Here is a 57,671-nt window from a genome sequence, read left to right on the forward strand (position 1 = left end):
AGGGCGACGTCCGCCAGGCCCGCCCGGACGTGGGCGATCGCCAGCCACAGGGCGGTGGCGCCGCCGGCGCAGGCGTTCTCCACGTTCACCACGGGCACACCGGCGAACCCGTGCGGGCGCAGCGCGACCTGGCCGGGGATCATGTGCTGGCCGTCGATCGCCTTCTGGCTGACCGTGGCGTGGAAGACGGCGCCGACGTCGGCCGGGGTGAGCCCGGCGTCGCGCAGCGCCTCGTGCGCGGCCTGTCCGGCGAGGTCGCCGGCGGTGCGGTCGAGGTGGCGGCCGAAGGGGGTGGCGCCGACGCCGAGGATCAGTGCTTCGCGGTTCATGCCACCACCCGGTTGCGCAGGATGCCGAGGCCGGACACTTCGAGTTCCACGGTGTCGCCGGGTTCCAGGAAGCGGCCGTGCTCCAGTCCGCAGCCGGTGGGCACCGTGCCCGAGCCGAAGACCTCTCCGGCGTACAGCCGGGTCGACCGGGAGGCGAAGGCGATCATGTCGGCGAAGGTGTGGTGCATGTCGGCGGTGGTGCCGCGGCTGACCTCCTCGCCGTTGATGCGGGCCGTCATGGTGAGCCGGTAGGGGTCGCCGACCTCGTCGGCGGTGGTGATCCACGGACCGAGGACGTTGGCGTCGGTGAAGTCCTTGCTCTTGCTCAGGCCCAGGCCGGTGGCGATCTCCTCCAGCTGGGTGTCGCGGGCGCTGAGGTCGTTGAAGAGCGTGTAGCCGAAGATGTGCGCGGGGGCGTCCGCGGCCGGGATGTCCGTGCCGCCGCGGCCCAGGACGCAGGCGAACTCCAGCTCGTAGTCCCGCACCGAGGAGTAGGCGGGCCAGGTGATGTCGCTGTCGTGGCCGGTCACCGAGAGCCGGTTGGTGAAGTAGTACAGCGGCCGTTCGAGCATGACGGCGGGCAGCTCGACCTGCTCGGCGGGGATGCCCTGGATCCGGGCCCGGGCGTTGCGGAAGTGGTCCATGAAGCCGCCGAAGTCCCGGAGCTGCACGGGCCTGGGCAGCGGGGCGAGCCAGCGCACCTCGGAGGCGGCGACGACGGCTTCGGCCGGTTCCCGGTCGGCGAGCAGGTCGAGGATCCGCCGCACGGGGGCGCCGCCCTCGACGATCGTCTGCATGGCGGCCAGCGCGGGGGCGTGCTCGCCGGCCGTCAGGCGGTGGGCGCGGTCGAGCAGCAGCAGGCGTTCGCCCTGGTCGAGGACGAGCGCGGTCCGTTCGGCGCCCTCGTGTTCCACGGTTGCGAGTTTCATGGTGGGGGTTCCTCTCCTCAGCGGGTCCGGGGGTCAGACGAAGGCGACGACGCGGGCCGGGGCGGCGCTCGCGCGGGCGAGCTTGATCGGGAAGAACGCCACCCGGAACCCCGACGGCGGCAGCGCGGCGAGGTTGGTCAGCTGCTGGACGATGAAGACCTCCCGCTCGCGGCCGGCCCGGTGGCCGTCCCACAGCACGGAGTTGTCACCGCTCTCGCGGAACCTGCGGGCCATCACGGAGAAGCTCAGGTCCCAGCCCCCGGCGTCGGTGCCGAGCACCTTGGCCCCGAGGTCGGCCAGGAACAGCGTGGACTCCCGGCTCATCCCCGGGTAGCGGAAGAACTCGGGGTCGGACAGCCCGTACCGCTCCTGGCCGGTGCGCAGCAGGACCGCTCCCCCGGACGGGACCGCGGCGCCGTTGTCGGCGAGGGCGGCCTCCAGCGCCTCGACGGTGATCGGGGCGTCGAGCTCGCAGCGGCCCCGTAGGTCCAGCACGAGCGCCTCGCACCACAGCTCGTCCAGGGCGATGTCGGTGATGGTGCGGGCCGGCCTGCCCTCGCAGGTGGAGCCGTAGTGCAGCGGGGCGTCGACGTGGGTGCCGAGGTGGGAGTTGAAGTCGGTCAGCAGTTCCGCGCCCCAGCCCTCGCCGTCCGGCAGGTCCTCGACGCCGCAGTGCATGGCGGCGGCGAACTGCTCGCGGCCCTCGCCCGCGGGGTGGGCGTAGGCCACGGAGGGCGCGACCACCGAGGCGAGCGGGCGCAGCTGCTCGGGGAGCAGCTCGCGGTCGGCGGGGTCCAGCGTCCTGGTCAGGTCGATCAGTTCCATGACGGCTCCTTCTTGGTTACTGGACGTTCAGCATAGAACTGGACGCTCGACATAGGCAAGGGATCGCCGCTCCGGACCACCCGGCCGCGGCGTGACAGAATCGGCCGGGTCAGGCGGCCGTGACATGGGGAAAGGACATCGCGTGGGAGCGACCCGCAAGCAGGAGATCTCCGCCGAGACCCGGCGCCGGCTGGTGGCCGCCGCCTGGGAGCTCGCCGCCGAGGGCGGGGCCGCCGCGGCGTCCGTCCAGGCCGTGGCGGAGCGCTCCGGCATCAGCCGGGGCTCCGTGGCCTGGCACTTCGGTTCGAAGGACGGCCTGCTGAAGGCCGTGGTCGAGGAAGCGTTCCGGTGGGGCGCGGAGTTCATGGGCGAGCGCCTTGCCGCCGCCGGTCCGCGGACCGGGGTCGAGGCCCTGATCGAGGCGAACTTCGCGCTGATGTCCCGGCCCGAGTCGCACATCTTCTCGACGCTCCTGATCGAGGCCGTGAGCCGCGAGTCGCCCCTGCGGGCGACCTACGCCGAGGAGTACGCCAAGGTCCGCGGCCTGTACGCCGACCACCTGCGCGCGACCGGCGCGCACGTCGCCGACCCGGAGGCCGTCGCGGCGGCGCTGCTCGGCGGCACCCTGGGCATCAACATCCAGCACCAGCTGGACCCCGGCCTGGACCGCCGGCGGGCCGTGACGGCGATGACGGGCATCTACACCGACGCGCTCCGCGCCGACGGGGCCCACGCCCCGTCGGGCGGCTGACCCCCGACCGCCGCGGGGCCGTCAGGGGGCGGCCCCGACGCCACGGCCTCCGCCGGGGCCCGCCGCCCCGCCGCCTCCGCCGCCGACGGGCCCGCGCTCAGCGGGCGGTCGGCTGGACGGGGAGGGTGTGGGGGGCGAGGAGGTGGCGGGTGACGGTCCTGGCGCGGGCCGGGTTGCGCACCACGAGGTGGATCTCCCAGGGAGCGCCGCGGGAGAGTTCGGCCTCCACGGCGGCCCACACCGCGGCGATGCTCACCTCGGGGGCCAGGCCGCCGCGGCCGGCACCGAGGAGGGGGAAGCAGATGGAGCGCAGCGGCGGGTCGAAGGCGGTGTGCTCCTCGGCGAGGAGGGCGAGCGCTCGGGTGGCGGCCCGGGTGACGTCGGCCGACAGGACGTCGTAGTCGTTGGTGCCGGGGCGGGGCACGGCGACGGCGGCGTGGTAGATCCGGCGCAGGCCCTGCCGTTCGAGCGCGCCCGCGCCGGTCGGGGCGACCGTCGAGGCGAGGACCGGGCGGCCGAAGCTGCGGTACTGGTCGAGCCACTGGCGCAGTTCGGTGGAGATCCGGTCCTCGACGAGGTCGCCGGTGGGGCCGCGGACCGCACCCGCCCGGCGCAGGACGGCCGACACCGAGTTCTTGTAGGCCTCGGCGAGGGCCAGGTAGACGTTGCTGGGCGAGACGACGACGTCCACGTCGCGGAGCAGGTCGACCGAGTGGGTGTGCAGGTGCACCGTGACGGTCCGGCCCCGGAGCGGCAGGTGCAGCAGCTGGTGCTCGGCGGCGGGGTCCGCGCCGTCCGGCTCCCCGGGCTGCTCCGCGAGCCGGCCGATCCCGTCCGCGACGGCGGCCAGGACGAGGAGTTCGTGGTGCCGGCGGAAGCGCTCGACGCTCACGCCGTAGAGGCCGGCGGCGCGCTTGCGGCGGTCGGCGGCCGGCCAGTCGCTGGTGCCGGGGGCCAGACCGAGGCTGAACCGGGCGGCCTCCTGGAGGGTGCCGGCGTCGAGTCCGGTGACCGCGCGGCGCAGCAGGTCCTCCACGGTGCGCGGCTGGCGCGGTGCGGATCCCGCGGCGAGGGCGTCGAGGAGGGGGAGGTCGAGTTCGCGGAGCCGGACGGGACCCGCCCGCCGGACGGCGCGCAGTTCGGCGAGCACGGCGTCGTGGTCGAATGCCGGCCGTTCGTCGTCGGTGCGGTTCGGCATGGCCCCAACGATGGCACGGGCAAGGGGGGTTCACAAGCTCGCCGATTCCGCGGGACGTTCGTCCGAATTCGCGACGGAGGGGGTGCCGAGGGGGCGGACGGCGGCCGCGGCGGCCCGGGCCCGGGCGCGCGCCCGGCGGCCGTCGGCGAGGCACCAGTCGAGCAGCGGTGCGATGCTCGGGTGGACCGACCCGTCCTCGGTGAGCACGGCGGCGGTGAAGAAGAACCGCACCTCGCCGAACTCGTTGCGCATCGCCTGGACCAGGTTCCCCAGTCCGAGTTCCCGTTCGAGCCACTGCGCGGCCCGGTCGCTGTCGCGCCCGCCGTCGGCGAGCAGGCCCGCCTCGTCCAGCAGATCGGTCTTGCTGACGGCGACGGCCAGTCGCGAGCGGTGCAGCGGGACCCCCATCGCGATGACCGCCTGGACCGCCTGGTCGAAGACGGGCTGCGGCTGGACGCTGGAGGCGAGCGTGCGGTCCAGCCTGGCCTGCTGCCCGGGGTCGAGGAGGTCCCAGAACGCCGGGACGGCCAGCGGGTCGAGGACGAACAGGAAGGTGCGGGCGGCCCGTGCGTACCGGAGGGCGTCGGTGTCCTCGCGGTTGACGAAGTGTTCGCCGGCGGTGTCGAAGAGGTGCAGCAGGCGCGGGGGTCGGTCACGGTCGAGGAGGACGGAGTGGGCCCGGTGCGGCGCCCGCGGAGTGCTCCGGGGGTGGCCGCGGATCTCCAGGACCTCGCGCTGCAGCCGGTAGCGCTCCGCCGTCTCCTCGTCGGCGAACCGGGCGTGCGCCCGGCCGTCGGGGTCGGGCCGCTGGAGGACGGCGAGCATCGCGGCCATCAGCTGGGTCTTGCCGGCGGCCCGGCCGCCGATGAGCGGCAGCGCGTGCTCGGCGAGCCGGCCGGTCTCGGTGCTCAGCAGCCGGCCGCAGTGCGCGTGGCAGCAGTATCCGGGCAGCCGGTAGCGGCCTGCGAGCAGGGTGGTGGGCAGCCGCTCGTCGCACCGGCAGCGGCGGCGCAGGACGCCGTACCGGCCGGGCCGCAGGTCGCTGTGGCGTCGGCGGCAGGTGGGGCGGGAGCACTCGTACTCGGGGCGGCGCACCCGCTCGAAGCAGTGCGGGCAGAGCACCCCCTGGCGCAGGTGCCGCACGGTGAGGGCCGCCCGGTCGAGGCCGGCGAGGAGGAGCGCGGCGAGCCGGGCGCCCGCCCCGAGCAGCAGGACCGCCAGGGCGTGCGCGAGCAGCGCGCCGCCCAGCACCGGCAGGGTGAGCAGGACGGCGGCCGCCACACCGGTGTAGCCGGCCAGCGCGAGCACGGCGTTCCGGTCGATCCGCAGTCCCTCGGTGACGGCCCGCAGGGCGTCGGCCGTCAGGCGGCGGTGGGTGCTCCGGCCGTGGGCGGCGACCAGTCGCAGGTCCCGCCGCGCGGGGCCGAAGGCGTACGCGCGGTACGCGGGCTGCCGCTCGTCCTCGGGGCGCGGGAGGGGAAGGGTCTGGTACTGGGGATCGGTCCGGCGCAGCACGTCCGCCAGCACCCGGCCGCAGGAGCGCAGCTGCTGTTCCAGCAGTCGCAGGGCGCGGGTGGCCGCGACCAGCGGGGCGAGCAGCACGGAGACCGCGAGGCGGGCGAGGAAGCGGACGAGGGGGACGAGCAGGTCGACGAGGACCGTCAGGAGTTCCTCCAGCGCGTTCACTCGGCCGCCTCGGCACGGCGCGGTTCGGGGTCGGCGGGCGGAGCCGGGGCGGGTCGGCCGCCGCCGCCCGGCTCCGGCCGCCGGCCGGCCGTGAACGGGGCGGTCAGCCAGCGGGCGACCCGCTGCGGGGCGTTCGTCCGGCGCTGGGCGAGCCGCCGCTCCAGCCGGTCGGCCTCGGCCGGGGCGTACCGGCGCAGGACACGGGCGAGCCGGGCCACCTCGGCCGCCGGCCAGTGGTCCCGGGCGTGCCGCAGGGTGGCGACGACCGTGTCCAGCTGGGCCCCGGAGGGGTGGTGGTGCGCCAGGTAGGCGGCCGCCGCCGCGAGGTGCCCGAGCAGGAGGTCGGAGGGCGGGTTCGACCGGCCGACCCGGGCGGCCTCGGCCCGGATCCGCCGCAGGTGGGTCTGCGCGCTCCGGTCCTCCATCCGGGGCAGGCGGGCGGCCAGCAGATCCGGCCGGGCCACCGGACGGTCGGCCAGCCGGCCGGGGAGCCGGCGGCGCAGCACCGCCCAGGCGGGCTGCCACAGGGTCGGCGGCGGATCGTCGAGCAGTTCGAGGAGCTGCTCCGCGCTCCCGGCCCGGTCCAGTCGGTCGCGCAGCCACAGGGTCCGGGCGACGCAGGCGGCGGTGTCGGGATCCGGCCAGGCGTCCCGGGGCGGGGCGGCGAACAGCTCGAACAGGCGCAGGCAGTCGTCGAGGCCGGCGTCGTCGGCGATCCCCTGGACCAGGGTCCGGCCCAGCCACTGCCGGGCGCCGTCCTCCCAGCACAACCCGGGCGGCAGCTGCGGGACGAGGGCGAGCGCCGCGGTGTGCGTCCAGTGCCGGTGCGGCGACCAGAGGCCTCGCAGCAGCGGGAGGTCGAGCGGGGCCTGCGGGCCGCGCAGCGCGAGGACGCGCAGCAGGGTGGCGGCGGCGAGGTCCGGGCGGCGGTGGGCCCGGGCCACCAGGTGGTGCTCCAGGAGCCGGTCGTGGCCGGCCAGGTCCTCCTCGCCCAGCAGGTCGGGCGGCAGGCCGAGGAGGAGGTCGGGGAACTGGGCGGGGCGCGCGGCCTCCAGCCCGGCGAGGGTCTCCACCAGGCCCTGCCGGAACTCCGGCCACTGCCGGGCGGCGGCCGTCAGCAGCTCCTCCATGCCGCGGAGCGGACTGCCGGTGACGGTGGCGCCGAGCAGGTCCCCGGTGAACTCGGCACTGCGCCGCACGAGTTCACCGCTCGGTGGCCGCAGCGCGGCGGCCGCCGCCCAGCCGAGCAGGCGCAGCGCCCCGGCGGCGTCCGCCTGCCGGAACCGGGCGAGCCAGCGCCCGGTGATCCTCCGGCGCCGGGCCGGGTCGGTGAGCCGGACCGGAGGAAGGGCCCGCTCGTCGCCCTGCTCGTAGCGGAGCATGTCGGCTTCGAGTTGCTCGTCCAGCAGTTCCTCGGCGAGTTCCGGGTCGTCGCCGCGGGCGGCGGCCCGGCCGAGCGAGCGCAGCTGCTCCCGGTCCAGGCGGTGGCGGCGGTGGACGTCGCGGACCGCGGCGGTGACGGCGGTCGGCGGCGGCGCGTCGGGGCCGGTCAGCCAGGCGGTCAGGGCGGTGAGGTCCGCGCCCGTGAGGCGCCTGCCGCCGGCGGCGGCCGCGGCGGCCGCGGGGCCGTGCCAGTCCCCCGCGGTGCGCTCACGGCCGCTCAGGTAGTCGGCGGCCCAGGACCAGAGCGCCCGGGCGGAGCCCGGGCCGACCCGGGCGAGCAGTGCGGACAGCGGGTGCACGGGCAGCTCCGGGGCCAGGCCTCGGACGAAGTCGACCAGGTAGTAGGCGTCCTGGTCGTCGGGGCCCAGGTCGATCCGGTTCTCGGGCAGGCCGCCGATCAGGTGCAGCCGGCCGCGCCCGGGCCGGTGCAGGTAGGTGGCGAAGGAGAGCCGCCGGGCGAGCGGGGGCGGCAGCAGGAAGCAGACCGCGGCGAACCAGTGCGCGATCCGGTCGGTTCCGGTGTCCACCACCAGGACCGACCGGTCCTCGGCCAGGGCCGTCCTGGCGGCCTCCAGCAGGGCGGGCAACAGCGCGACGTGCGGGTGGGAGGCCACGAAGCGGTCGACCGAGCGCGGGGTGAGGGGGCCGGCGGCCGGCGGGGCCGCCAGCGCCGGGAGGCGGGTGCGGTCGGCCGGGCGGGCCGCCCAGACCGGCGACTGCCAGAGCTCGATGCCGAGCAGGCCGCCGCCGTCGCGGGTGAAGTCGGGGCTGGCCAGGGCGTGGGCGAAGTAGTTGCCGAAGCGCTGGGAGGAGTCCCGTCCGGCGTACCGGACCCGGGCCGCCAGTGCCGTCGGGCCGGGGACGAAGACCAGGTTGACCGGGCAGCGGGCGAGTTCCTCCGGGGTGTGCGAGGACAGCAGCGAGGGCGGCGGCTCGTAGGCGGTGAGCGCCTCCACCTCGCGCATGGTCTCGGCGGACACGTCCGCGCTGACGGCGTTGAACTGGTAGCCGGCGAAGCCGCTCAGGCCCTGCTCGCACGAGGTGTAGTAGAGCTGTTGGAACGGCATGTCACCCCCGCCCCCGGCGGGGCACGGCCCCGAACTCGCTGAGCAGCCACAGCAGCGGGTCGGTGACCCGGTACGGCTGGATGCCGGTGGGCGCCACCAGGGCGTCCGGGGTCGGTCCGGCGCCCAGCGCGGAGACCCCGAAGTAGCGGTAGCGCCGGTAGTGGGTCGCGAGGTCCTGGTCGATCCGCACGCCCTCCCACTCCTTCAGCAGCCGGCGGACCTCCTCGTGGACGTCCAGGCTGTCGGCGGTGTCGAAGCGGTCCCCGGCCGGCGGGTGGCCGCGCAGCGGGCTGCCGGGGTCGAGGGTGTCCCAGAAGGCGTCGAGCTTGGCGAAGACCACCGCCAGCGGGGTTCGGATCAGGCCGGAGGAGCCCTTCTGCCGGGCCATCAGCATGTTCGTCACCCGGCTGAGCACGTTGACCGGCTCGTCGACCCCCTCCGACCCCGGCAGTACGGTGCCCGGCCGGGCCAGCGGGCGGGCACCCGGCATCTGCAGCGGGTCGAGGATCAGGATCACGCCGTCGGCGTTGGCCAGGTAGCGGGTGTTCAGCTCGACGTTCTCCCGCGAGTTGAAGTCCTCGCCGGCCGTGTCGAAGAAGGAGAGCACGCTGTGCCGCGGCCGGGAGCGGTTCAGCCGGCCGCGGCTGCGGCTGAAGCGGAACACCAGCGGCTCCACTCGCCCGTCGTTGGCGGCCGCGGTCCTCGTCCCGTGGAACAGCCGGCCGTGCCGGTAGAGCTGCTCCTCGTAGTCGCTGCCGAACCGGCGGATCGTCAGGTCGTCCGAGGCCATCAGGGCGGTGCCGAGCCCGGCGCCGACCCGGTTCATCAGCTCGTGCAGCAGCACGGTCATGTAGACCGTCTTGCCGGAGGCCTTCGCGCCGACCATGGCGATCAGGCGGTGCCCGACCATGCCGAACTGGACCGGCAGGGTGCTGTGGCAGACCGGGCAGATCCGGTACGTCGTCTCGGCCGCGCAGGCCGGGCAGACGGCGGTGGGCTTGCGCCCGTCGGCCCGGAAGGCCGGGCCGACCTCGCCGCGCCGGCCGGTCCGCTCGGCGAGCACCGGGTCGCGCTCGAACGCGCACCGACGGCCGGTCGGGCTGGGCCGGCCGCTGCACCGGAACCCGATGTCGCGGGCGGCGAAGGTCTCGTAGCAGTAGGGGCAGACCAGGTCGGCGGCCATTCAACTCACCTTCAGCCGGTGCAGGGAGGCCGGGCGCAGCTCGGTGGCGGCGTCGTCCGGGCCGAGCGGCAGGCAGATCAGCCAGGAGGGACCCCGGGTGGCGGGGAGGGGCAGGTCGACGGTGAACGGGATCCGGGCCTCCAGCCGGCGGGCGGGCAGTTCGCGCAGCACCGTCCCGTCCGCGGCGCCGGCCGGGCAGATCCGGCCGAGGCCGTGCACCACCTGGAGGGCCGGCAGCTCGCAGGGGGTGTCCGCGACGAAGGTCAATCGGGCCGTCCGGCCGCGCAGGCCCGGCAGGCCGCGCCGGACCACGGCCTCGTAGCGGACCAGGGGCGGCCGGGCGGGCAGGATCAGCGCCGACGGTTCGGCGAGCGGATCGGCGGGGTGCGGGGTGAGCGCCGCCACGGTGACGGTGACGGCGCCGCGGCCGACCCGCAGGTCGAGGCCGCCGTCGTGCTGGTAGGACCGGCGGCCGCAGCGGACGTCCCCGGTCCGGGGCAGGCCGCCGGGGTCGGGGGCGTCCAGCGACCAGCGCACCCGGGCCTCGCGGCTGTCGGGGGGCCAGGCCCAGACGAGCAGGAGGTGGTCGTCCCTGCGAGTGGCGCGCAGCTGCGGGACGGGGACGGGGTGCAGGGCCTGGTCGGCGGCGGGGGGAGCGGGAGCGGTAGGCGGTTCGGGTGTCCGGGGCGGTGCCTGCTCCGGTCCGTGGTGCGGCGGCGCGGCGGCGGTGTCGGCGTTGGTGACGGCTTCGGCTTCGGCGGCGTCGGGCGGCCGCTCGGACGGCCCGGGCCGGTCGGCCCATGGCCGGTCGCGCCACGGCTCCTCCTCCGCCGGTCGCTCCTCCGCCGGCCTCCGCTCCCCCGGTCGCGCCGGTCCGGGGGCGGTGGTCCCCGGACCGGGGCGCCGCCCGGCCCGGGATGCGTTCGGCGCCCGTCGGCCGCCGGACCCGCCGGAGGAGGTGTCCCGCCCGCGCGGGTCGGGGTCGTCGTCCGTCGGCCGGGGCCGGGTCGCGGCGGGGCCGGTGAGCACTCTGAGCAGTCCGAAGTCCCCGGTGAGCGCGAGTCCGCTCGCCACCGCGGCCCCGGGTGTCCGCGAGCGCACGGTGAGTCCGAGCCGCTCCTCCAGCCACTCGGCCGTTCCCGGTGCCTCGCTCAGGCCGCCGGCCAGCAGCAGGGTGCCCGGGACGTCCCAGCCGCGGTCCTGGACGGTCTCCAGCAGGGTGCCGACCGCCCCCGCGCCCAGCTCGCGCAGCGGCTCGACCAGCGCGCGGAGGGTCTCCCGGTCGAGCGAGACCTCGTGCTCCGCACCCTCCCAGGGCACCCGCTGCCACGCCTCCGGGGCCTCGTCGAGCGCGAGCCGCAGCCGCTCGGCGGCCGGGAGCAGCGGCCCGACCGGCCCGTCGGGAGAGCCGAGCCGGCGCAGCAGCTCCCGGGCGACGGCCTCGTCCCAGTGGTCGCCGCCGAGGGGTTGCGAGACCGTCTCCAGGACGCGCACGGTCCGGTCGCCGTCGACGGCGAGCAGGCTCAGGTCGGAGCCGGTGGCGCCCTGGTCGTACACCAGGACGGAGAGGCGGGCGCCGTCGCGGACCGCACCGTAGTGCAGCGCCGCCGCCACCGACTCCGGCAGCACCTGGCCGACCCGCAGGCCGGTCTGCTCGGCCGCCCGGCGCAGGGCCGGTTCGCCGCCCCCGCCGGCGGGCAGCGCGAGCGCCACCTCCTGCGGGGTGCCGCCGCCGCACTCCCGGCTGCGCCGGGCGAGTGCGGCCAGGACGACACCGGTGAGCGCCTCGGGCCCGAGCGCGCCGCCCCGAGGTCCGGCGGGGAGCGGCGCGTCGGCGAACGGATCGTCGGTGGGCCGCCAGGCGCCGGCGGGCCACGCGCCGGCGGGCCGCTCGGCGGTGCCCGTGAAGAGCCCGGCGCGGGCCGACCGGGCACCCGCCGTCCGGGCGGGCCGGGGGCCGTCCGGGCCGGTGACGTCGACGGTCGCCGGGACATCGGTCGCGCCGGTCACCACCGGCGCGCCGTCGGGGCCCGGCCAGGCGATGCGGGCGTAGCTGTCCCCCAGGTCGATGCCGTGCATCAGGGTGTCCCCCCGTCCCCGTGCCGATCCGGCTCCCTGCCGTCGCCCTTGACGGCGACGGGGGTCACGCACACCGCGCCGTCGCCGTCGATCGCCAGCCGGATCGCGCTCCCCCTCGGCGGCGCGTGTCCGATGACGTACCGCACGACGGCGCCCAGGACGGGGTCGAACTCGTTGCGGATCTGCCGCCCGCCGTAGGCCTGCCGCTCGGGGTCGGCCATCCGGCCGGTGATCCAGGGGTGGATGCTCTCCGTGTCGGGGACCAGCCCGATCCCGTGGCGTTCGTCCAGCGACTCGGCGAGCTGGTCGAGCAACCGGTCCGCGATGCCGACCACGTGCTCGGTGCGCAGCATGTCGAAGACCACCACGCCGGGCTTGAGCCGGCCGTAGATCTCGGGGCGGCCGATCGCCCGGAACTTCTCCTCCACGGCTTCGGTGAAGTGACGGCGCAGCACCTCGTACGGCAGGTCCCCGCCGTGCTCGGCCAGCAGTCCGGGCAGCCCGCCGGCGCCGGTGTTGGAGGTGAAGATGATCAGGCTCTGGGAGAAGTACGCCGTCCGGCCCTGCCCGTCGGTGAGCCGGCCGTCCTCCAGGATCTGCAGGAACTTGTCCAGGACCGCCGGGTGGGCCTTCTCGATCTCGTCGAAGAGCAGCACGCTGAACGGCCGCTCCCGCACCCGCCGGGTGAGCTCGCCGCCCTGGTCGTAGCCGATGAAGCCGGGCGGCGCCCCGGCCAGGCGCTCGGCCGCGTGCTCCTGCTGGTACTCGCTCATGTCGAAGCGCGCGTAGGCGCTCGGATCACCGAAGATCAACTGGGCCACGGACTTCGCGAGTTCGGTCTTGCCGACGCCGGTCGGGCCGACGAAGAAGAACGAGCCGCGCGGCCGGGCCGCCCCGGATCCGCCGAAACCCACCCCCACGAAGGCGGTCTGGAGTGCGCCCACCACCGCGTCGACGGCGGTCCGCTGTCCGATCACCCGGGTGCCGAGCTCCCCGGCGGCCTCGGCGATGGTCCGGCGGTCGATCTGGCTCCACGGGTCGACGTTGACGTTGATGCGGTGGCGCTCCAGCAGCCGGCCCGGCTCCCCCACCGGGGTGCGGCGGATGTGCGAGGTCCGCGCCAGCGCGTCCAGCTCCCAGCCGGCCATGCCGTCGGTGGCACCGACCAGCGCCTCGAACCCGGCCGGGCCGGCCTCCGCGCCGCCGTTGAACTCGCCGCCGATCATGGCGAACCAGCGCCGGCGCTCCGCCTGGTCGGGCGGGCCGATGTGCAGCACCACCGTGCGCGGGTCCTCCCGGTACAGCCAGGCGGGCAGTCGGGCGAGGTCGCCGACGACGGCGAGCACCGCGTTCCGGGCGGGCGACCGCGCCGGAACGGCCGCCCCGGCCGGGCCGGTGCCGGGGTGCGGCAACGGGGAGACGGCGTCCGACATGGCCGCGCGCAGGTGCAGGTGGCCCTGGGTGGAGGAGGCCTCGTTCAGCGGCAGGGCGAGGTCGATGTCCTCGAAGACGAAGGCGACGGCCGCCTGCGGGGAGGCCGCCAGCCGGTGGGCCTCCGCCAGCGCGTCGTCCACCGAGGCCAGCCGGCGGGCCGGGCGGGCGGCGAACAGCCCGCCGGAGGCCGCCCGGCGCAGCTCGCCGCGTCTGGTCGCGGGCTCCTGGGCCGGGGTCTGCGCCGGATCCCCGGCGCTCCCCGGCCCCGGTGAGGGGCCCCGGCCCGGGCGCCCGGCGGCGTCCGGGCCGGGGTGCGCGGCCGAGTCCCCTGTGCCCGGCCGTGCCGAGGCGGCGGCCCTCGCGGGCGGCCGCCGGTCCAGTGCGGCGAAACGGTCCTGATCGCCGTCGAGCGGGAAGGTGAGGCCGCCCACCGGGTCCCACCAGGCCACCGTGCCGGCGCCGCACCCGTGCAGCGCGTGGGCCAGCACGGTGCGGAACGGGACCGGGCGGCCCCGCCACCACCAGCGGTCACGGACCTGCCCGGTGAGGATCACCTGACGGCCGCGCCAGAGCTCCCAGCGCAGGGCGGCCACCCAGAGCGGCGCCTCCTCCCGGGCGACGCTCCGGCTGCCGGCGGAGCCCGAGCCGGCCGCGCCGGGTACGCCGGGTGCGCCTGCGGCGCTCATGCGGTGCCCCGCGCCGTGCCCTCGGAGGTGCCCCTGGCGGCGCCGCCCGGCCGGGCGGCGCCGCCGCCGCGCGGCGGTTTGCCGTCCCAGTCCAGCTCGCCGGGGTGGTAGCCGCTCTCCCCCATCGCCTCGTGCACCCGGTCCAGCAGCGCCTCGGTCCGGTCGCAGGTCACCTCGCGGCGCTCGGGCACCACGACGACGTCCGACTCGCCCTCCACCGTGTAGCTCAGGACCGGTGTGCCGTCGTTCGCCGTGCCGACGCTCGTCTCGTAGCGGGCGCCGTTCGGCCGCTCGAAGACCAGCACGAACTCCTGCCCCAGATCGCCCCCGCCGGTGAAAGCCAGCCCCTCACCGGCCATCGCCTCCTTCAGCACCTCGGCCAGCTCGGTGCGCCGCTCGAACGCCAGCAGCAGCTCGTCGAGCCGGGCCTCCACCGCGGGCAGCAGCCGCTCCAGCTCCTCGACTGCGGTCAGCGCCGCCCGGCCCCGGGAGTCCTCGACCGCGCCGGTCGCCCGGTGGACGGCGGTGAGGAGGCGGCCCTGCAGGTCGGTCTCCCCGAAGGCGGCGGCGTCACGGGCGGCGTCGCGCGCGGTCTGCTCGACGACGGCCAGCCGGTCGGCGGCCTCCGCCAGTTCGGCGGCGAGCTCCGCGGCCTGCCGCTCGGCCTCCGCCCGGAGCCGTTCGGCGGCCTGCTCCCGTGCCCGGCGCTGCTGTTCGGCGGCCTGCTCGTGAGCCCTGCGCTGCCGCTCGTCGGCCTGCTCCCGGGCCCTGCGGTGCCGTTCGTCGGCCTGCCGCCGGGCGGCCTCGGCGAGGGCGGCGGTGCGGGCGGTCTGCACGGCGACCGCGTGGCGGGCCAGTTCGTGCTCGACGGTGCCAAGGAGCGCTTCCACCCTGAGCGTCCGGTGCTCTGCCGCCGCCTGTCGCAGATCGCCCAGCAGCTCGGCGCAGCGGCGCCGCCCGGCCGCGTCGACCTCCGCCCCGGTCTCGGCCAGCAGGCGGAACTGCCGCTCCAGCGCGGCGATCCGGTACTCGTGGCCGGCTTCGGCGGGCCGCTCGTGGTCGCGGCCGGCCGACCGCAGCGCGACGGCCCGGCCGCGCAGCTCCTCGACCTCCGCCCCGAGCCCGGCGTCCGGACGGTGCCGGGCGCGGGAGCGCAGCTCGGCCAGCCGGTCGGCCAGCTCGCGCACGGCGGCCGGGTCCGCGGCCGTGCGCGCCGCGTCGATCAGGGCCTCCACCTCCTCCAGGCCGCGGGCCGCCGCCGCGCCCTGGGCGTCCAGCGCCGCCGCGACCCGCCCGGCCCGTTCCGCCTCCTCCCGGTCCCTCCGCTCGGCGGCCCGGCGGTCGGCCTCGGCCAGCACCTTCGCCCGGTGCTCCCGCTCGCGGCGCTCCGCCTCCTTCCGGGCCTTCTCCCGGGCGGCGGCGCGGCGCTCCGCCTCGGCGCGGGCCCGGGCCCTGGCCGCCGCGCGGCGCGCCCGCTCGCGGGCCCGCTCCTGCTCCAGCCGGCGCCGCCGCTCGGCCTGCCGCCGCCGCTGCGCGGCCTCGGCGGCGAGCCGCGAGGCGCCGACCGAGACGCTGCTGTACATCGGTGATCCGCTCACCGTCCCCCTCCTTCGGTGTGCCGGCCCCCGCCGTACGGGGCCTCGGTGCGTGGACCCGGGGTGTGCGGGTCCGGCGTGTGCGGGTCCGGCGCGTGCGGCGCCTCGGTCTGCGGACCCGACGTGTGCGGACCCGGTGCGCGCGGGTCCGACGCGCGCGGCCGCCCGCCGCCGGGCGGGCCGGGCGGCGGCGGGGCGGTGCGCAGGGCGAAGCCCCGGGCCTCCACCCGCCGTTCGATCTCCTCCCGGAAGCCCGGCACCGCCGGCACGCCGGCCCAGGAGAGCGAGCCGTCGAGCCCCACGCAGAACTCGATCCCCGCCCCGGTGTCGGGCTCCGCCGGCAGCTCCGAGTAGCGCCGCGACAGCCGGTGCACCCGTTGGTTGGACGACCCCCGCCAGCGCACGTCGGCGTGCAGCGCGGCCACGTACGGGCCGTCGACGAGCAGGTCGAGCCGGTCCAGCAGTCCCCGCTGTGCCGGAGTGCCGCGCCGCAGGGTCTCCAGGCGGAAGCCGGAGTACGCCATCGCGGACAGCTCGGGCCGCACCTCCCGCAGGCCGTCGAGCAGCGCGACCAGCGCCCCGGCCTGGGCGAACGGCTCGCCGCCGGAGACGGTGACCCCCTCGATCCCGCTCAACCCGGCCAGCCAGTCGATGAGTTCGGCGACCGGGCGGCCCGGCCCGTCGGTGAACGGCAGCGTCTCCGCCGCCACACAGCCCCGGCAGCGCAGCGGGCAGCCCTGCACCCAGAGCACCGCCCGGTGGCCGGGCCCCAGGACGGAGCACCGGTCGAGCGTGCGGGCCACCGAGAGCCGCGGGTCCGTTCCGTTCACGTCGTCCTCCACGCGGTGTCCGCCGCCCGGGGTGCCCGGGGCGGTCGTCGGCCGGGCGCCGCCCCGGCGGGCGCGGCCGGGTACTCCTCGCCGCCCCGCCGCGCCAGGTCGCACCACGGGCACCACGGCCGCTCCGCCGTGTACACGTGGCGGCCGTTCTCGGCGCAGTCGCGCAGCCGGCCGTCCGCCAGCTCCGCGTGCAGGACCGCCGCCCACGCGGCCGCCCGCGGCCGGTCGCCGGGAGCGCTCCGCCCGGCCGGTCCGAAGGCCGCGCGCAGCAGGGCGGCGACCCGGCCCGGCAGCAGGTCGGCCGGCGGCAGCGGGCCGGGCAGCGCGACGGACCGGTGGTCCGTCAGCCGGCAGCGCCCGTGCACCAGGTTGTCGTCCAGCGAGACGTACCGGCCGCCGTCGCCGGGGTGCCCGGCGAACGGGTGCAGGCCCGCCATCAGCAGCCGGTGCACGACGACCGCCAGGACGAAGTCGTCGCCCGCCCGGGACGGGGCCGCCTCCGGGGCCCCCACCGCCTCCGGCGCCGTGTACCCGGCCGTGCGCACCCCGCAGCGGAACACCCGGCCGCCGTCGGCGAACTGCCAGGAGTCCACGTCCGCCATCCCGACCTCCCCGTGCCCGTCCACCCAGAGGTTGTCCGGCTTCAGATCGCCTACCAGGTACTCCTCCGCGTGCAGGGCGGCCAGCAGCGCCGCCAGCCCGGCCGCCGCCCGCAGCGCGGTCTCCCAAGTGGCGCCCGGCAGGCGGCTCCGGCGGCCGTCGGAGGACAGCAGGTCCTCCAGTGGCCGGTACCGGCCGCGCAGATCGCTCATCAGGTAGCCGTGCACGCCGCCGCGCACCGTGGTGACCGGAACCCTCGGCCAGGCCACCCCGCCACCGGCCCCGTCGAGCAGCCGCACGGTGCGGGGCTCGTGCCGGCGGCGCACCAGCCGGGCGATCCGGTCCCGGTACGCGGCCGGATCGGACGGCCGCGGCACCAGCTTGGCCACCAGGGCCGGGACGTCCGCCACGGCGTAGACCACCCCTTCCCCGCCCCGGCCGACCTCCTCGGTCAGCCACCACTGCCGGCCGTCCTCGGCCACCACCCTCAGCGCCACCGGGCACCGCCGGGCGGCCGGGCGCGCAGTGCCGTCGGGTGGTCGCCGGGGGCCACCGCCCATCGGGCGGGGGCGCTCACCGGTGCTCCTCTTCCAGGCCGTCGAGGATGTCGGTGTTCGCCGCGTAGTCCTCGACCTCGGCGGAGACCTCCTCGGCCGTGCGGTGGCCCGCCCGTTCCGAGCTCAGGAACACGACGTCGAGGATCCGGCCGAAGTCCAGCCCCGCCAGCAGGTGGGTCGCCCGCGGCGCGAGGGCCTCCAGGACCTCCAGGTCGGCCCCCTCGACCCCGATCACGAAGAGGAGGCACTCGCCGGCCTGCTCGGCCTGCCGCAGCTGTTCGGCGGTGGCCGCGACCTCCGCCGCGTCCAGCCGGGCGCCCGACGCGTCGCTCGGCGCGCCGTCGGTGATCAGCCAGATCAGCGGCCGCAGCACCGGCACCCGGCGGGCGGCGAGGTCCCGGTAGCGGCGGCGGGCCAGGTCCAGGGCGAACCGCAGGGCCGGCACCAGGCAGGTGAAGCCCTCCGCCGTCAGCGCGGGCGGCCGCAGCTCGTCCAGCGGGCTGAACAGCGCCTCGCCGTCGGCCTCCTCCGGCGCGCGGAAGGCTCCCGCGGAGGCGTCGAAGACGCGCACCCGCGAGTCGAACGCGACCAGGCAGACCCCCACCCTGGTGCGCAGCCGTTCCCTGGCCCGGATCGAGTCGAGGCCGCGGGCGAGCGCCCGGTTGAGGTCGGCGATCGGCGGGGCGTCGGCGGGGCGGTTCATCGAGGCGGAGGTGTCCAGCAGCACGATGACCGGCTGCTGTTCGTCCCAGCCGCTCCCGGGAGCGGCTCCGGGGGCCGTCCGGCCGGTGGCCGTCGTCATGGTGCGCCCACCGCCCCGGACGCCTCGGACGCCCCGGGGTCGCGGAAGGCCCCGTCACGGTCGGCGGCATCGCGGCCCGCCTCGTCGACGGCGCCGACGAAGCGGGCGCCGACGCTGTCGACGGAGTCCTCGCCACGAGGTCCGGGCGGCACGACCGCCGCCCGCAGCGGGGCGAACAGCCGGTTCACCTCCGCCACCCCGTCCGGGGTGTCCAAGGCGTGGACGGTCCCGGGGTCGCTCTTCAGCACCCCCTCGCCGCAGCGGTCGCCGAACAGCACCAGGGCCTCGCGGGGCCGGTGCCGCCGGGACTGCCACACCAGGCCCTGCGCCTCCGGCACCCGGGCCCGCAGCTCGGCGGCCCAGCGCCGGGTCTGCGCGTACCCCGGGCCCTCGGTCTCCAGCAGCCAGGAGTCCTGGCAGACCGCGGCGAGGTCCTCCTCGCTGACCAGCTCGACGAGGCACAGGTCGACGGCGGTGTGCAGCATCGTCAGCGAGCGCTGCGCGACCGCCCGGTAGGGGATCAGCCGCATGCCGGTGTCGGCGTCGAAGAGCATCGCGCGCAGCAGGACCTCGGCCAGCGCGGTGGCCGGCTCGGGCGCGGCGTAGAGGAAGGAGTAGGGGTCGGCCATGGTGCCGTCGAAGCGGCTGCCGCCGAAGTGGGAGTCGGCCGGCACCGGGTTGAAGCCGGCGCCGGGGCGACCGGTGCGGTGGCAGCGCCAGAGCTCGGTGCCGGCCGGCAGGGTCCGCAGGTGCGGGCGCATCCGGAAGCCGTCGGAGTCCTGGGGAGGCGGGTACGCGGGCATCAGTCCCCCTCCACCACGGACAGGGCGGCCGCGGTCAGCAGCTCGTCCGAGACAAGTCCGAGCAGCGCGGCCGGGGTGCCGCCCAGCCAGCTGTTGCCGGCGAGCCACCAGTCGGCGGCGCCCCAGGGGTCCTCCTCGGCCAGCAGCAGCCGGTTGATCCGCGCGACGACCGGCAGCAGGCCGCGGCCGGTGGCGGTACCGGAAGCGCCGGAAGCGGAACCGGGACCGGAGCCGGAACCGGCCGCCGCGTCGGCGAACTGGAAGGCGGGGTAGCGGTGTTCGCCCGCCTGGTCGACCAGTCGGATGACCAGGCCGGAGCCGGCCAGGGCCGCCGCGTCGAGACCGCGCGCGTCGAGTTCGGCGCGGCCGAGCGAGGGCGCGGCCAGCAGTCGGCGCTGCGCGGCGGCGATGATTCCGGCGGTGTCCGGCGCGGCGTCCGGAGGAGCCGCACCGCGGCGGTCGTCCTCGCGTTCGTCGGCGCGGCCCTCCGCATCGCCCTCCGCGTCGCCCTCCGCGTCGCCGTCCGCACGGCCGGGACCGGACGCGGACGCCGCGAACGCGGACGCGGCGTCGGTCTCCGCCAGCCAGGCCAGCAGTTCCCTGGCCAGCTCGGCCGTCGGCCGCGGGTCGGCGGCGACCGCGCGCAGGGAGTTCAGCCGCTCGCGCACCGGGTGGTCCAGCGGCAGCGACATCAGCGTGAGCTTGACGCCGTGGAACGCCCTCCGCGTGGCCGACCCGTCGCCCCGCGCCTCGGCGAGCGAGGCCAGCCGGGCCGCCAGTTCCGTGCGCTTCTCGTCGCTCAGCGCCGCCCACACCCCGGCCCAGTGCCGCCGAAGCAGCGCCATCAGCGCCTCCGGACTCATGCCGTCCCCTCCTGTCGTTCCGCCGTGTGCGCAGGCCCGGCCGGCCCGGCCGTCGTGGCCGTCGCGGCCGTCGCGGTCGTCGCGGTCGTCGCCGCGTCCGCGGCCCCGGGGTGCCCCTGGTGGATGAAGGCCGCCCAGAGCGGCAGCCGGTCGAGACCGGGCTGCGAGGCCTCGCGCCGCAGCTCCCCGCCGAGTCCCTCGGGGGCCTCGCGGTGCGGGTCCAGCATCCAGAGCTGGGCCGCGCGCAGCGCGTCGGCCGGGCTGAGCCCGGCCGACGCCACGTGGTGGTGGAAGACCGCCATCATCAGTGCGGACGCGCCGTCCCTCGTCGTCCAGCGCGAGCCGACGACGTCCTTCGCGCCGCTCGCCAGGAACGCCGTGGCCAGGGTCAGCGCCTCGTCGTGGTCGCGGTTGGAGAGGTCCGTCTCGCACGCGCTCAGGACCACCAGCGGCCCGCCCCGGCCGGCACCGGCCTCGGCCGGACGGTCCAGCAGGCGGGTGACGGTGAGCATCCCCGGGTCGGCGGCGCCGCCCGGCAGGCCCGCGCGTACGGGCGGCCGCGTCGGACCGGGGTCGGCGAGGCTGAGCGCGGACACCGTCGGGCGGACGCCCGCCTCGCCGTGCGAGGCGATGTGCAGCAGCGAGAGCGGCGGCCGCGCACCCGAACCCGGGAGCAGCGCGAGCATCTCCTCCGGCGTCCCGGGACCGACCCGCTCGCCGTCCAACCCGTAGTACTCGCCGTAGAGTTCGGCGTCCGGGTAGTAGCCGTCGCGAAGCGCGAGGACCTCCAGCTCGGCCCGGGTCAGGTCCATCTGCGGGTCAGCCACCAGCACGGGGCGGGCCCCGGGCGCGAGCCGTTCGCGGGCCGCCGCGCGCAGGAACTCCCGGCCCGAGGCCGCGTACGACAGCACCATGAGCTCGCACGCGTAGCGGTGCCGGTCCTCCTCCGGGAGGCGGGCGGCGTGCCAGGGCACGGCACCGAGGTTCCCGCAGGGCACCAGCACGATCCGGGGCGGGCCGGGCCTCTCCCGGTGCCGGTCCGGATTGGCCTCCAGGCGCTCGGCGACACCGAGGAGGAGCGGGGCGACGACGGCCGGCCAGGCCCAGTCGCACAGGTCGGAGAGGGCCTCCTCCCACGGTGCCTCGATCGCCTCGACCGCTTCGACGGCTGCGGCGCCCTCGGACGCCGCGCGGCGCAGCCGGGAGCGTTCGGCCGACAGGTCGAGGAAGGACTCCAGCGGCGCGCGCCCGGCCTCGGCGAGCAACGGCAGGCCGAGCACCCCGGGCTCCAGGTCCGGCCCCAGGACGATCGCCATGCCGGGCATCCCCTCCGTGCCCGGCAGGAGGTACACCAGGGCGTCGGTCTCGCCCGGCCGCAGACCCGCGTTCAGCTCCGCCAGGGTGGGCGGTTCGAAGAGCCCCGCCCCGCCCCGGAGCGCGTCCAGGGCCCGTCGCCGCAGCAGGCTCGGGATCGGCTGGTCGGCGGCGCGGTCCCGGGCGGACTCCGCCTGCCGCCAGGCGTCCGCCAGCTCCTGGTGGCCGCGGGCCGCCAGCAGCTCCGGCACCTCGGCCGAGGCCGCGGCCGCCTGCAGCACCAGCGACCGGCCCAGCTCCAGCATGGTCACCGCGCGTTCGGCCAGCCCCTGGGCCCCGGCCCACCGCGCCGCTTCCACGGCGCGCGAGGCTCCCTCCCGGGCCCTCAGCAGCCGGTGCTCGGCCCCGACCTCCAGCAGCACGTCGGCGGTCAGGACCTCGAAGGACTCCACCATGGCCCGCGCCGCGGCCGCCCGGTCGCCCGCCTCGGCGTCGTCCCGCTCGCGGTAGGCATCGGCGAGGGCCCAGAGCAGGGTGGCGTGCTGCCAGGTCCCGCCGTCCGCCGCGTCGCGCCGGGCCGCCTCCAGCTCCTCGACGGCGCGGTCCTGGTCGTCGCGGGAGCGGGTGAGCCCGGCCTGCAGGTGGCTGGCGAGCGCGCGGCCCGGCAGCATCCGGCCGGCGCCCGCGAGCAGGCTGGGGGGCTGCTCGGAGGGCTGCGCGTCCAGGTGGGCGCGGAGCGCCTCCGGGTCGCCGTCCAGGAAGGCGCGGACCGCGGTGAGGCTGAGGCGCAGCGGTTCCAGCAGTCCGCCGTGGCCCGTCGATCCCTCCATGAGGTCGAGGGCCTCCTGCAGGTGGTGCATGCCGGTCCGCAGCGCCGTCGTCTCGTGGGTCAGCTGCCAGAGGTCGTAGTGGACCAGACCGAGCATCATCAGTGCGTTGGCGAGGGCGTCGTGGCCGCCGGGCAGGCCCTCGCGCAGCACCCGGAGGTCCTCGATGCAGGACAGCACGCCGGCCCGGTCCTCGACGCGCTGGAATCCCGCGCTGCGCTGGCCGATGACGATGATCCGCACGTGGAGCGCGAAGGGGTGGGAGCTGTCGCCCAGCTCCTCCAGCACCTCGGTGAAGTGCCGGTTCGCCTCCTCCTCGTCCTCCAGGTTCCCGCCGAGGAAGCGGGAGAGGACCAGGAGCGCGGGGTCGACGGCGCCGAGCAGCCCGCGCCACTTGTCGCCGGGGGGCAGACCGTCGGCGGCCTGCCGCATGACGCCGAGGGCGTCGGCGAGCATGCCGTGGTCCCGCCCCTGCATCGCGGGGACCAGCGTGGCCACGGCGTAGGTCAGCGCGTCGTACGCCGCGTCGGCGGGCCCGTCGGTGCTGTGGGCCCGGCCGGCCCGGACGCGTCGGGCGATCTCGGCGAGCTGCTCGGGTGCGAGCGAGCCCGGGATCGCCACGTCGACCATGGCCAGCGCCATGGCCGTCATCCGGTCGACGTCCTCGCGCTCGGCCTCCGGGTCGAGCGGCGGTGCGGCGGGTCCGGGGGCGGCGGGCTGTTCGGGCGGGATCGGGACGGAGTCGAGGAAGCCCATCAGCATGCGGACCTGCTGGAGGCCGGGGAAGTCCGCCGGAAGGCCGTCGATCAGCGGCCCGATGCCGGCGAGGAAGTCGGCGGCGCTGCCCTGGGCCAGGCCGAGCGCGGAGGCCATGGTGTCCAGCTTCAGTCGCAGGTCCGGCGGCAGCGGGGCGTCCCGCAGGTCGCCCAGCAGCTCCCGCAGCTCGGCGAGCACCGGCCCGCCGGGGTCGAGCACGGCCGGGTTCTCCGCCTGCCAGGCCATGACGGCCGCGAAGCCCCCCTGTCCGCCGACGGGAGCGGGAGCGGGTTGCGGGAACAGCAGGGTCGCGAGGTACAGCGCGGTCCGGTGGGCCTCCCATCCCGTGAGCGACACCTCGCAGGCCCGTGCCTCGCGCAGCAGCCGCTGGGCGCGGGGACGGTCGGCGGGCTCCTCGCCGCGGTTCAGGTGGCGGACGGCGAGCAGTCCGCCGAGCCGGGCCGCCAGCAGCGGCCTGATCGGCTCGTCCGCCCCCAGCAGCCCCTCCAGCTCCGCGAGTTCGCCGATCATCCGGTCGTGGGCCGCCGGGTCGTCGAGCCGCAGCCGGGGCGGTCCGGCCGGGTCGGGGAGCAGCAGCGCCTCGGCCCGCCCCGTCGCGTCCAGGGCCCAGGCCCGCACCCCGGACAGGCCGCCCCCTTCCGTCAACTCCGGCTCTGGAAGATCGTTCTGACCAAGCGTCATTGCGTGACTCCGTCATCCGTGCGCCTCGTGGCGTCCACATCATGACCCGGCACGCAGCCGGACGAACCCCGCTCGGGGCCGGCGACCCGATCTCAACCGGGAATCAACCGCGCTCCGCCCGCCGCCGACCCGGGACCAGCCGCTCGACGTCACCGGACGCAGCCCTCGCGGCACGATGCCGCCCTCGCGGGCCACCGCGGGCTGCTCCTGCGGACACGCGTCCGGCTGCGGCGCCACGGACCGCGACGCATAACGCCGGATTGCAGATCGATCACCTTACATCGGACTTTTTACGCCAATCATATGTAGTCGTCCCGATCTGTGATACATCAGTGCGATCGGGTTGCTCTCGTCCCACAGCCGGGGGCACTGGACGCCGATCCGAGGGGACGACACATGACACTGCGTAGGCCCGGCCGCCCACGTCGGGCGAAGCCAAGAGCCGCTTGGAGCGGCGGAGGACGTGCGGGAAAGCGGAGAAGGCGTAGGCCGTCGCGGCTGCTCTGCGTCCTGGTCGGCATGCTCGTGGCGTTCACCGGGTTCGGGGTGAGCGGGACCATCGGTGCTGCGCCGGCCGCCGAGGCCGCGCCGCTGTCGACCTTCTCGAAGACGGGCTTCGACGTCACGAACCCGTCGACGGCGACCGCCACGACCGCCGGTTCGGCCAGGCCCGGGGACACCGTCAAGTGGGTGCTGGACTACAAGAACGGCACGACCACGGACGCCGACGTGTCGATCTCCGACCCGATCACCGGCGGACAGACCTACGTCGCCAACTCGCTGCAGCTGCCGCCCGGCTTCACCGGCTCGGTGGCGAACGGCACGCTGACCGCGAAGGGCCCCGTCCTGCAGGGGACGACCTCGGCCGCGTCGCCCGTCTTCAGCTCGCAGCCCGTCAACTTCAACACCCCCGGCGGTGACGGCTACTCGGTCGAGGGCTACAAGAACAACATCTACACCGTCTTCCACCACAACAACTCCGGCACGGTCGTGTTCTGCGCGACGCTGGCCGGCGCGGTCTGCCCGGGCTGGCCCGCGCTCTCGACGTACGTGGACCCGAAGGCCGGGACGCCACTGGGCACCGGGACCGCCGGCGCCTACTACACCGCGCACATCAACGGTTCGTTCATTTCCAACGGCCGGTTGTACTGGCCGGTGTCGATGAACCTCGAATACGGGATGCAGTGCCTGGACCTGGACGCCCGGGTCAGCTGCGGCTACACCCATCTCGGAACGAGCCCGGCCGCCACACACGTCCTCGCCGGCGACGGCATCGCGGCGGCCGACGGCAACTACTACTACCTGGCCCTCGGCGGCAACCTGCACTGTGTCGCGCCGGACGGCACCGCGTGCGGCGCCGTGAACGTCACGGTTGGTGGGATTCCCGCAACCGGGTACAGCTTCGAGGTGGGGACGTACGGCCGTTACGTCTACGTCACGTACATCAATGCCGCGCGGACCAGCGACTACCTGTCGTGTTTCGACACCGCGACCCGCCAGCTGTGCGCGGGCTTCCCGATCGCGACCGGTGCTCCGCAACCCGTCGGCTTCAGCAGCGAGGTGTTCCCGGTCGTCTCGTCGAACGGCGATCTCCTCGGAGCCTGTGCGGTCTACGGCTCGGTCTGCTACGCGCCCACGGGCGCGGCGCTCGCGAACCCGTGGAGCCAGCGGATCTACTCCTACGGGGCCTCAGGCCAGGGCTACGGCACGGGTGTGCTGGTCGGGACGAAGTACTACACGGGCAACGCCAACCTGGTGGACTGCTACGACTTCGCGCAGCCGCTGGTCGCCGGCAAGGTCCAGCCCTGCACCAGGTTCACGACCCGTCCCCCGAACCTGCGCAGCTACACGGTGCGTCCCCTGGCGAACTTGCCCGGCTGCTTCGCGTCGAACGGTGACGGCGGGCGCATCGGCATCTTCAACGGCGAGACCGGCACCCCGTGCGCCTCGGCGTCCCGGAGCGTGCAGCTGACCCCGGACGTCTACTACTGCGACGGCAAGTCCGGGCACACCACCTCGTGGGGAACCGTTTCGCTGCCCGGCCTGGACGGCTCGCAGTACTACGGCGCCACCCTGACGCTCACCGGGGCCAACGGCGCCCCCGTGCCGGGGTGGACCGACGTGCCCTTCCCGAGGTCCGGCCCCCAGTCCATCGACATCTCCGCGCTCCCCGTCTCCGGCAACACCGCCTCGCTGACCGCGACGGTCGGCCTGGCCGCGGTGAACAACGCCACCGCGGTCGATGCCGCGAAGGTGAAGGTCACCTGGGCCGGCGACAGCGTCCAGGTCTGCTACCGCACAGTCGCTCCGCCGGTCTCCTGCCAGCAGACCCTGCCGGTCACCAACAACGCCACCGCCGTCACCACGGCCGGTGGCACGAGTGACGCGCCCGGCCAGACCACGGGCACCGTCACCTTCAACGTGGCCCCGTCGGCCGAGCAGTGCATGCTGCACCTGACCAAGACCGCCAACCCCGCGACCGCCAGACCGGGCGATCAGGTGACGTACACGATCACGGTCACCAACACCGGCACCCAGGACTACGTCGCCGCCAACCCGGCCTCGCTGAGCGACAGCATCACCAGGGTCCTGGGCGACTCCACCTTCGATACCGCGAGCCTTCAGGCCTCTGCCGGGAACGCGAGCTACGACCCGGCCGGCAAGGTGATCGGCTGGTCCGGCCCCCTCGCGGCCGGTGCCACTGCCACCATCACCTACACGGTGAAGGTCAACGACCCCGATACGGGTGGCCACCTGATGGAGAACCGGGTCGTCACCCCGCCGGGCGTTCCCTCCAACTGCGCCGCGACGTCCACGGACACCGCCTGCGCCGCCACCGTCCCGGTGCAGTCCCTGCGGGTGGTCAAGTCGACGCCGGCCACCAAGGTGACGGCCGGCGCGAAGGTCGACTACACGGTGACGGTGACCAACACCGGCGCCGCCGACTACACCGCTGCCGCCCCCGCGTCGTTCACCGACGACCTGACCGCCGTCCTCGACGACGCCGCCTACAACCACGACGCCGCGGCCACGGCCGGCGCCGTGAGCTACGCCGCGCCGACGCTCTCCTGGTCCGGCCCCCTGCCCGTGAACGGCACCGTGACGGTGACCTACTCCGTGCGCGTCGACGACCCGGACACCGGTGACCAGAAGCTGGACAACACCGTGGTCACGCCGGCGGGCTCGGGCGGCAACTGCGCACCCGGCTCCACCGACCCGGCCTGCCGCGTCCAGATACCGGCCAGGGCGTTCTCCCTCGTCAAGACCGCCTCCAAGCCGACCGCCAACCTCGGCGACTCGGTCACCTACACCCTGAAGGTCACCAACACCGGCGCGTCCGACTACACCGCCGCGGACCCGGCATCGTTCACCGACGACATGACCGGCGTGCTCGACGACGCCGCCTACAACAACGACGCGGCGGCAACAGCCGGTGCGGTGAACTACGCGGCACCGTCCCTCACCTGGTCGGGCCCCCTCGCCATGGGCGCGTCGGCGACGGTCACCTACACCGTGACCGTGAACACCCCCGACAACGGCGACCGCCTGCTCCACAACACGGTCAGCAGTCCCCCGGGTTCGGGCGGCAGCTGCGTCCCGGGCAACACCGACCCGGCCTGCCGCAGCGACGTGCCGGTGCCGGACGACCCCAAGCTGACACTGGTGAAGTCGGCCTCCGCCGACACGCTCGTCGCCGGTGAGCAGATCACCTACGAGTTCGAGGTCAAGAACACCGGCAACGTCACCCTCACCGACGTGAAGATCACCGAGGGCACGTTCACCGGCGGCGGCACGCTCGGCCCTGTGGTGTGCCCGGCCGAGGCCGCCTCGCTCGCACCCGGCGCCACCGTCACCTGCACCGCCGACTACACGGTCACGCAGGCCGACGTGGACGCGGGTTCGGTGAAGAACACCGCCACCAGCACCGGCACCCCGCCACGCGGCGCGCCGCCCGTCTCCCCGCCGTCCGAGGTGACGGTGACCGCGACCGACGCGCCGGGTCTGTCCCTGGTGAAGTCGTCCTCGGCCCGCACGCTGGTCGCGGGCGAGGAGATCGTCTACACGTTCGAGGTCAAGAACACCGGCAACGTCACGCTCAAGGACGTGAAGGTCAACGAGACCGCGTTCACCGGCTCCGGCGCCATGTCGCCGGTCACCTGCCCCGCCGAGGCCGCCTCCCTGGCCCCGGGCGCTACGGTGACCTGCACCGCCACCTACACCGCCACCCAGGCGGACGTGGACGCGGGATCGGTGAAGAACACCGCGACCGCCACCGGCACCCCGCCACGCGGCGAGCCCCCGGTCACCCCGCCGTCCCAGACCCTGGCGACGACGGCCGACAAGCCCGCCCTGACCCTGGTCAAGACCGGCCACAGCAGCAAGCCGGGCGAGCTCGTCGTCGGTGAGCAGGTCCGCTACGACTTCGCCGTCACCAACACCGGCAACCTCACCCTCAAGGACGTGAAGGTCAACGAGACCGCGTTCACCGGCTCCGGCGCCATGTCGCCGGTCACCTGCCCCGCCGAGGCCGCCTCCCTGGCCCCGGGCGCTACGGTGACCTGCACCGCCACCTACACCGCCACCCAGGCGGACGTGGACGCGGGATCGGTGAAGAACACGGCCACCGCCACCGGCACCCCACCACGCGGCGCACCCCCCGTCTCCCCGCCGTCCGACGCGATCGTCCCGGCACCGGAGAAGCCGGCCGTGGCGCTCGTCAAGACCTCCTCCACCGGCACCCTGGTCGCCGGCGAGCAGATCACCTACAAGTTCACCGTCACCAACACCGGCAACGTGACGCTGAAGGACGTCAAGGTCAACGAGACCGCGTTCACCGGCAGCGGCAAGATCGACCCCGTCACCTGCCCCAAGGAGGCCGCCACCCTGGCACCCGGCGCCACCGTGCTCTGCACCGCCACCTACACGGTCACCCAAGCGGACGTCGACGCCGGTTCCGTCAAGAACACCGCGACCGCCACCGGCACCCCGCCGCGCGGCGAGCCCCCGGTGTCGCCGCCCTCCGAGACGACGGCGACCACCACCGACCAGCCCGGCGTGTCCCTGGTCAAGTCCGCCACCACCGGCCAGGACGACAAGCTCGTCACCGGCGAGAAGATCACCTACAGCTTCACCGTCCGCAACACCGGCAACGTCACCCTCAAGGGCATCAGGATCACCGAAGGCCAGTTCACCGGCCACGGCAAGCTCGACCCGATCACCTGCCCCAGGGAGGCCGCCGCCCTCGCCCCCGGCACCACCGTCACCTGCACCGCCACCTACACCGTGACGCAGGCCGACGTCGACGCCGGCTCGGTGAAGAACACCGCCACCGCCACCGGCACCCCGCCCCGCGGCGAGCCGCCGGTGAGCCCGCCGTCCGAGGTGGAACTGCCCCAGGCACCCAAGCCGGCCGTGGCCCTCGTCAAGTCCGCCCAGACCGAGAAGCCCGGCAAGCTCGTCACCGGAGAGAAGGTCGCCTACACCTTCGCCGTCACCAACACCGGCAATGTGACGCTGAAGGACGTCACGATCAAGGAGGGCGCCTTCACCGGGCACGGCAAGCTCGACGCCGTCACCTGCCCGAACGGTGTCGCTTCCCTGGCCCCGGGCGCCACCGTCTCCTGCACCGCCACCTACACCGTCACCCAGGCCGACGTCGACGCGGGCACGGTGAAGAACACCGCCACCGCCACCGGCACCCCGCCGCGCGGCGAACCGCCGGTCTCCCCGCCCTCCGACGTCACCATCCCCTCCAACGGCAAGGGCGCCCTCAACCTCACCAAGACCGCCGACACCACCGACACCAACAGGACCGGAAAGAACGACACCGGCGACCGCATCGACTGGAAGCTCACCGTCGCCAACCAGGGCACCCTCACCATCACCGACATCAAGATCGACGACCCCACCGCCGGCGAGGTCACCTGCCCCAGGACCACCCTCACCCCCGGCGAGACGATGACCTGCACCACCAAGCCGCACACCATCACCACCCAGGACGCCGAACGCGGAAAGGTCGTCAACACCGCCACCGCCACCGGAAAGGCCGGCACCACCCCCCTCACCTCCCCCGAGGCCACCGCCACCGTCAAGGTCGAGCAGGGCAATCCGGCGACGCCCGTCGGCCCCGCGGCCGCCAAGCCGTCCGGACCGTCCGGCATCCTCGCCCACACCGGCACCGCCGTCCTCACCGTGCTGGGCATCGGAGCCGCGCTGCTGATCGTCGGCGCGCTCACCCTCGGCCTCAGCAAGCGCCGACAGCGCAACGACTGACCGACCCGACCACATGACCCCCGCGCCCGCCGGGATCACGGAACCCACCCGTGACCCCGGCGGGCGCTTCACATGTGCGCCGACCGGGCCCGCCCGACGCGCCGACCTCGCCGTGGGCAGGGAGGCGCGTCCGAGCCGGAATCCGGACGGCTGCGAGACCGGTCGGCGCCCGTTCGAGTGGAACCGGGAGCCCCGTCCGACGCGGCCCGGGCTACGCCGGAGGGGCGGGTGACGACACTGGATGGTTCGCCCGAGAACTGTTCCGGCAGGGCATTCGGCGCCTGGTCCCGACGGCCCCCGTGAGAGAGGAGCGTGATGACGGTTCCCGCTGTGACGCAGGAGATCGAGGACTTCGTCGACCGCTGTGTGCCGTTGACCGGCTTCACCGCGTTCGACCTGTACGCCACCGGTATGGCAGAGCGTTACCTGGACACCGCCCGGCAGCAGGTGGGGCCAACCGCGTTCGCCGAGTTCTGGACCGCGTGGTCGGCCGCCGTCGACGCACACGGCGGCCCGCAGGACCTGTCACCCGTCCACCTGGAGGTGGCCCGGGCCCTGGCGTACCTGTGGCTGACCGGCGCCTGGCCGCGCCTGGCACCGGCCGCGCACGCGGCGCTGCGGCGGCAGATGGCGAACGAGGAGTTCGTGGTCGCGCCGGAGGCGTACGTCGAGGGTCTGGTGTGGCGGACCTTCCACGGGCATCCGGCCGGGGCCAAACCGCCGGGCTTCGGCACCTGGTCGGTCCCCCCGCCGCCCCAGCCCACCGCTGAGGGGCTCCGCCAGGACCTGGGCCTGGACGAGAAGCCGGTGTTCCGCACCGGGCTGACCGAGGAGGTCGCGCTGGACGCCGTACCCGTCCACCTGCTGCCCGGTTACCGCGCCTCCCGCGCGATCCCGCCGTCCGCCGTACCGACCGCCGCCGCCGCCGTACGGTCCGACGCCCCGCAGGAGGACGCATGAGCGACACCCTGAACACCGTCAGCGCGGACGAGGCCGTCCGCCGGCGTTACGACGTCGTCATCGTCGGCGGCGGCTGGTCGGGCAGCCTGATCGCCAAGGAGCTCGGCGACCTGGGCTGGAACGTGCTGATCCTGGAGGCCGGCAACGGCGGCACCGAGACCTGGCCCGGCTACCTCGGCTCGCTCTCCACCTTCCACTCCGCCGTTGCCAAGGTGCCGAACTCCGCCTACCGCCGCAGCGTCGCCGCGCCCTACCCGGATGTCCTGGACCTCGCGCCGGTGCGCGATCCGAAGCCGGGGCAGCCGGAGTTCACCGCGAACGGCTACTTCGTCCAGAACGGCCGGCTCCCCTACGGCACCGACTATCTGCGGGAGTTGGGCGGCACCGCGATGCACTGGCTCGGGGCGGTGCCGCGCATGCACCCCGAGGACTTCGGCACCGAGCAGTACGGCTACGGGCGGAGCTGGCCGATCGGCGCGGAGGACCTGCAACCCTGGTACGCGCGGGCGGAGTTCGAGATCGGCGTGGCCGGGAACGCGGACGACCAGCGTGTGATCGGCGTCGTCACCGGCGACGACTACGTCTATCCGATGCACCAGATCCCGGCCAGCTACATCGACCGGTACTGCCAGGACCTCGACGGCGCGCCCATCCGGGACGACGTCACCGGGCAGACCTACGAACTGCACGTCCGGAGCCTGCCGCAAGCCCGCAACTCGACGCCCAACCCGGCCTACTCGGAGGTGCCGTACCGGCCGGAGAGCGCGGTGGGCCTGCCCAACTTCGGCGAGCGCTGCGTGGGCAACGCGAGCTGCGTGCCGATCTGCCCGGTGCAGGCCAAGTCCCATCCGCTGCGCCAGCAGGCCCGGTTCGCGAAGACCGTCTCGCTCGCCACCCGCTGCGTCGCCACCCGCGTCCGGCTCGCGGGCGCCACCCGGGGCGGGCGGGTGAGCGGGGTCGAGTTCCGCACGTACACCGACCCGGCGTCGCCGGTCGGCCGCCCGTACGTGGTCGAGGCGGACCTGGTGGTGCTCGCCGCGCACGCCATCGAGAACGCCCGCCTGCTGCTGTTCTCCGGCCTCGCCAACGGCAGCGACCAGGTCGGCCGCAACCTGATGGACCACCCCACCATCCTCAACTGGGCGCTCGCCGACGAGGCCCGCGGGCCGGTCGGGCCGTTCCGCGGGCCAGGGCACACCTCCGGGTGGGAGGACTTCCGGTTCGGTGACGGGCGCGCCACACGCGCGCCGTTCCGGATCGAGATCGGCAACTGGGGCTGGGGCTGGGCCACCGGCGCGCCGATGAGCAACGTCGCCACCGCCCTCGGCATCGGCGGCGACGCGACGGGCGAGGTGCGGCCGGACGGCGTGTTCGGACCGGAGCTGCGCCGCCTGCTCGGCTCCGCCCTCGGACGGCAGCTCCAACTCCAGATCGCCGTCGAGCAGTCGGCGAACCCGAGCAACCGGGTCACCATCGACCCGCGCTACCGCGACGCCATGGGCAACCTCCGCCCGGTCATCACCTACGACCTCGACGAGCACACCCGCGACGGCCTGTTCGCCGCCCGCATCGTGGCGGGCCGGATCTTCGACCGGCTCGGCGCCACCGACTACACCGACCACTCCCCGCGCGACGGTGTGCCCCCGCTCGGCCACTTTGTGCACACCGTCAAGGGCGAGACCCTGGACCTGGCCTACAGCGGCGCCGGCCACGGTGCCGGCACCCACATCATGGGCAGTGCCGCCGCCACGTCCGTGGTCGACGAGTACCAGCGCACCTGGGAGCACCCGAACCTGTACGCCGTCGGCTGCGGCAGCATGCCCTCCATCGGCACCAGCAACCCCACCATCACCATGCTCGCCCTCGCCCTGCGCAGCGCGGAGAAGATCCACCGGGACCTGCTCCTCGACCGGCGGCCGGCCGACCTGCGCGGCACACGGAACGCGACCGAGGAGGTACCGGCGTGATCACCGCACTCGCACTGGACAAGGCCGGCTTCGGCGTCCCGAAGGACCTGGACGAACTGCGCACGTACCTCCAGGCGGCGCTGGAGGTGGAACACCTGACCATCCCCGTCTACATGACCGGGATGTACACCATCCGCCCCGGCACCAACCGCACCGCGTACTACGCGATCCGCGCCGTCCTGCTGGAGGAGATGCTCCACATGACGCTGGTCGCCAACCTGCTCAACGCGGTCGGCGGCCGCCCGGTGGTCGATTCCGGCGTCGTCGCCGAGTACCCGGCCAAGCTGCCGTTCAGCGGTGACGGCGTGCCCAGGATCGGGCTGCGGCACTTCTCCCCCGAGGCGCTGGAGACGTTCCTTCGCATCGAACTGCCGAAGTCGATGGCTCCGGGCGGCGATCCGGGTTCCGGCTGGACCTCCATCGGCCAGTTCTACGACACCGTCCGGACCGGCCTGGAGCACCTCATCAGGACACTCGGCCAGGACCAGGTCTTCACCGGCGGACTCGAACGCCAGGTCGGCCCGGAGGACTTCTACAACTCCGGCGGCGAGGTCTTCCGCATCGACGGCCGCAACTCGGCGCTGGAAGCCCTGGAAACCATCACCGAACAGGGCGAAGGGGTGAGCGACAGCATCTGGAACAGCAACAACCGCTTCGGCGAACAGCGCGAACTCGCCCACTACTTCCGCTTCAACGAGATCTTCGCCGGCCGCGCCTACGGACCCGACGACCGCCCCAAGGACCCGCCCAGCGGCCCGCTGATCGACGTCACCTGGGACGACGCCTACCCGATCCACGGCGACTCGAAGGTCGAGGACTACAAGGAGCACGAGAACACCAGCGCGGTGTACGGGCAGGCCGTGGCGTTCAACGCCCGCTACGCCGTCCTGCTGGGCTACCTGAACTCCGCGTTCAACGGCCGCCCCCGGGACATGGCGCTCGCGATTCCCACCATGCTCGAACTGCGCGACCGGGCGGAGCAGCTCTACCGGAACCCCCACCCCGATCCGAGGTTCGCCGCCGAGGGCCGCTTCGCCAGCGCGACCTTCGAGATCACGCCGAGGGAGGACGGCCTCGCCGCCGAGGAGGTCCGGCGCAACATCCGGGCCGCGGCGCTCGAAGCGGGCGCACCGATCGACCTGTCCACCCTGGCCTCCGATTCCGCCGAGGCCTTCGCCTGACCCCGCGGACGCGTGCGGCACCGCTCGGACCCCGGTCCGGGCGGTGCCGCCGGCGGAGGGCCGCGGCCGCGCCTCGCCGGCGGCGACGCGGACGGTCACCGTCCGGGTTTCCCGGCTACGGCCCGGTGCGCCGGTGTTGACGGAACGTCAGCGCAAGAGCCGTGAGCGACAGCAGGATCACCACCGCCGCGTATCCGTCGGCGGTGCGGTGCAGGCCGAACCGGCCGGAGAGCGCACCGGCCGCGACGGCGGGCAGGCTGAAGGCCAGGTACCCGACGACGTACAGGGCGGCGAAGACGGCGGCCCGCTCCTCGGCGGCGGCCTGCGGGCCGACCGTGCGGAAGGAGCCCAGCAGGGCGGCTCCCCAGCCGAATCCGGCGATCGCGGTGCCGAGGAGGTAGGCGGCCGGGACACCGGCCGCGACGCCGATCAGGGTCAGTGCGGTGCCGGTGGCGAGTGCCAGCGAGCCGATGGCCATCGCCCCGTCCGGCTTTCGCGGGTGGAGGGTGAGCGAGCCGATCGCGCCCATGCCGGTGAGCAGGGCGATCACCACGCCGGCGATGACGTGGTTGTGGACGTGCAGGACATCGGCGCTCAGCGACGGCCCGAGGGACAGGGTGAATCCGGTGAGCGCCCAGAGCGCGACCAGGCCGGGCAGGACGGCGACGAAGTGCGGCTTGACCTGGTGCGGCACCGACACCCGCGGGCGGAGCGAGCCGAGGGCGCCGGGGCGGCGCGGCGCGGTCTCGGGCATCAGGGCGACGACGGCGAGGGCGGCCGCGAAGACGGACCCGAGCAGGACGTAGACCAGTGCGGTCGGCGCGGGGGCGTACTCGACGAGCAGTCCGGCCCCCAGTGCGCCGGACGCCAGGCCCAGGCACGAGAAGACGCTGTTGATCAGTGTTCCCAGGTGGGGACGGTGCTCGGGCTGGAGGTCGACCAGGCCGGCGCTGATGGCGCCGGTCGCGGCACCGGTGGCCAGGCCCTGCAGGGTACGGGCGACCATCAGCGATCCGATGCCGCCGGCGGTGGCGAAGAGGGCCATGGCGCCCGCTTCGAGCACCAGCGAGACGGCTATGACCGGGCGGCGGCCGACGTGGTCGGACAGCGCGCCGACCACCGTCAGGGCGAGCAGCAGGGCAAGGGCGTAGAGGGCGAACACCACGGTGACGGCGGCCGCCGAGAAGCCCCAGTGGGCCTGGTAGACGGGGTAGAGGGGGGACGGGGCGCTCGCGGCGGCCAGCAGGAGCAGCTGCACGCCTCCGAGCAGCCAGAAGGCCGCGGCGCGGGGCAGCAGGGGGCGCCCGGGCCGGCGGGGCGGGAGGGAACCGGTCATGGCTGAGGTCTCTTCAGTTCTGGCGGTGCGCGGCGCCGCACGACGTGATTCCTGCCGGGGCCGCGGCGCAGCGCGTTCGTACGGGGGGTGCGGCGGGGCAGTGGCGCCCCGCCGCAGCACGGTCGTTCCTCGTGGCGGTCGGGCGGGTGGATCGGGTCAGCCGGTCCAGTCCGCGAGGAAGTCGAGGAGCTCCCGGTTGACGACGTCGGGGCGCTCCTCGTGGCAGAGGTGTCCGCAGCGGGGAATCGGCACTCCGCGGACGTCGTCGGCCAGCCCCTTCCAGACGTCCAGGACGTCGTAGGCCTGTCCGACGGCGCCGAAGTCCTCGCCCCACATGGTCAGCACCGGGCAGTCGATGAGCCGGTAGGCGTCCTCGCGGTCCTGGGCGACGTCCTCGGCGGCCGCCCGGTGGTCCATGCAGGATCCGCGGATCGCGCCCGGCTGCCGGTAGGCGCGGACGTAGACGGCGACCTCCTCCGGGGTGAGCATGTCGGGGTCGTAGGACCAGCTGCGGTAGAAGTGGGTGAGCCAGGTCTCCTCGCGGCCCGCGATCAGCGCCTCGGGGAGGTCGGGCACGCCGAGGAAGGTGAAGAACCAGTACCCCTGCCGGGCGAGGGCGACGTCGTAGGTGTCGGCGACGACCCGGGTGGGGATGTTGTCCAGCGCCGCGAACCGGTCGATCCGGTCGCGGTGGTCCTTGGCGAACCGGGTGCCGACCCGCGCCCCGCGGTCGTGGCCGACCAGGGCGATGCGCTCGTGGCCGAGGTGGTCCATCAGCGCGGCCACGTCGTTGGCCATGGTCCGCTTGTCGTAGCCGGAGGCGGGCTTCTCGGTGTCGCCGTAGCCGCGGAGGTCGGGGGCGATCACGGTGAACCGCTCGGCCAGCACGGGTATCTGCTTGCGCCAGCCGTACCAGGTCTCCGGGAAGCCGTGCAGCAGGTAGACCGGCGGCCCCTCGCCGGCACTGACCCAGTGCTGCCTGATCCCGTTGAGCTCGGCGGTGTGGTGGGTGATGCCTGTCGGTTCGCTCATCGGGGCTCGCTCCTGATGTCGGTCCTCGCCGGTAGACAGATCTGTCTGATCCGCACACTAGACAGACCAGTCTGTCTAGTCAACCGGCCCGGGCACCGCGGGAAGAGGCGCGGCCGGGCGGCGCACCACGCGGCGGTACGGGGCAGCGGAAGCGGGCTACCATAGACAGATCGGTCTGCTTTGGAGGTGTCCCGTCATGACCACGAGGAGCGCGGCCAGGCCCACGGCCCGCGAACGCCTGCTGGCCGCCGCGGACGAGCTGTTCTACCGCGAGGGCGTGCACACCGTCGGCATCGACCGCGTCATCGAGCAGGCGGGTGTGGCCAAGGCGTCGCTGTACAACGCCTTCGGCAGCAAGGAGTCGCTCGTCCGCGCCTACCTGGAGGGCCGGCACGCGAGGAGCACCGCGCGGATCACCCGGCACGTCGAGCAGCGGGACTCCCCGTACGACCGCCTGCTCGCGGTCTTCGACGCGCAGAGCGAGCAGTTCGCCCGGCCCGACTACCACGGCTGCGCCTTCGTCAGGGCGAGCGCCGAGGCCCACCCCGGCGACCAGGTCGAACAGGCCGCGGAGGCCTTCCGCGCCTGGATCCGCGGGCTGTTCACCGATCTGGCCCGGGAGGCCGGGGCCCCCGACCCCGCCGTCCTGGCCCACCAGCTGCACCTGCTCTACGACGGCGCCGGGGTCTCGGCGGGCATGGACCGGGACCCGTCCGCGGCCGCGGCCGCCCGGGCCGCCGCGGCGGCCCTGCTCGACGCCGCGCTCGCCGGGCCCGGCGCCGACACGCGGGCAGCCCGCCGACGCGCCGGTGATTGAAGGCGATCGCACACGAACATAGAGTGGCGGCTCCTTCCCCTCCCGCGGGGAAGTGACGACGACTCACGGTGAAATCCCACCGGGTGCGAACCGGCGGACGCCGATCGGACCCATGGCGCCGCCCTCCCACATCAAGGGGCTGCCATGACCATGCTGCTGGTCCTCGGCGAGTACCGGATCATCGGTACCGAACCCGACGGCGACACCATCCACTTCGTCCCCACCGACCCGCTCGCCTTCGACCGGCTGAAGGACGCCCCGGTCGAGGTCAAGAACGGCGTCGCCAGGGTCAGGCTCGACGGCGTCGACGCCCTGGAGACCCACTACGACCGGACCGGGCCGCGGATCCGCCAACCCGCCGAGTTCGGTGACAAGGCCGCGCAGGAGCTCCTGACCTTCCTCGGCTTCGGCAACGTCCGGCGCGTCGGGCAGAAGGTCGTCTCCGCCGACCCGCCGCAGACCCCCGGGTGGATCCTCACCCAGGGCGGGGACCCGTTCAAGCGGTGCGTCGCCCTGCTCGGCACCGGCACCCCGCCCGGCGCCGACGGCACCGACCTGCAGGTCGGCGTGCCGCTGCTGCAGAGCACCGCCAACCACCACCTGCTCAGGACCGGCCTGGTCTACCCCGCCTTCTACGGCAAGCTGCCCCGCGAGCTGAGGGACGAGCTGGCCAACGTCACCCGCCAGGCCCGCGAGGCCGGCCTCGGGCTGTGGCCGTTCGACGCCACCACGGCCCCGAGCGGCGCCTTCGTCACCGGCCTGGCGTCCCTCACCGAGGTGGTCGTCCTCCCGAAGCTCTTCCGGCGCCTGGTCGACCACTTCAACCTGGTCGAGCAGTCGCTGGCCTGCTTCCCCGCCTACCTGGCGGGCAAGGAGGACAACGTCGAGGTCCTGTCGACGAGGACGAAGCAGCTGACCCTCGCACCGCTGGTCCAGATCGTCAACGGCTCGGCCGTGCGCATGCTCGCACAGCCCGAGGACACCGTCTTCTCCGAGAACTGAATCGGCTCAGGCGCCCGTCACCGCCGTTCCGGCCGCCGGCACCCGGCCCGGCAGGGCGCGGTCGGCCGCGGCCTGCACGGTGTCGAGGTCCTCGGCGGTCTCCGCACCGGCGACGGCGTCCGGCAGCGCGTCCTCCAGGTACCGCAGGGGGCGGTAGCGCAGGCCCAGGGCGGCCCAGACGATCAGCAGCACCCCGCAGGTGACGAGGAGCAGGCCGGTGCCGCGGCCGGGCCCGGTGCCGAGCACGCGCCCGACCGTGCCCGCCAGCGCCCCTCCCGGGTTCAGCAGGCCGGCGAAGGACTCGGCGAGGGGCGGGGCGGTGAGGAAGGACAGCGGGGTCATGGCGACGGCGAGCATCTGGTTGGTGGCGAGCACCCGGCCCTGGAGGTCCGGGCCGACCTTGAGCTGGATGATGGCCAGCCAGTGCGCGTTGAGGATGCTCATGGACGCCCACCAGACGAGTGCGCCCACGGCCGCCAGCGTCACCGAGGGACGCAGGCCGACCAGGACGACGCCCAGGCCGACGCCGCCCACGAACCCCACCATGCCGGTGGCCCGCCGCGCGGTGCCGCCCCACAGCGCCACGATCAGGCTGCCCGCCACGGCCCCCGCGCCGCCGACCGCGGTGACCACGCCCACCGCGGTGGTGCCGCTGAAGCCGAGCACGCTCGGGACCGTCAGCGTCACCGCGAGGGTGCCCAGGTAGTTCTCCACCATGAAGAACACGATCATGACCAGCAGCGGACGGCGCCGGGCCAGGAACCGCCAGCCGCCGACGACGGCCCGGCCGAAGGACTCCTCCCGCCGGCGGAAGAGCCGGTCGGGGAAGCGCACCCACAGCAGCGCGGCGAGGCCGACCAGGAACGTCGCGACGTCCACGGCCACCACCCAGGGCAGGCCGACCAGCCCGATCAGCGCGCCGCCGGCCAGCGGGGCGATCAGCGTCCCCAGGCCGGCGCCGAGGTTGGCCAGGCCGTTGGCCTGCACCAGGTACGGCTTGGGGACCAGTTGGGCGACCGCCGCCAGGTAGGCCGGTCTGCGGAAGGCCGTCACCAGTGACATGACGCCCACGATCAGACCGACCTGCCAGAGCCGCAGGCCGCCGCTCCACAGGGCGGCCACCAGGGACACCGTGGCGGCCGCGGAGACGGCGTCGCAGGTGAGCATGACCCGGCGGCGGTCGATCCGGTCCGCCACCGCGCCGCCCAGCGGCGCCGCGACGATCGCGGGGAGCATGGCGAGCATGCTGATCAGCGCGTAGTCGAGGACCCGCCCGCTGCGCTGGTAGGCCCAGACGCCGAGGGCGAAGGAGGTCAGCGCACTGCCGATCAGGGAGACCGTCTGACCCGCGGCGACCAGGTAGAAGTCCCTGAGGTCGCGCCGCGCCCTCCCGCCGACGACCGTGACGTCGGCGAGCGGCTCCGGCAGCCTGCCGCCGGCCCAGGCGCCCAGCCGCTCGCCGACCAGCGCGGCGAGCGCGGCGGCCTGGTGCTTGAGGAAGTAGTGGCCCGCCCGGGGGATGGTGGCCAGCTCGACCCGGTCGGCGAAGGCCCCCCACTCCGCGAACCGCTCCTCGTAGAGCTCGGTGGACCGGTCGCGTTCACCGATCACGCAGAGCACCGGGGCCCGCAGCCTGCGGGCGCCCGGGCCGGTCAGTTCGCCGGTGAACCAGCCCTGGGCCTGGTCCACGTCGTGCCGCAGGGCCCGGAGCATGGTCCGCTGGGCCGCTTCGGACGCCTCCGCGTCGCCGTCCTCGTCCAGGCCGCCGAGGGTGCGCAGGAAGTCCCGGTAGGCCCGGTCGGACGTCCAGCGGGTGGCCGGGAACCTGGTGCGCAGCCAGGTCGACAGGCGCCCCGGCAGCCGCGCGCCGGGAAAGCTCCCGCCGACCAGCAGGCCGGCCACCGGGACGCCCTCGGCCTCCAGACGCAGCGCCAGTTCGGCGGCGGCGGCCGAGCCGACGCAGTGGCCGTAGACCGCCACCGGGCCGCCTCGGCCGCCCGGGGCCCTTCCGGCGGCTTCGGCCAGCTCGGCGACGACCCGGTCGATCAGCACGGTCAGCGGGAGCAGCGGCTCGTCCGGCCGGGCCGGGTCGTGTCCCGGCAGTTCCACGGCCAGCACGGCCGCGCCCGGGACCGCCGCGGCCAGCTCCGTGGCGAGCGGGCCGTAGGAGGCCGCCGAACCGCCGCCGTAGGGGACGCAGACCACGGTGACGGTCGGGAGGCGGCCGGGCGGGGGGCCCGCCAGCCGGTGCAGCAGGCGGCGCTCGCCGTCGGGCCCGCCCGCCTCGGCCGCGTCGAGGAACGCGGCCAGCTCGCGGACGGTCGGCCGGGTGAACAGGTCGATCACCCGGAGCGCCGGGTCGATCGCCCGGACGGCGCGCACCGCCCGGAAGGAGTCGCCGCCCAGGGCGAAGAAGTCGTCGTCGATGCCGATGCCGTCGGCCGCGCCCGGTTCCAGGACCTGCGCCCAGGCCCGGGCGACGCGCAGCTCGGTCGGTGTGCCCGGGGCGGTGTGCCCGGTGCTCGCCGCCGGCTCGGGCGCGGGCAGGGCCGACCTGTCCACCTTGCCGTTGGGGGTGAGCGGCAGCGCGGGGAGCACGACGATCGCCGAGGGCACCATGTAGTCGGGCAGCCGGCCGCGCAGGGCGGTGCGCACCCGGGCGACGTCCACGGCGGACCCGGGCGCCGCGGGGGTCACCCAGGCGGTGAGCCGCGCGGCGTGGGCCTCGCCGACCGGCAGCACCACCGCCTCGGCGAGCTCGGGCCGGTCGCGCAGCGCGCCGGCCACCTCGCCGAGCTCCACCCGGAAGCCGCGGATCTTGACCTGGTCGTCGATCCGGCCGAGGAACTCGACCAGCCCGGTCGCGGTCAGCCGGACCCGGTCCCCGGAGCGGTAGCACCGCGTGGTGCCGGTCACCGGATCGGGGACGAAGCGCTCGTCGGTCAGGTCGGGGCGGCCGACGTAGCCGCGCGCCACACTCGGCCCGCCGATCCACAGCTCGCCGGGCACCCCGGCGGGCAGCGGCCGGCCGCCGGGGTCGACCACCCAGCAGTCCACGCCCGCCAGGGGCCGGCCGATCGGCACCGTCCCCGAGCGCCGGTCCGGCGGGGTCTCCTCCACGGCGCAGCCGAGCACGGACACCGTGGTCTCGGTGGGCCCGTAGTGCACCTGCACGGCCAGCCCGGGCCGCGCACTCCGGATCCTGGCCACCAGGTCCCAGGAGCACGCCTCCCCCGCGAGGACGAGCAGCCTGCGGGGCAGCACGCGGCCGAGGTCGCCGTGGGCGGCGAGCAGTTCCAGATGGCTCGGCACCATCTTGACCGCGTCGACCGGGTGCGCCGCCAGGTACGCCCCGTACGCCTCCGGGTCGGTCGCCACCTCGCGGTCCACCAGGTGCACCGTGCCGCCGGTGGTCAGCGCCCCGAACAGGTTGGTCATGCCGAGGTCCGCCGCGTGGGTCGACACCAGGGCGAACGAGCCGCCCGCGACGCCGGGTTCGGCCAGTCGCTCGGCGACGGCGTGCAGGTAGTGCACGATCTGCCGGTGCTCGACCGTGACGCCCTTGGGGCGGCCGGTCGAGCCCGAGGTGAAGATCAGGTAGGCCGGTGCGGCCGGATCGACGGCCACCTCCGGTGGCCCGCAGGGCTGTTCCGGTCCCCCGCCGGGCCGGTCCGTGGGCGCGCCCGGAGCGGACGGGCCGTCGAGGATCAGCAGCTCCGTGAGGGGGCCGGCCGGGTCCGCGCCGTGCCCCGGGAGGCGGTCCGGGAGGCGGTCCGCGAACTCCCGCTCCGCGAGGACGACGCGCGCGCCCGCCGTCGCCAGGATGTCGGCCAGCCGGTCGTCCGGGTACGCCGGGTCGAGCGGCAGGTAGACCGCGCCCGCCTTGAGGGCGGCGAGCAGGGCGACCACCAGCGGTGTCCGGCGGTCGGCCAGGACGGCGACCGGTTCCTGTGGTGCGACCCCGGCCGCGAGCAGCCGGTGCGCGAGCCGGTTCGCCCACCGGTCCAGCTGTCCGTAGGTGAGGTCGCCGTCGGGGCCGACGACCGCCGTCGCGTCGGGCCGTTCGGCCGCCCGGCGCTCGACCAGGGCGTGCAGCGGCCGGGTGAGGTCGAACCGCCGGCGCGGCCCGGACAGCAGCGGCCCGTCCACCGGTTCCAGCGCCACCTCGCGCACGGGGCGGTCGGGATCGGACAGCACGCCGTCCAGCAGGGCCGCGTACCACTCGGTGATCCGCCGCGCGGTGTGCCGCTCGAAGAGGTCGGTGCGGTAGATCAGCGACCCCTCGTAGGTGTCGCCGTCGCCGGTGGAGGAGGTGGCCGTGAACGCCAGGTTCAGGTCGAACTTGGCCGTCGTCGCCGGCGGGGCGAAGACCCTGGCCGCCAGTCCCGGGAAGCGCGGCGCCGCCGCCGGGGTGTCGATCACGTTGAGCAGGACCTGGAAGACCGGTGTGGTGGAGAGGTCGCGGGCCGGGCGCAGCCGGTCCACGATCCGCTCGAACGGGACCTCGGTGCGGGCGAAGGCCTCCAGCGCCACGTCCCGCACCCGGGCCAGCAGCTCCCGGCCGCTGGGCCCGCCCGACAGGTCGGTCCGGACGGTCAGGGTGTTGATGAAGAAGCCGATCGTGCGTTCGGTGTCGGGGTGCCGCCGTCCCGCCTCGGGCACGCCGACCGGCACGTCGTCGGTGCCCGACAGCCGGGCCAGCAGTTCCTGCCAGACGGCGAGCAGCACCATGAAGGGCGTGCAGCCGAGCTCGGTGGCGCGCCCTCGCACCTTGGCGGTCAGGGCGGGCGGCAGGATCACCGGCACTTCCGCGCCCGTCCGGTCCGCGACCGGTGGGCGGGGCAGGTCGGTGGGCAGGTCGAGGACCGGCTCCAGGCCGGACAGCGCTCGGACCCACCAGGCCAGGTCGGCCTCCGCGCGGTCCTCCTCCGGCCGCCGGGAGAGCCAGTGCGCGTAGTCCGCGTACTGGACCGGTGGCGGTGCGGGAGGGTCGGCCAGCCCGAGCCGTGCCGTGTAGAGCGCCGCCAGCTCCGCCACCGCCACCGTCCTCGACCAGGCGTCGAAGGCGATGTGGTGGACCGTCAGGGACAGCACGTGCTCCTCGGGGCCGAGCCCGAGCAGCATCGCCCGCAGGGGCGGCTCCACGGCCAGGTCGAACGGTCGGCGCTGCTCCTCCAGCAGGCGGCGGTCCAGCGACTCCCGCTCCCCCGGCCCGGTCAGGTCGGCCTCGGCCAGCGGCACCGCGTCCGCCGGGCCCGTCACGGCCGCCGGCTCGCCGTCGGTCTCGACGATCAGGCTCCGGAGGACCTGGTGCCGCTCGGCGAGGTCCCGCACCGCGCCCAGCAGCGCCGGGCGGTCCAGCGGTCCGCGCAGGTGCAGCGCGACCGGGATGTGGTACGCGGTGCTCTCCGGGTCCAGCTGGGTGAGGAACCACAGCCGTGCCTGGGCGGCCGACAGCGGGGCCGGGGCGTCCCCGTCCGGTCGGGCGGGGATCGCCGGGGTGCTGCGGGCCGCGGTGCGGCGGGCCGAGGCCAGCCGGGCGCGCAGCGCGTTGGCGAGCTGGGGGTCCCGTCGCTCGGCGGACACCTCGGTCATGCGGCACCGCCGGCGGTGACGGCGGCGGGGGTGGCCTGGCCGGCGGAGTCGGCGAGGTCGGCGGAGTCCGCCAGGTCGGCGAGCAGCAGGGCCTCCAGCGCGGCGGCGAAGTCGGCCAGGACCGGGTGCTCGAACAGCAGGCGCACCGGCACCGCGAGGTCCAGCGCCGCCATCAGCCGGCCGGCGACCCGGGTGGCCGCCAGCGAATGCCCGCCGAGCGCGAAGAAGTCGTCGTGGGCGCCGACCTCGGCGGTGCCGAGGACGGCCTCCCACACCTCGGCCACCAGCAGCTCGGCATCGGTTCCGGGGGCGGCCCGGTCGCGGCCGGGCCCGGGCCCGGGTGCCGGGAGGGCGCCGCGGTTCACCTTGCCCGAGGCCGTCAGGGGCAGGGCGTCGAGCACGACCCACTGCCGGGGCACCATGTGGTCCGGAAGGCGGGTGTGCAGGCGCTCCTCCAGCGCGAGCGTGTTGACGGCGTCCGGGGTCGCCGCAGAGGCGCCCGCCGCGAGGTAGCCGACCAGGTGGGCGTCCGCCCCCTCGCCGAGGATCACGACAGCCGCGTCCGCGACCGCCGGCTCCGCGCGCAGGGCGGTCTCGATCTCGCCGAGTTCGATCCGGTGGCCGCGCAGCTTCACCTGGTGGTCCCGGCGGCCCCGGAAGTCGAGCACGCCCCCGGACCGCCAGCAGGCCAGATCGCCGGTCCGGTAGCGCCTGCCGCCCGGCGCGAACGGATCGGCGGTGAACGCCGCCGCGGTCGCGTCGGGCCGGTTCCGGTAGCCCCGGGCGACGCCCGCGCCACCGATCCACAGCTCTCCGGTCACCCCCGGCGGCACCAACCGGCCCATGGCGTCCAGCACGTAGGCCGTCTCCCCGGCCAACGGCCGGCCGATCGGCACCGTCGCGCCGACAGGCGCCTCCACCCGCGCCATGGTCGAGTAGACCGTGCTCTCGGTGGGCCCGTAGGCGTTCCACAACTCGCCGGTCCGCGCCAGGAGTTCACCCGCCAGTCCGGGGTCCAACGGCTCGCCGATGCTGACGACGCGCACCCCCCGTCCCGACCACTGGGCGGCGACCAGCATCCGGAGCGTGGTCGGTGTGGCGGTCATCAGCGTCACCCCGGCCCGGTCGATGAACCGCGCGACGGCGTACCCGTCCACCGCGGCCTCGCGGTCCAGCACGGCGAGCCGGAGCCCGCAGCTCAGACCGACCCAGAGCTCGAACCCGAACACGTCGAAGGCCGGGGACGTCAGACCCAGCATCACGTCCTCGGGCCGGACGCCCGGTGTGATCCGCATCGCCGCGACGAAGGCCGCCAGGTTCGCGTGCGTGACCTCCACACCCTTGGGCAGGCCGGTCGAACCGGAGGTGTACAGCACGTAGGCCAGGTCCTCGGGCGCCGGCTCGGGCAGGCTCACGGGCCCGGGGTCGCTCGGACCGCCCAGGTCCAGGACGCCGGCGCCGACCGCTTCGCCCAGCGCGCCGGCCAGCGCGAGGGTCTCCCCCGCGGCGACGACCACGGTCGCCCCGGAGTCGGCGAGTTGGCCGCGCAGCCGCTCGACGGGCTGGTCCGGTTCCAGCGGGACGTACGCCGCCCCGGCGCGCAGGACGCCGAGCAGGGCCGCCGGCAGGTACCGGTCGCGGGGAAGGCAGACGCCGACGGTGAAGGCCGCCGCAGGTCCTGCCGCGGGCCCGGACGGTCTCGTCGCGAGCAGGGCCGCGGCCACCCGCCGGGACCGTTCGGCCAGTTCCGCGTAGTCGAGTTCGCCGTGCGGGTCGGAGGCGGCCACCGCGGTCGGCCTCCGGGCGGCCTGCGCGAGCACGGCCGCCACCACGGTCCGCGGACCGTCGGCCGGCAGCGGGACGCCGGTGCCCGCGGCGAGCAGGGCGGCCCGCTCCGCCCCGCTCACCACGTCGAGGGCCGACAGCGGCAGGTCCGGATCGGCCGCCGCGGCGCGCAGGACCCGGAGCAGCCGGTCGGCGAACGCCTCGGCGTCGGCCGGGCCGAACCGGTCCACGTCGTACTCGATCTGGAGCTCGGGCCCCCGCACCGTCTCGTTGACGAACACGGTCAGCGGTGCCTGCGTCCCACCGCTGCTCACCTCCCCGAGCAGCTCCAGCCGGACGCCGTCGCGCTCCACCGCCACCGGGAGGCCGGGCGGCTGGAGCGAGAGCACGACCGGGGTGCCCATCGTTCCCCGGGGGTGCTCGATGCCGGCCGCCTCGAAGGCGTCCTGCACGGTGAACCCCGAGTGGTCGAGGACGCGGGCGGTCGTGGCGGAGGCACGGCCGACGGCGCTCCGGAACGACTCCCCCTCCCGCAGTCCCAGCCTGATCGGCCTGATACCGACCAGCGGCCCGACTACCGCCTCCAGCTCGGGGTCCGCCCGGTGCGCCACGGCCGCGCCCAGGACGACGTCCGACCGGCCGGTGCAGGCGGCGACCAGCACGCCGAGCGCGGTCAGGAACACCGGGAACGGCGTGGATCCGCAGTCGGCCGCGAGCCCCCGCAGCACGGCCGCCGTCCCCGCGTCGAGGGGACGGGCCAGCCGTTCGCCGGCCAGTCGACCGGGACCGGCGGGCGCGGCGGAGAAGAGGTCGTGCGGCGGGACGGCGTCCGCCAGCTCCCGGGCCCAGAAGGCCCGCAGCTCCTCCACCCGGTCGGGGCGGGCGGCCAGCGCGCGCTCGTGCAGCGCGATGTCGCCCACCTGGACGGGCGGCGGTGCGAGGGCCGAGCCGCCGCCGGCCCGGTGGTCCGCCCCGCCGCCCGGAGCGTCGGCCAGCTCCGCCATCAGGACGCCGATCGACCAGCCGTCGAACGCCACGTGGTCGGTCACCACGACCAGCTCGGCGGCATCCTCGTCGAGCCGGAGCAGCGTGGCCCTGAGGAGCGGCGTCTCGGTGGCGAGGTCGAAGGCGTGGCTCGCGGCCGCGCGCGCCAGGTCGGCCGCCCGGCTCCCCCGCTCCGCCTCGGGCACTCCCCTGAGATCGTGCTCCTCGAACGGCACCGGGGCCGGCGGGCGGACCACCGCGACCGGTTCGTCGTCGACCGCCCGGCCGGAGTCGTCCACGCCGGAGCCGGCCAGCACGACGCTGCGCAACACCTCGTGCCGCCCGACCACCGCGTCCAGCGCGGCCCGCAGCCGCGCCGTGCCCGGCAGTCCGCGCAGGCGCAGCCGGAAGGCGATGGTGGTGGCCCGCTCACCGGACGCGACCTGCCGCAGCAGCCACATCCCCTGCTGCGCGGACGTCAGCGGGTAGCCGTCCCGCCCGGGGTGGCGGACCAGCGCGGGCTCCGGCGCGCCGCCCGCGCGCCCGGCCGACCCGCCGTGCAGCAGCGCGGCGAGTCCGGCGACGGTGGGCGCGGCGAGGAAGCCCGCCAGCGGGACGGCCGTCCCGAAGTCGCGGCCCAGGAGGGCGCAGACGCGGGCGGCCGCCAGCGAATGGCCGCCGAGCGCCGCGAAGTCGTCGTGGACGCCGACCTCCGCCAGGCCGAGGACACCGGCGACGATCTCCGCGATCCGTCGCTCGGCGTCGCTGCGCGGGGCCGTGTACTCGGTGTCGGCCGCCCGGCCGAACGCCACCGCGGCCAGCGCGGCGCGGTCGGCCTTGCCGGTCGGTCCGACGGGCAGGCGTTCGAGGACGGCGATCCGGGAGGGAACCAGGTGGTCCGGCAGCCTGTCCCGCAGCCAGGCGCGCAGCCGCGCCTCGGTGAGCGTCCGGTCGGCCGACTCCGCGTAGGCCAGCAGACGCCGGGTGCCGTCCCCGTCGGCCGGTGCGAGTGCCACGGCGTGCTGGACGGCGGGGTGCCCCGCGAGCGTCGCCTCGACCTCGCCCAGCTCGATCCGGAAGCCGCGGACCTTCACCTGGTCGTCGATCCGCCCGGCGAAGTGGTGGAGCCCGTCGACCCGCCGCACCAGGTCGCCGGTCCGGTAGTGCCGCACTCCGGCGGCGTCCGTGACGAACCGCTCGGCCGTCAGCTCCGGCCTGGCCAGATAGCCCCGGCCGACCAGCGGACCGGACACCCAGAGCTCCCCGGTCTCGCCGTCGCCCAGCGGGTTCCCGGCGCTGTCGCGGATCGAGAGCCCGCTCTCCGCGTAGGGCGATCCGATCGGCGGCTCCGCCCGCCCGTCGCGGGGCACCTCGTGCGTCACGCAGCTCACGGTGCACTCGGTCGGACCGTAGCTCTGGACCACCCGCCGTACGCCGGCGTTGGCGTAGATCCGGTCGGCCAGGGCCCGGGTGAGCGCCTCGCCGCCCGCGCGGACGGTGCGCACGCCCGGTGGCAGCGGCTCCCGTACCAGCGCGGCCAGCGCGGACGGCGTCCCGTAGACCATCGTGACCTGGTCCCGGGCGGGAAGGGCGGACAGCGCGAGCAGGTTCTCGGCCAGGATCACCGTCCCCCCGCGGAGCAGCGGGAGGAACAGCTGGGTCACCGACGGGTCGAAGCAGACCGAGGTCGCGGCCAGCATCCCGCGAAGCTCCTCGTCCGCGTACACGGACGACTCCCACCGCAGCAGGGCGGTCACGTTGCGGTGCTCGACCACCACGCCCTTGGGCCGCCCGGTCGAGCCCGAGGTGTACATCACGTACGCGGCGTCCGTCGGCTCGCCGACGACGCCGGGGCCGGCGCCGTCGGCAACGGCGCCGTCGCCGGCCCCCGGGTCCGCCGTCCCGGCCTCGACGAGCAGCAGGTCGACGCCGGTGGCCCGCAGGACGTCGCCGCGGCGCCGCAGGACGGCCGCCGAGGAGACCAGGTGGGCGATCCCGGCGTCCGCGGCGATGAACTCCAGGCGGTCCGCCGGGTGGGCCGGATCCAGCGGCACGTAGGCCGCACCGGCCTTCCAGACCCCCAGCAGCGCGGGGACCAGCCACTCGTCGCGGTCCAGGCAGACCCCCACCGGCGAACCGCGCCCGACCCCCCGGCGGCGCAGTTCGCCGGCCACGGCATCGGCCCGGCGGTCGAGTTCCCCGTACGCGGTCCGGACCGTCCCCGCCACCACGGCGATGTCGTCCGGAGCCCGTCTCGCCCGCTCCTCGACAGCCCGGTGGACCCGGCCGATCCCGAACGTGCTCGCCGACGTCATTGTCGATCCCCCCTCGTGAACCCGCCATGACACGCGCATCAGACGTGTCGGGCGTTCCGGTGGCAAAGCGGATGTGAGCGCTGGTCAGCTGCTGTCGCTGCTGCGTGCGGTCGAGCGGCCCGGGCAGGTCGTCTCGAAGGCGTTCAGGGCGGGTTTCCAGCGGCGCGCCCACCGTACTTCGCCGTCTCCGGCGGGGTCCAGGGTTGTGATCGTCAGGAAGCTGCCGTTGAGTGCGGCGGCCTCCTGGGGCAGGCGTCGATCGCGGCGCGGACGGCTCACCGCGGCCCGGGCGCGCTGATCACCTCCCGAACGCCGTACGGCATGTGCGTCGCCGGTCCGGCGCGTAGAGGGAGCTCCGCCGGGTAGGCGCGCGGCAGCAACGGAACCTCGAAGGATTCGGAGGAGGAACCATGCCCGCCGGTTCGAGCAAGAAGCGGGAACGACAGTACGAGCACATCAAGGACAGCGCGCTGGAACGCGGTGAAAGCCCCAAGCGCGCCAAGGAGATCGCGGCGCGGACGGTGAACAAGGAACGGGCCCGGCACGGCGAGTCCAGGACCGCGAGCCGCAGTTCCACCCACGACATCTCCTCGTCCCGCCGCGGCGGACAGCGTTCGCACTCCGGCTCCCAGGGTCCCACCTACGACCAGCTCTACAACGAGGCCAAGCAGCGCAACATCCACGGCCGCTCGACGATGAACAAGAAGCAGCTCGCCGACGCCCTCGGCCACTGACGGCCGGGCGGACCGCCCGGCGGGCGATCCGGGAAGGGGCAACCCCATGCTCCCCGCCGCCCGGGGGCCGCGCCCACCGGATGAGCCGAGGACGTGACGCCATGACCCTCCGCCACCCCGCACGCAAGCGCGCGGACGGCCGGCGCGGCCGCTTCGAGCAGTTCGCGGAACTCGCGTCGAACTTCACCAGCTCACCGGCGTTCGCCGCACTCTGCGTGGCCCTGGTCACCCTCTTCGTGGTCGCGCACGCGGCCGGACTCGCCACCGAGTGGCAGCTCCTGGTCGGCGACGTCATGACGGCCGTGACCCTGCTGCTGCTGGCGATGCTGAAGAACGCCGAACGGCGCGCCGAGCACGCCGTCCAGCGCAAGCTCGACGCGATCGCCCGCGCGCTGCTCGAACAGCAGCAGGGCGAACGGGGGCAGGCCCACGAGGACCTCCGGGAGGCCGTCGGGATCGAGGAACGCCTGTAGCCCGCGGGGCGCCTCCGCTCCGGTGCGCCCGTCGCTCCCGCATGCTCGCGGACGGCCGTCCCGAGCGGCTGGTGGAGGCGCTGCCGGCCGCCTCGGCGCACCGGCCGGAGTCGCACCGCATCACCGATCACGTGGAGCGCCTGACCGGGCGGCCGGCCGGCACCTTCGCGGGGTGGGCCGTCGACCGCGCGGCCGAGTTCGGCTGACGGGCGGGCCGCGGCCCGATCACCCGTTCGGCAGCCTTTCGCCAGGGCCGGCGCCGCGGGTGTGACGCGCGTCACTGTGCATCGACGATGGGACAACGCGCCGCTGTACCTGCAGAGTTGATAGTCCACGGCTATCGGGATCAGTCCGATCCCGGATTGGACGGCGGTTCGCCCCGGGTCCTACGGTCCTGTGCATGACCGCCCGACCCGTGTTATCGGCCGTGCCGTGTCCGGCCCCCCGGAAGGCGACGGCGCCCCCGGGGCCCCGCGTGGGCTCCCCGCCGCCGCGGCCGCCGTCGAGCGGCAGCCCGATCATGATCGGGGCCGGCCGATGAGCACGACCACGGAGCGCTCCGAGGCGCGGCTGCTGGTCCCCTCCCTGATGTTCATCGCCCTGGTCGTGGCGGCGGTCGGCAGCCTCGGGGCGCCGCTCATCACCAGTGTGGCGACCACGTTCCACGTCTCGCTCGACAGCGCGCAGTGGACGCTGACCGTCGCGCTGCTGAGCGGCGCGGTCGCCACGCCCGTCCTCGGCCGGCTCGGAGCGGGCCCGCACCGCCGGGCCACCATTCTCGTCACGCTGGCGGTCGTCGTCGTCGGCAGTGCGCTCACCGTGCTGCCGCTGCCGTTCGCCTGGCTGCTCGTCGGCCGGGCCGCGCAGGGCGTCGGGCTCGGTCTGACGGCGCTGATGATGGGCGTGGCCCGCGACCACCTCCCCGAGGGGCGCAGCGCGGGCGTCATCTCCCTGGTCTCGGTGGTCTCCATCGTCGGGGTCGGTGTCGGCTACCCCCTGGCCAGCCTGCTCACCGAGTTCGGCGGGGTGCGCGCCGCCTACGGCTTCGGCCTGTTCGTCACCGCCGTCGCCCTCCTGGCCGCCTGGCGGTCGATGCCGACGGCACCCGAAGGCCGCTCCGGCCACGTCGACATCGCGGGCGCGCTCCTCCTGGCGGGCGGGCTGTTCCTCGTCCTGTTCCTCGCCGGCCAGCGGAGCCTGTGGAGCCGCCACCTCGCCGTGGCGGCGGTCCTCGCCGTCGCCGCCGTGGTCCTGCTCTGCCTGTGGACCGTCACGGAGCTGCGCGGCAGGACGCCCCTGGTCGGCCTCCGGGCGGTACGGCACCCGGCGGTCGCCGGTGCGAACCTCGCCATGTTCGTCGGTGCGATCGGCATGTACCTCCTGCTCACGCTCATCACCCGGTACGCGCAGACGCCGCACAGCGCCGGGTACGGCTTCGGGCTCACCACCTTCGTCGCCGGGCTGGTCCTCGTGCCGTTCTCCGTGCTGGGGTTCGTCGCCGGCAAGGTGACGCCCCGGCTGCGCGAACGGATCGACGCCCCCGTGCTGCTGGCCGCCAGCGCCGTCGTCATCGGTGGCGGGTTCGTGCTCTTCGCCGCGGCCCGGTCGAACCTGGTCGAGCTGTTGGTGGCGATGAGCGTGCTGGGCTTCGGTGTCGGCAGCTTCTCGGCCGCCATGCCCGGCGTCATCCTGGCCGTCACTCCCAAGAGCGAGACGTCCAGTGCGATGAGCTTCAACTACGTCGTGCGCAGCGTCGGGTACTCGCTGGGCAGTGCCGTCGGCGGGCTGGTCCTCGCCACCGGCACCGACGCCGGGCGCCTCTTCCCGAACGACGGCGCGTACACCACGGCGGCGCTGGTCGGCATCGCCGCGATGGCGGTCACGACGATGACCAGCCTCGCCCTGGCCCGCCGGCGCTCCTCGCCCGAGGCCGAGCCGGCCGCCCCCTCGGCCGACGCGCCGAGCCGGAGCCGGTCGAGCGGGTGACCCCGAACGCGGAACGGCCCACCGGGAGACCGGTGGGCCGTTCCGCACGGATCGGGGTCAGCAGGCGGCGTTGAGGAACGGGAGGACGTCCGCGGCATCCGTGATGCCGAGCGGCGGGCCGTCGACCCGGGTGCCCGGGTGCGCGTTCTGGATGATCATGGGGGCGAGGGTCGGGGTGGTGTTGACCTCGATGAAGTGGTTGATGCCGAAGTTCTCCTGGAGGTCCGCGACGGATTCGATCAGGTTCGCGGGCTTGGTCCAGATGGCGAGTGACGCGTTCCTGACCGTGTCGGTCTCGATGACGGGCCGGCATTCGGTGGTGAAGTACAGCGGCGGCAGGACGGGTCGGACGGTTCGCTCCTCCTGCCGGAGGACCGCCCGGACGGCCGCCGGCCTGAACAGCGGGGTGTGGATGGGGAGGATGGCGGCGAGGCGCCTGCAGGGGATGCCCCGGCGCTCCGCGTGGCCCTCCAGCAGGTCCAGGTCGTCGAACCGGCCGCAGACGACGGTCTGGTTCGGGGTGTTGATCATGCCGACGTGGAGGCCGTCCTCCGAGACCTGCCGGCACAGCGCCCGGGCGGTCCGCTGGTCGGCGGCGAGGGCCAGCATTCCGCCCCGCAGGGAGATCCGCTCGGCTTCGAGGTAGCCCCCGAGGAGGACGTCGATGGTCTCCGCCATGGACATGAGGTCGGTGATGACGCTCCCGACGTTGAAGCCCGCGCCGTGCCCGAGGAGGATGGCCGGCCGAATCCTCAGCTCCAGTGACGCGTAGACGGAGTACGGGACGAGCGTCGCCGCCACCAGGTTGTGGACGTACTCCGTGTCCGGGCCGGGGGCCGGTCCGGAGGCCTCGCCGGTGAGTCTGCGCGTCACGGGCGGATGGCCGAGTTCGGCGAGCTTCCGGTCCGCGATCGCGAGGGCGGCGGCCACGCTCGCGTTGGTGTGCGCCAGCGTGCGCAGGATCCCCGGAGGGTAGGGGTTGCTGAAGGGCGGAAAGGCGAGGGCTGTCCTGAGCGGCATCTGTTCTCTCCCGGGATGTCTGACCGTTCGTCGCCACCGGGAGCAGGGACTGCTCCCACCGCCCGGACAACCGGTGTGCGGTTCAGCTGCGGACTTCGGGTCCGCTGTGGACTTCAGGTCCGTTGTGCACCTCGGGTCCGTCAGGACGCGTTCTCGGGGCGCAGGTGCTGGAGGACGGTGCCGGCGATGCCGGTGAGCGGTGCGGCCGTGACGTCGGAGGCGGCGATCGTGCATCCGGTGTGGCGGCGGATGTGGCCGATGAGTTCGGTGGCGGTGAGGGAGTCGGCGCCGAGTTGGTCGATGCGGCGGTTGACGTCGACGCGGTCGGGTGTGGTGTGGAGGCCTGAGGCGAGCCAGCCGGTGAGGGCCTCCAGCAGGATCGGGCGGGCCTCCTCCGCGCTGGCGGCCGCCCGCAGGCGCGGCAGGAGGCTGTCGTTGGCCCCGGCGTCGTGCGTGCGGACCAGCGTGGCGGTACGGGGTGCGGTGACGGTGGAGAGGAAGGCCATCAGCTCCTGCTCACGGCCCTGGGCCTCCGCGACGACCGCGGTGACCGTGGTGTCCGGGTGGAGGAGCAGCAGGTCGAAGCGGTCCAGCGCCTGGGCCGAGGTCATGGGGAGGATGCCGTAGTCGCTCATCACCGAGGTGATGCCGGTGCGGAGCACGTACCCGACGTCGGAGATGGCGCCCAGCTGCAGGACGGTGGCGGGCAGGCCGTCGTGCCGGCGCCGGCGCGCGATGTTCTCCAGGGTGAGGCTGGCGGCGCAGTACGAGGCCTGCCTCCGGTTGCCCAGCAGTGCGGCGAAGGACGAGTACAGGGCGAAGAAGTCGAGGTCGCGTTCGCGGGTGTGGGCGTCGAGCAGAAGCGCTCCGGTGAGCTTGGGGTGCAGGACGGTGAGGTACCGCTCGACGGTCAGGTCGGTGATCTCGTCGTCGTCGAGGACCATCGCCGCGTGGAGCACCCCGGCGAGCCGGCGTCCGCCCGCGTCGATGTCGCGGAAGAGCCGGTCGACGGCTTCCGGGTCGGAGACGTCGACGGCGCGGGCGTCCACCTGGACACCCTGGTCGTTCAGGCTGCCGACCAGGGCCACGGCGTCCGGGTTGCGTTCGGTGCCGCGCCGGCTGACGAGCGTGAGGTGGCGCGCTCCCCGGCGGACCAGGTGCCGGGCGGTCTCGGCGCCGAAGCCGTCGAGGCCTCCCACCACCAGGTAGGTGGCCTCGGGGTCCATCACCGGCGGCTCGGGGGCGCGATCGAGCAGGACCCCGTCGTCGAGGACGATGACGGTCTTTCCGGCCTGCTGCCCGGCCAGCAGGCCGTCCATGGCCTCGTGGATCCGGTCCGCGGGGTGGACCGTGTGGGGCAGCGGAGGGCATTCGCCGCTGTCGATCGCCTTCTGCAGGTCGTGCAGGCAGTGGTCGACCGTGCCGGAGGGGTGGTCGAACCAGCCGACGACGTCGATGGCGTGCACGGTGACGTCGCGCTCCAGGGGCCGCGTGTGCAGGGGTGCCGGCGAAGCCGCCGCGAGCGGTCCGACGTCGAAGAAGTGCCCGCCTGGCGCCAGGAGGTCCAGCGCACGGCGGCGCAGGTCCGCGGTGACGGAGCCGAGGTTGAGCACGACGTCGACACCGCCCCGGGCCGCCTGCCGCACCTCCGCGGCGAAGCCGGGGGCTCCCGAGTCCACCACGTGGTCGACGCCCGGAAGGTCCAGCAGGGCGCGCAGCGCCGGCGTGTGGGCGCCGACGATGACGCGGCTCCCGGCGCGCCGGGCGAAGTCCACGGCCGCCGACCCCGCCGCGCCGGATCCGCCCAGGACGAGGACGCTGCCGCCGGGCCCCAGGCCGGCCAGGTGTCCCAGGACGTGGTGCGCGGTCAGCCGCGCCGTGAGCAGGGTCGCCGCCGCGGCGGAGGCGAGGTGCGCGGGGAGCTTCACCACCCGGTCGGCGCGCAGGGTGATGTGCGAGGCCAGCCAGCCGCCGCGGGTGATCCCGGCGACCCGGTCGCCGACAGCGATGCCGGTGACGTCGTCCCCGACCGCGGTCACCGTGCCCGCGCCTTCGCAGCCGAGGTGGACGTCGCCCGGGCGGGCGCCCCGGGGCGGGAGCAGGCGCCCGGTGGTGACGAGGGCGTCCCGGTCGTTGAGGGCCGCGGCCTGCACGCGGACGGTGATCTCACCCGGCCCCGGGGCGGGGACGCCGCCGTCCTGCCAGACGAGCCGGTGGGGGTTGCCCGCCTCGCCGTGGACGGCCAGCGAGAAGTGCGCGGTGGCACCGTGGACGCGGGTCCGCCGGGTCTCCGGCAGCGTCTGCACCCGCGCGGCGAAGCGCCCGTGCGGGGTGATCACGCACTCGTCCTCGGCGTCGGGGTGGGTGATCTCGTACGCGACGTGGCGGGCCGCCTCCCGCGCCGATTCCGCGTCCCCGCCGACGACGCGGAGCCTGCGGACCGTCACCAGCGGCTGTTCGTTGGCCAGGGTGCGGGTGGCGCCCCACAGGGCCGCGCCCGTGTGGGTCACCGGGGCGTCCGGGCTGTCGGCGGTCGTGCCCGCGACCAGCCACAGGGTGGGGTGGAGCTCCGCGCCGGCCCGGGCGAGGGCGGTTGCCAGGGTGCTCAGCTCCGCGCAGGCACGGGCGGCACGCCCGGTGGTCCGCTCGGCCGTCGTCCGCTCGGTGTCGTCGGCGATCAGGACGATGTCGACCGGCCCCGAGGACGGCAGCAGCGCCGCCCAGTCCGTCTGCGGCCGGAGGGCCGAGAGCACCGCCTCGCGTGCTCCCGTGGCGCTCAGGGCGGCTGCCAGGAAGCCGCCCGGGCCGTCGGCGGAGACGTTCCCGCTCTCGGCGAACAGCAGGCACGGGGACGCCGCGCCGGCCGCGCCGCCCGCGTCCTGCTCCGACGGTGCGCCGCCGGGTCGCGCGCCCGCGCCGCGGACCGCCGCGATCACCGATCCGGGAACGCCCTCCCGTTCCGGCTCCGCACTCAGGAAACCGCTCGCGGAGAACCCCGCCCGCTCCAGCGCCGACGGCCACTGGTCGCGGGTCAGCGCCGGACCGGCCGGCCGCAGACCGGTGTCGGAGGAGTCCCAGAAGGAGTCCAGGATGCCGAACAGCGTCGCGACGTAGGTGTTGCTGTGCATTTCGAGGGCGACGATCTGACCGTTGTGGTCCAGGAGCGCGGCGGCGTTGCGCAGCCCCTCGGTGATGTCGGCCGTCGTGTGCAGGGCGTTGCTCGCGAGGACGAGGTCGAAGGACCCCGCCACGAACCCCTGCCCGGTGGGATCGGCGCTCAGGTCGAGGACCTGGTACTCCAGGAAGTTGAAGGCGGCGAAGCGGGCCTCGGCCTTGGGGAAGAACGCCGAGGAGACGTCGGTGTACACGTAGTGGGTGCGCTCGGCCGGCAGGTGGGGCAGGATCCGGGAGGTGAAGCCCCCGGTGCCGGCGCCGACCTCCAGGACCCGCAGGGGCCGGTCGGCCGGCCAGTCGGCCAGGACGGCGCGGACGTACTCCACCGCGGTGTCGGACAGGTAGGCGAGCCCCGGATCGTGGTTGTACACCTGCGCCGCGATCGGGCCGGACTCGCCGAACAGCACCTCCAGCGCCTCCACCTCACCGGTGAGGACGCCGGGCAGGCTGCGCCCGACCCAGGCGGCGGCCTGCCACATCACGACGAGCTCCGGGAACGCGTTCAGCCGGTCCTGCAGCAGTTCCTCCGGCACCGGCGTGCCGCTCCGGCACCAGCCCCCGTCGGGGCGCGCGGTCAGCAGCCCGTACCGGACCGCGACCGCCAGCATCATCTCCACCAGCCGGCACATGTTCTCCCGGACGCCGGCGCTCCTCAGGTCGTCGAGGCCGAAGGCCGGTCCGCCGGCCGGCCCGGCGGGCTCGATCACGCCGCGCGCCGCCGCGGCGTCCAGGATCCCGCCCACCGCGGCCGCCATGTAGTGCGCGCTCAGCTCCCGGGACCGCTCCAGGTGGCCCGCGTAGCCGCGGTCCCGGAACGCGTCGTCGAGCCGGGTGACGACCGGGCCGCAGTCCTCGATGACGCGTGACGGCGCGGGGAGCGGGCAGGGGGTGCCGGGCCGCGCGGTCATCCGCGGGCGCGCCCTGAGCACCTCGGTGTAGACCTCGGGCGCGGGGGAACCGCGGTTCTCGATGCGCCGCGCGTACACGTCCCCCAGATCGAGCAGCACCGTTCCGTCGCTGTCGCAGACGGTGATGTCGGCCATCAGCCCGGTCTCGACGACGGCCGTCAGCCGCAGGTGCGCCGTGACCGCGGCGGGCAGCGGGCCCCAGACCCGGACGCTCCCCACCGACACCGGGAGGTGGGGGACGTAGGGCTGCGCGGAGCCGGAGACGACACGCGCGGCCAGCGGCAGCATCGCCTGGAGGCAGCCGTCGAGGAGCACCACACGGGCCTGGTGCTCGGCGTCGGCGAACGCGTCCGTACGGAGCCCCGCCAGCCCTTCGCCGTCCTCGACGGTCAGCGTCGCCAGCGTACGGAACGCCGGACCGTAGTCGAGCGACACCTCGGCGCAGGCCCGGTAGTGGTCCGACACGTCCACGGCCCGGCCGAGGCGGCGGGCGAGCGCGGCCGTGTCCACCGGAGCGGGCCTGGCGTCGGCCAGGCCGCGCCACCGCCCGTTCACGTGCTGGACGGCCTCGACGTCCTCACCGGTGTGCCCGGCGACCACGAAGGTCCCGTCGGGGCGGACCGTGGTGGTGGTGCGCACCGGAGCCGCCCCGGGATCGCCGGGCAGGACCAGCGACCTGGCCAGCGTCACGTCGAGCAGCTCGACCGGTCCGCCGTGCACCTCGCGGGCCGCCGACAGCGCCATGTCGAGGAAGCCCGTGCCGGGCATCACCACGGCGCCGCCGACCCGGTGATCGGCGATCCAGGCCGCGCCCTGCTCCCGCCCCCACGTCGGGTCGGCCGCCAGCAGGCGCCGGCCGAG

The 57,671-nt window shown here is 75.2% G+C and carries 33 protein-coding genes (2 of these 33 running past the window's edge); 11 read left to right on the plus strand and 22 right to left on the minus strand.

What is annotated here, in order from left to right; genetic code table 11:
- The 3 genes in view from ACFVFS_RS11930 to ACFVFS_RS11940 are tightly spaced (at most 33 nt apart) and all read right to left on the minus strand, a layout consistent with a single transcriptional unit that may run on beyond the window.
- Positions 1-329, minus strand: partial view of a thiolase family protein gene (locus ACFVFS_RS11930; RefSeq protein WP_380622905.1) — the start only. It extends 901 nt beyond the left edge of the window; only the first 329 of its 1,230 coding nucleotides appear in the window; the start codon lies at positions 327-329; the stop codon falls past the left edge of the window.
- Positions 326-1,258 (minus strand): fumarylacetoacetate hydrolase family protein, encoded by a 933-nt coding sequence (locus tag ACFVFS_RS11935; RefSeq protein WP_380622907.1) that lies wholly within the window; start codon positions 1,256-1,258, stop codon positions 326-328. Before ACFVFS_RS11935 ends, ACFVFS_RS11930 begins: the two co-directional genes overlap by 4 nt.
- A 33-nt stretch (positions 1,259-1,291) precedes the next feature.
- Entirely contained in the window at positions 1,292-2,083 is a 792-nt protein-coding gene (locus ACFVFS_RS11940; RefSeq protein WP_380622909.1) for a cyclase family protein, read from the minus strand.
- Between the two features lie 142 nt (positions 2,084-2,225).
- Here ACFVFS_RS11940 and ACFVFS_RS11945 point away from each other — a divergent pair, with 142 nt between their 5' ends.
- Entirely contained in the window at positions 2,226-2,834 is a 609-nt protein-coding gene (locus ACFVFS_RS11945) for a TetR/AcrR family transcriptional regulator (RefSeq protein ID WP_380622911.1), read from the plus strand.
- A 97-nt stretch (positions 2,835-2,931) separates the two neighbouring features.
- On the opposite strand, the gene ACFVFS_RS11950 is transcribed toward ACFVFS_RS11945, so the two are convergent.
- The 13 genes from ACFVFS_RS11950 to ACFVFS_RS12010 form a co-directional block, all read right to left on the minus strand.
- Entirely contained in the window at positions 2,932-4,032 is a 1,101-nt protein-coding gene (locus ACFVFS_RS11950; protein WP_380622913.1) for a hypothetical protein, read from the minus strand.
- A 30-nt stretch (positions 4,033-4,062) separates the two neighbouring features.
- Positions 4,063-5,718 carry a hypothetical protein gene (locus ACFVFS_RS11955; protein WP_380622915.1) on the minus strand — a complete coding sequence of 552 codons (1,656 nt, stop codon included), beginning with the start codon at positions 5,716-5,718 and terminating at the stop codon, positions 4,063-4,065.
- Positions 5,715-8,228: a GTPase-associated protein 1-related protein gene (locus tag ACFVFS_RS11960; protein WP_380622916.1), complete on the minus strand. Its 2,514-nt coding sequence runs from the start codon at positions 8,226-8,228 to the stop codon at positions 5,715-5,717. The genes ACFVFS_RS11955 and ACFVFS_RS11960 overlap by 4 nt, the downstream gene beginning before the upstream one ends.
- Position 8,229: 1 nt before the next feature.
- A complete protein-coding gene (locus tag ACFVFS_RS11965) occupies positions 8,230-9,411 on the minus strand; it encodes a hypothetical protein (RefSeq protein WP_380622918.1) in 1,182 nt (393 codons plus the stop codon).
- On the minus strand, positions 9,412-11,490 hold the full coding sequence (locus ACFVFS_RS11970; RefSeq protein WP_380622920.1) for an Hsp70 family protein: 2,079 nt from the start codon (positions 11,488-11,490) through the stop codon (positions 9,412-9,414).
- Positions 11,490-13,610, minus strand: a complete 2,121-nt coding sequence (locus tag ACFVFS_RS11975; RefSeq protein WP_380622922.1) for an AAA family ATPase — start codon at positions 13,608-13,610, stop codon at positions 11,490-11,492. The genes ACFVFS_RS11970 and ACFVFS_RS11975 overlap by 1 nt, the downstream gene beginning before the upstream one ends.
- Positions 13,607-15,208: a hypothetical protein gene (locus ACFVFS_RS11980; RefSeq protein ID WP_380622924.1), complete on the minus strand. Its 1,602-nt coding sequence runs from the start codon at positions 15,206-15,208 to the stop codon at positions 13,607-13,609. The genes ACFVFS_RS11975 and ACFVFS_RS11980 overlap by 4 nt, the downstream gene beginning before the upstream one ends.
- Positions 15,205-16,035, minus strand: coding sequence for a 4Fe-4S single cluster domain-containing protein (locus tag ACFVFS_RS11985; protein WP_380622926.1), 831 nt, complete (start codon positions 16,033-16,035; stop codon positions 15,205-15,207). Before ACFVFS_RS11985 ends, ACFVFS_RS11980 begins: the two co-directional genes overlap by 4 nt.
- Complete coding sequence (locus ACFVFS_RS11990) at positions 16,032-17,141, minus strand: hypothetical protein (protein WP_380622928.1); 1,110 nt, start codon at positions 17,139-17,141, stop codon at positions 16,032-16,034. Before ACFVFS_RS11990 ends, ACFVFS_RS11985 begins: the two co-directional genes overlap by 4 nt.
- Positions 17,142-17,217: 76 nt before the next feature.
- On the minus strand, positions 17,218-18,003 hold the full coding sequence (locus tag ACFVFS_RS11995) for a hypothetical protein (protein ID WP_380622930.1): 786 nt from the start codon (positions 18,001-18,003) through the stop codon (positions 17,218-17,220).
- The gene (locus tag ACFVFS_RS12000; protein WP_380622932.1) at positions 18,000-18,806 is read right to left on the minus strand and encodes an RES family NAD+ phosphorylase; all 807 of its coding nucleotides are present in this window, start codon (positions 18,804-18,806) and stop codon (positions 18,000-18,002) included. The genes ACFVFS_RS11995 and ACFVFS_RS12000 overlap by 4 nt, the downstream gene beginning before the upstream one ends.
- The gene (locus ACFVFS_RS12005; RefSeq protein WP_380622934.1) at positions 18,806-19,669 is read right to left on the minus strand and encodes a hypothetical protein; all 864 of its coding nucleotides are present in this window, start codon (positions 19,667-19,669) and stop codon (positions 18,806-18,808) included. The genes ACFVFS_RS12000 and ACFVFS_RS12005 overlap by 1 nt, the downstream gene beginning before the upstream one ends.
- On the minus strand, positions 19,666-23,268 hold the full coding sequence (locus ACFVFS_RS12010) for a CHAT domain-containing protein (RefSeq protein WP_380622936.1): 3,603 nt from the start codon (positions 23,266-23,268) through the stop codon (positions 19,666-19,668). The genes ACFVFS_RS12005 and ACFVFS_RS12010 overlap by 4 nt, the downstream gene beginning before the upstream one ends.
- Before the next feature lie 519 nt (positions 23,269-23,787).
- Between ACFVFS_RS12010 and ACFVFS_RS12015 the strand changes: the two genes are divergently transcribed.
- The 4 genes from ACFVFS_RS12015 (at position 23,788) to ACFVFS_RS12030 (ending at position 33,649) form a co-directional block, all read left to right on the plus strand.
- Positions 23,788-29,541, plus strand: a complete 5,754-nt coding sequence (locus tag ACFVFS_RS12015) for a hypothetical protein (protein WP_380622938.1) — start codon at positions 23,788-23,790, stop codon at positions 29,539-29,541.
- A gap of 315 nt (positions 29,542-29,856) precedes the next feature.
- On the plus strand, positions 29,857-30,501 hold the full coding sequence (locus tag ACFVFS_RS12020) for a hypothetical protein (protein ID WP_380622940.1): 645 nt from the start codon (positions 29,857-29,859) through the stop codon (positions 30,499-30,501).
- Positions 30,498-32,468 (plus strand): GMC family oxidoreductase, encoded by a 1,971-nt coding sequence (locus ACFVFS_RS12025; RefSeq protein ID WP_380622942.1) that lies wholly within the window; start codon positions 30,498-30,500, stop codon positions 32,466-32,468. The genes ACFVFS_RS12020 and ACFVFS_RS12025 overlap by 4 nt, the downstream gene beginning before the upstream one ends.
- A complete protein-coding gene (locus tag ACFVFS_RS12030; RefSeq protein ID WP_380622944.1) occupies positions 32,465-33,649 on the plus strand; it encodes a ferritin-like protein in 1,185 nt (394 codons plus the stop codon). The genes ACFVFS_RS12025 and ACFVFS_RS12030 overlap by 4 nt, the downstream gene beginning before the upstream one ends.
- 115 nt (positions 33,650-33,764) lie before the next feature.
- On the opposite strand, the gene ACFVFS_RS12035 is transcribed toward ACFVFS_RS12030, so the two are convergent.
- Complete coding sequence (locus tag ACFVFS_RS12035) at positions 33,765-34,985, minus strand: MFS transporter (RefSeq protein WP_380622946.1); 1,221 nt, start codon at positions 34,983-34,985, stop codon at positions 33,765-33,767.
- 156 nt (positions 34,986-35,141) lie between these two features.
- On the minus strand, positions 35,142-36,017 hold the full coding sequence (locus tag ACFVFS_RS12040) for an alpha/beta fold hydrolase (RefSeq protein ID WP_380622948.1): 876 nt from the start codon (positions 36,015-36,017) through the stop codon (positions 35,142-35,144).
- A 196-nt stretch (positions 36,018-36,213) separates the two neighbouring features.
- On the opposite strand from ACFVFS_RS12040, the gene ACFVFS_RS12045 reads away from it, so the two are divergent.
- Positions 36,214-36,834, plus strand: coding sequence for a TetR/AcrR family transcriptional regulator (locus ACFVFS_RS12045; RefSeq protein WP_380622950.1), 621 nt, complete (start codon positions 36,214-36,216; stop codon positions 36,832-36,834).
- Positions 36,835-36,978: 144 nt separating this feature from the next.
- Positions 36,979-37,836, plus strand: a complete 858-nt coding sequence (locus ACFVFS_RS12050) for a thermonuclease family protein (RefSeq protein ID WP_380622952.1) — start codon at positions 36,979-36,981, stop codon at positions 37,834-37,836.
- Between the two features lie 6 nt (positions 37,837-37,842).
- Here ACFVFS_RS12050 and ACFVFS_RS12055 read toward each other — a convergent pair whose 3' ends face one another.
- Positions 37,843-43,431 (minus strand): amino acid adenylation domain-containing protein, encoded by a 5,589-nt coding sequence (locus ACFVFS_RS12055; RefSeq protein ID WP_380622954.1) that lies wholly within the window; start codon positions 43,429-43,431, stop codon positions 37,843-37,845.
- Positions 43,428-48,515: an amino acid adenylation domain-containing protein gene (locus ACFVFS_RS12060; protein WP_380622956.1), complete on the minus strand. Its 5,088-nt coding sequence runs from the start codon at positions 48,513-48,515 to the stop codon at positions 43,428-43,430. Before ACFVFS_RS12060 ends, ACFVFS_RS12055 begins: the two co-directional genes overlap by 4 nt.
- A 410-nt stretch (positions 48,516-48,925) precedes the next feature.
- Between ACFVFS_RS12060 and ACFVFS_RS12065 the strand changes: the two genes are divergently transcribed.
- From ACFVFS_RS12065 to ACFVFS_RS12080, 4 genes are all read left to right on the plus strand, one after another.
- Complete coding sequence (locus ACFVFS_RS12065; RefSeq protein WP_380622958.1) at positions 48,926-49,249, plus strand: plasmid stabilization protein; 324 nt, start codon at positions 48,926-48,928, stop codon at positions 49,247-49,249.
- A 101-nt stretch (positions 49,250-49,350) separates the two neighbouring features.
- Positions 49,351-49,722, plus strand: a complete 372-nt coding sequence (locus tag ACFVFS_RS12070) for a low affinity iron permease family protein (protein WP_380622960.1) — start codon at positions 49,351-49,353, stop codon at positions 49,720-49,722.
- Positions 49,723-49,763: 41 nt separating this feature from the next.
- Positions 49,764-49,928, plus strand: a complete 165-nt coding sequence (locus ACFVFS_RS12075; protein ID WP_380622962.1) for a hypothetical protein — start codon at positions 49,764-49,766, stop codon at positions 49,926-49,928.
- Between the two features lie 331 nt (positions 49,929-50,259).
- Positions 50,260-51,708 (plus strand): MFS transporter, encoded by a 1,449-nt coding sequence (locus tag ACFVFS_RS12080; protein WP_380622964.1) that lies wholly within the window; start codon positions 50,260-50,262, stop codon positions 51,706-51,708.
- 57 nt (positions 51,709-51,765) lie between these two features.
- Here the strand turns inward: ACFVFS_RS12080 and ACFVFS_RS12085 are convergent, their stop codons facing one another.
- Together ACFVFS_RS12085 and ACFVFS_RS12090 are read right to left on the minus strand one after the other, a co-directional pair.
- Positions 51,766-52,728, minus strand: a complete 963-nt coding sequence (locus ACFVFS_RS12085) for a hypothetical protein (RefSeq protein ID WP_380622966.1) — start codon at positions 52,726-52,728, stop codon at positions 51,766-51,768.
- Positions 52,729-52,868: 140 nt separating this feature from the next.
- Positions 52,869-57,671 carry the 3' portion of an SDR family NAD(P)-dependent oxidoreductase gene (locus ACFVFS_RS12090; RefSeq protein WP_380622968.1) on the minus strand. The gene runs 2,766 nt beyond the window's last position, so only the last 4,803 of its 7,569 coding nucleotides appear in the window; its start codon lies off the right edge, out of view; the stop codon is at positions 52,869-52,871.

Origin of the sequence: Kitasatospora sp. NPDC057692 (genome assembly GCF_042799475.1) — a bacterium.
Taxonomy (GTDB): domain Bacteria; phylum Actinomycetota; class Actinomycetes; order Streptomycetales; family Streptomycetaceae; genus Kitasatospora.

What these genes read in the sequence shown, in the direction of transcription:
- ACFVFS_RS11975 (WP_380622922.1), bottom strand. Translation starts at nt 13,610, where the DNA reads ATGAGCGCCGCAGGCGCACCCGGCGTACCCGGCGCGGCCGGCTCGGGC.
- ACFVFS_RS11960 (WP_380622916.1), bottom strand. Translation starts at nt 8,228, where the DNA reads ATGCCGTTCCAACAGCTCTACTACACCTCGTGCGAGCAGGGCCTGAGC.
- ACFVFS_RS12075 (WP_380622962.1), top strand. Translation starts at nt 49,764, where the DNA reads ATGCTCGCGGACGGCCGTCCCGAGCGGCTGGTGGAGGCGCTGCCGGCC.
- ACFVFS_RS11940 (WP_380622909.1), bottom strand. Translation starts at nt 2,083, where the DNA reads ATGGAACTGATCGACCTGACCAGGACGCTGGACCCCGCCGACCGCGAG.
- ACFVFS_RS12060 (WP_380622956.1), bottom strand. Translation starts at nt 48,515, where the DNA reads ATGACGTCGGCGAGCACGTTCGGGATCGGCCGGGTCCACCGGGCTGTC.
- ACFVFS_RS11950 (WP_380622913.1), bottom strand. Translation starts at nt 4,032, where the DNA reads ATGCCGAACCGCACCGACGACGAACGGCCGGCATTCGACCACGACGCC.
- ACFVFS_RS12070 (WP_380622960.1), top strand. Translation starts at nt 49,351, where the DNA reads ATGACCCTCCGCCACCCCGCACGCAAGCGCGCGGACGGCCGGCGCGGC.
- ACFVFS_RS12025 (WP_380622942.1), top strand. Translation starts at nt 30,498, where the DNA reads ATGAGCGACACCCTGAACACCGTCAGCGCGGACGAGGCCGTCCGCCGG.
- ACFVFS_RS12055 (WP_380622954.1), bottom strand. Translation starts at nt 43,431, where the DNA reads ATGACCGAGGTGTCCGCCGAGCGACGGGACCCCCAGCTCGCCAACGCG.
- ACFVFS_RS12045 (WP_380622950.1), top strand. Translation starts at nt 36,214, where the DNA reads ATGACCACGAGGAGCGCGGCCAGGCCCACGGCCCGCGAACGCCTGCTG.
- ACFVFS_RS12065 (WP_380622958.1), top strand. Translation starts at nt 48,926, where the DNA reads ATGCCCGCCGGTTCGAGCAAGAAGCGGGAACGACAGTACGAGCACATC.
- ACFVFS_RS12040 (WP_380622948.1), bottom strand. Translation starts at nt 36,017, where the DNA reads ATGAGCGAACCGACAGGCATCACCCACCACACCGCCGAGCTCAACGGG.
- ACFVFS_RS12015 (WP_380622938.1), top strand. Translation starts at nt 23,788, where the DNA reads ATGCTCGTGGCGTTCACCGGGTTCGGGGTGAGCGGGACCATCGGTGCT.
- ACFVFS_RS12000 (WP_380622932.1), bottom strand. Translation starts at nt 18,806, where the DNA reads ATGCCCGCGTACCCGCCTCCCCAGGACTCCGACGGCTTCCGGATGCGC.
- ACFVFS_RS12020 (WP_380622940.1), top strand. Translation starts at nt 29,857, where the DNA reads ATGACGGTTCCCGCTGTGACGCAGGAGATCGAGGACTTCGTCGACCGC.
- ACFVFS_RS12010 (WP_380622936.1), bottom strand. Translation starts at nt 23,268, where the DNA reads ATGACGCTTGGTCAGAACGATCTTCCAGAGCCGGAGTTGACGGAAGGG.
- ACFVFS_RS12080 (WP_380622964.1), top strand. Translation starts at nt 50,260, where the DNA reads ATGAGCACGACCACGGAGCGCTCCGAGGCGCGGCTGCTGGTCCCCTCC.
- ACFVFS_RS11970 (WP_380622920.1), bottom strand. Translation starts at nt 11,490, where the DNA reads ATGCACGGCATCGACCTGGGGGACAGCTACGCCCGCATCGCCTGGCCG.
- ACFVFS_RS12085 (WP_380622966.1), bottom strand. Translation starts at nt 52,728, where the DNA reads ATGCCGCTCAGGACAGCCCTCGCCTTTCCGCCCTTCAGCAACCCCTAC.
- ACFVFS_RS11935 (WP_380622907.1), bottom strand. Translation starts at nt 1,258, where the DNA reads ATGAAACTCGCAACCGTGGAACACGAGGGCGCCGAACGGACCGCGCTC.
- ACFVFS_RS12035 (WP_380622946.1), bottom strand. Translation starts at nt 34,985, where the DNA reads ATGACCGGTTCCCTCCCGCCCCGCCGGCCCGGGCGCCCCCTGCTGCCC.
- ACFVFS_RS12050 (WP_380622952.1), top strand. Translation starts at nt 36,979, where the DNA reads ATGACCATGCTGCTGGTCCTCGGCGAGTACCGGATCATCGGTACCGAA.
- ACFVFS_RS11965 (WP_380622918.1), bottom strand. Translation starts at nt 9,411, where the DNA reads ATGGCCGCCGACCTGGTCTGCCCCTACTGCTACGAGACCTTCGCCGCC.
- ACFVFS_RS11995 (WP_380622930.1), bottom strand. Translation starts at nt 18,003, where the DNA reads ATGACGACGGCCACCGGCCGGACGGCCCCCGGAGCCGCTCCCGGGAGC.
- ACFVFS_RS12005 (WP_380622934.1), bottom strand. Translation starts at nt 19,669, where the DNA reads ATGAGTCCGGAGGCGCTGATGGCGCTGCTTCGGCGGCACTGGGCCGGG.